At 57.3% G+C, this 57,671-nt stretch carries 50 protein-coding genes and 1 riboswitch (2 of these 51 running past the window's edge); of the genes, 32 read left to right on the top strand and 18 right to left on the bottom strand.

Features of this window, described 5'->3' with window-relative positions; translation table 11 throughout:
* A protein-coding gene (locus RLW41_RS17590) for an HlyD family secretion protein (protein ID WP_414462294.1) crosses the window boundary here: on the top strand, positions 1 to 1,393 show its 3' portion. It extends 65 nt beyond the left edge of the window; only the last 1,393 of its 1,458 coding nucleotides appear in the window; its start codon lies beyond the left edge, outside the window; the stop codon is at positions 1,391 to 1,393.
* 11 nt (positions 1,394 to 1,404) lie between these two features.
* On the top strand, positions 1,405 to 3,375 hold the full coding sequence (locus tag RLW41_RS17585) for a glycosyltransferase (protein ID WP_414462293.1): 1,971 nt from the start codon (positions 1,405 to 1,407) through the stop codon (positions 3,373 to 3,375).
* A 25-nt stretch (positions 3,376 to 3,400) separates the two neighbouring features.
* Here RLW41_RS17585 and RLW41_RS17580 read toward each other — a convergent pair whose 3' ends face one another.
* Positions 3,401 to 3,817, bottom strand: coding sequence for a hypothetical protein (locus RLW41_RS17580; RefSeq protein ID WP_013947166.1), 417 nt, complete (start codon positions 3,815 to 3,817; stop codon positions 3,401 to 3,403).
* A 436-nt stretch (positions 3,818 to 4,253) separates the two neighbouring features.
* Here RLW41_RS17580 and RLW41_RS17575 point away from each other — a divergent pair, with 436 nt between their 5' ends.
* Positions 4,254 to 6,281: a molybdopterin-containing oxidoreductase family protein gene (locus RLW41_RS17575; RefSeq protein WP_414462292.1), complete on the top strand. Its 2,028-nt coding sequence runs from the start codon at positions 4,254 to 4,256 to the stop codon at positions 6,279 to 6,281.
* Between the two features lie 27 nt (positions 6,282 to 6,308).
* On the opposite strand, the gene crcB is transcribed toward RLW41_RS17575, so the two are convergent.
* Positions 6,309 to 6,740, bottom strand: a complete 432-nt coding sequence (gene crcB / locus RLW41_RS17570) for a fluoride efflux transporter CrcB (protein ID WP_414462291.1) — start codon at positions 6,738 to 6,740, stop codon at positions 6,309 to 6,311.
* A 51-nt stretch (positions 6,741 to 6,791) separates the two neighbouring features.
* Positions 6,792 to 6,854: riboswitch (Fluoride riboswitch) on the bottom strand.
* Positions 6,855 to 7,101: 247 nt separating this feature from the next.
* On the opposite strand from crcB, the gene RLW41_RS17565 reads away from it, so the two are divergent.
* The 6 genes from RLW41_RS17565 to fcl all read left to right on the top strand — a co-directional run bounded on the left by RLW41_RS17565 (position 7,102) and on the right by fcl (position 15,274).
* Entirely contained in the window at positions 7,102 to 8,907 is a 1,806-nt protein-coding gene (locus tag RLW41_RS17565; protein ID WP_414462290.1) for an ABC transporter ATP-binding protein/permease, read from the top strand.
* An 899-nt stretch (positions 8,908 to 9,806) separates the two neighbouring features.
* The gene (locus RLW41_RS17560; RefSeq protein WP_256380112.1) at positions 9,807 to 9,929 is read left to right on the top strand and encodes a hypothetical protein; all 123 of its coding nucleotides are present in this window, start codon (positions 9,807 to 9,809) and stop codon (positions 9,927 to 9,929) included.
* 227 nt (positions 9,930 to 10,156) lie between these two features.
* A complete protein-coding gene (locus tag RLW41_RS17555) occupies positions 10,157 to 11,413 on the top strand; it encodes an HlyD family secretion protein (RefSeq protein WP_414462289.1) in 1,257 nt (418 codons plus the stop codon).
* Positions 11,410 to 12,996 (top strand): DHA2 family efflux MFS transporter permease subunit, encoded by a 1,587-nt coding sequence (locus tag RLW41_RS17550; RefSeq protein ID WP_414462288.1) that lies wholly within the window; start codon positions 11,410 to 11,412, stop codon positions 12,994 to 12,996. Before RLW41_RS17555 ends, RLW41_RS17550 begins: the two co-directional genes overlap by 4 nt.
* Positions 12,997 to 13,219: 223 nt before the next feature.
* Positions 13,220 to 14,293 (top strand): GDP-mannose 4,6-dehydratase, encoded by a 1,074-nt coding sequence (gene gmd / locus RLW41_RS17545; RefSeq protein WP_414462287.1) that lies wholly within the window; start codon positions 13,220 to 13,222, stop codon positions 14,291 to 14,293.
* A 27-nt stretch (positions 14,294 to 14,320) separates the two neighbouring features.
* On the top strand, positions 14,321 to 15,274 hold the full coding sequence (fcl, locus tag RLW41_RS17540; protein WP_414462286.1) for a GDP-L-fucose synthase: 954 nt from the start codon (positions 14,321 to 14,323) through the stop codon (positions 15,272 to 15,274).
* Positions 15,275 to 15,287: 13 nt separating this feature from the next.
* Here fcl and RLW41_RS17535 read toward each other — a convergent pair whose 3' ends face one another.
* From RLW41_RS17535 to RLW41_RS17515, 5 genes are all read right to left on the bottom strand, one after another.
* Positions 15,288 to 18,509, bottom strand: a complete 3,222-nt coding sequence (locus RLW41_RS17535) for an efflux RND transporter permease subunit (RefSeq protein ID WP_414462285.1) — start codon at positions 18,507 to 18,509, stop codon at positions 15,288 to 15,290.
* A 10-nt stretch (positions 18,510 to 18,519) separates the two neighbouring features.
* Positions 18,520 to 19,860 (bottom strand): efflux RND transporter periplasmic adaptor subunit, encoded by a 1,341-nt coding sequence (locus RLW41_RS17530; RefSeq protein ID WP_414462284.1) that lies wholly within the window; start codon positions 19,858 to 19,860, stop codon positions 18,520 to 18,522.
* A 125-nt stretch (positions 19,861 to 19,985) separates the two neighbouring features.
* A complete protein-coding gene (locus RLW41_RS17525) occupies positions 19,986 to 20,366 on the bottom strand; it encodes a hypothetical protein (RefSeq protein WP_414462283.1) in 381 nt (126 codons plus the stop codon).
* Positions 20,367 to 20,640: 274 nt separating this feature from the next.
* Positions 20,641 to 20,766 (bottom strand): hypothetical protein, encoded by a 126-nt coding sequence (locus RLW41_RS17520; RefSeq protein WP_414462282.1) that lies wholly within the window; start codon positions 20,764 to 20,766, stop codon positions 20,641 to 20,643.
* A gap of 126 nt (positions 20,767 to 20,892) precedes the next feature.
* Positions 20,893 to 21,207, bottom strand: a complete 315-nt coding sequence (locus tag RLW41_RS17515; RefSeq protein WP_414462281.1) for a hypothetical protein — start codon at positions 21,205 to 21,207, stop codon at positions 20,893 to 20,895.
* A gap of 73 nt (positions 21,208 to 21,280) precedes the next feature.
* Here RLW41_RS17515 and RLW41_RS17510 point away from each other — a divergent pair, with 73 nt between their 5' ends.
* Together RLW41_RS17510 and RLW41_RS17505 are read left to right on the top strand one after the other, a co-directional pair.
* On the top strand, positions 21,281 to 22,399 hold the full coding sequence (locus RLW41_RS17510; RefSeq protein ID WP_414462280.1) for a tetratricopeptide repeat protein: 1,119 nt from the start codon (positions 21,281 to 21,283) through the stop codon (positions 22,397 to 22,399).
* A gap of 31 nt (positions 22,400 to 22,430) precedes the next feature.
* Entirely contained in the window at positions 22,431 to 22,754 is a 324-nt protein-coding gene (locus RLW41_RS17505) for a hypothetical protein (protein WP_409562959.1), read from the top strand.
* A gap of 206 nt (positions 22,755 to 22,960) precedes the next feature.
* Here RLW41_RS17505 and RLW41_RS17500 read toward each other — a convergent pair whose 3' ends face one another.
* Positions 22,961 to 23,926, bottom strand: coding sequence for a transporter (locus tag RLW41_RS17500; protein ID WP_414462279.1), 966 nt, complete (start codon positions 23,924 to 23,926; stop codon positions 22,961 to 22,963).
* 238 nt (positions 23,927 to 24,164) lie between these two features.
* Here RLW41_RS17500 and RLW41_RS17495 point away from each other — a divergent pair, with 238 nt between their 5' ends.
* Positions 24,165 to 24,953 (top strand): tetratricopeptide repeat protein, encoded by a 789-nt coding sequence (locus RLW41_RS17495; RefSeq protein ID WP_409562957.1) that lies wholly within the window; start codon positions 24,165 to 24,167, stop codon positions 24,951 to 24,953.
* Positions 24,954 to 25,038: 85 nt separating this feature from the next.
* On the opposite strand, the gene RLW41_RS17490 is transcribed toward RLW41_RS17495, so the two are convergent.
* The 3 genes from RLW41_RS17490 to RLW41_RS17480 are packed head-to-tail and all read right to left on the bottom strand — an operon-like array spanning position 25,039 to position 31,071.
* Positions 25,039 to 26,574 carry an efflux transporter outer membrane subunit gene (locus tag RLW41_RS17490; RefSeq protein ID WP_409562956.1) on the bottom strand — a complete coding sequence of 512 codons (1,536 nt, stop codon included), beginning with the start codon at positions 26,572 to 26,574 and terminating at the stop codon, positions 25,039 to 25,041.
* Complete coding sequence (locus RLW41_RS17485) at positions 26,574 to 27,884, bottom strand: efflux RND transporter periplasmic adaptor subunit (RefSeq protein WP_414462278.1); 1,311 nt, start codon at positions 27,882 to 27,884, stop codon at positions 26,574 to 26,576. Before RLW41_RS17485 ends, RLW41_RS17490 begins: the two co-directional genes overlap by 1 nt.
* Positions 27,877 to 31,071: an efflux RND transporter permease subunit gene (locus RLW41_RS17480; protein WP_414462277.1), complete on the bottom strand. Its 3,195-nt coding sequence runs from the start codon at positions 31,069 to 31,071 to the stop codon at positions 27,877 to 27,879. The genes RLW41_RS17485 and RLW41_RS17480 overlap by 8 nt, the downstream gene beginning before the upstream one ends.
* Before the next feature lie 424 nt (positions 31,072 to 31,495).
* On the opposite strand from RLW41_RS17480, the gene RLW41_RS17475 reads away from it, so the two are divergent.
* Positions 31,496 to 33,094 carry an MASE1 domain-containing protein gene (locus RLW41_RS17475; protein ID WP_409562953.1) on the top strand — a complete coding sequence of 533 codons (1,599 nt, stop codon included), beginning with the start codon at positions 31,496 to 31,498 and terminating at the stop codon, positions 33,092 to 33,094.
* Positions 33,091 to 33,759: a response regulator transcription factor gene (locus tag RLW41_RS17470; protein ID WP_409562952.1), complete on the top strand. Its 669-nt coding sequence runs from the start codon at positions 33,091 to 33,093 to the stop codon at positions 33,757 to 33,759. Before RLW41_RS17475 ends, RLW41_RS17470 begins: the two co-directional genes overlap by 4 nt.
* 83 nt (positions 33,760 to 33,842) lie before the next feature.
* Here RLW41_RS17470 and RLW41_RS17465 read toward each other — a convergent pair whose 3' ends face one another.
* Both RLW41_RS17465 and RLW41_RS17460 read right to left on the bottom strand, forming a co-directional pair.
* Positions 33,843 to 34,127: a hypothetical protein gene (locus RLW41_RS17465; protein WP_414462276.1), complete on the bottom strand. Its 285-nt coding sequence runs from the start codon at positions 34,125 to 34,127 to the stop codon at positions 33,843 to 33,845.
* Between the two features lie 316 nt (positions 34,128 to 34,443).
* Positions 34,444 to 35,850, bottom strand: coding sequence for a hypothetical protein (locus tag RLW41_RS17460; RefSeq protein ID WP_414462275.1), 1,407 nt, complete (start codon positions 35,848 to 35,850; stop codon positions 34,444 to 34,446).
* A gap of 930 nt (positions 35,851 to 36,780) precedes the next feature.
* On the opposite strand from RLW41_RS17460, the gene RLW41_RS17455 reads away from it, so the two are divergent.
* The 6 genes from RLW41_RS17455 to RLW41_RS17430 are packed head-to-tail and all read left to right on the top strand — an operon-like array spanning position 36,781 to position 40,082.
* Complete coding sequence (locus RLW41_RS17455) at positions 36,781 to 37,065, top strand: hypothetical protein (RefSeq protein WP_013947140.1); 285 nt, start codon at positions 36,781 to 36,783, stop codon at positions 37,063 to 37,065.
* Positions 37,066 to 37,090: 25 nt separating this feature from the next.
* Positions 37,091 to 37,477 carry a hypothetical protein gene (locus tag RLW41_RS17450; RefSeq protein ID WP_409562948.1) on the top strand — a complete coding sequence of 129 codons (387 nt, stop codon included), beginning with the start codon at positions 37,091 to 37,093 and terminating at the stop codon, positions 37,475 to 37,477.
* A gap of 8 nt (positions 37,478 to 37,485) precedes the next feature.
* Positions 37,486 to 37,671 carry a hypothetical protein gene (locus RLW41_RS17445; protein WP_409562947.1) on the top strand — a complete coding sequence of 62 codons (186 nt, stop codon included), beginning with the start codon at positions 37,486 to 37,488 and terminating at the stop codon, positions 37,669 to 37,671.
* Positions 37,668 to 39,053, top strand: a complete 1,386-nt coding sequence (locus tag RLW41_RS17440) for an APC family permease (protein ID WP_409562946.1) — start codon at positions 37,668 to 37,670, stop codon at positions 39,051 to 39,053. Before RLW41_RS17445 ends, RLW41_RS17440 begins: the two co-directional genes overlap by 4 nt.
* Positions 39,054 to 39,111: 58 nt before the next feature.
* Complete coding sequence (locus tag RLW41_RS17435) at positions 39,112 to 39,786, top strand: hypothetical protein (protein WP_414462274.1); 675 nt, start codon at positions 39,112 to 39,114, stop codon at positions 39,784 to 39,786.
* Positions 39,783 to 40,082: a hypothetical protein gene (locus tag RLW41_RS17430; protein ID WP_414462273.1), complete on the top strand. Its 300-nt coding sequence runs from the start codon at positions 39,783 to 39,785 to the stop codon at positions 40,080 to 40,082. Before RLW41_RS17435 ends, RLW41_RS17430 begins: the two co-directional genes overlap by 4 nt.
* A 124-nt stretch (positions 40,083 to 40,206) precedes the next feature.
* On the opposite strand, the gene RLW41_RS17425 is transcribed toward RLW41_RS17430, so the two are convergent.
* Positions 40,207 to 41,832, bottom strand: coding sequence for a pyrroloquinoline quinone-dependent dehydrogenase (locus RLW41_RS17425; RefSeq protein WP_414462272.1), 1,626 nt, complete (start codon positions 41,830 to 41,832; stop codon positions 40,207 to 40,209).
* 377 nt (positions 41,833 to 42,209) lie between these two features.
* On the opposite strand from RLW41_RS17425, the gene RLW41_RS17420 reads away from it, so the two are divergent.
* The 5 genes from RLW41_RS17420 to RLW41_RS17400 all read left to right on the top strand — a co-directional run bounded on the left by RLW41_RS17420 (position 42,210) and on the right by RLW41_RS17400 (position 46,351).
* A complete protein-coding gene (locus tag RLW41_RS17420; protein ID WP_409562942.1) occupies positions 42,210 to 42,587 on the top strand; it encodes a winged helix-turn-helix transcriptional regulator in 378 nt (125 codons plus the stop codon).
* A gap of 264 nt (positions 42,588 to 42,851) precedes the next feature.
* Positions 42,852 to 44,057, top strand: coding sequence for a succinylglutamate desuccinylase/aspartoacylase family protein (locus RLW41_RS17415; protein WP_414462271.1), 1,206 nt, complete (start codon positions 42,852 to 42,854; stop codon positions 44,055 to 44,057).
* A 418-nt stretch (positions 44,058 to 44,475) separates the two neighbouring features.
* Entirely contained in the window at positions 44,476 to 44,703 is a 228-nt protein-coding gene (locus RLW41_RS17410) for a DUF2188 domain-containing protein (protein WP_414462270.1), read from the top strand.
* Positions 44,704 to 44,738: 35 nt separating this feature from the next.
* A complete protein-coding gene (locus RLW41_RS17405) occupies positions 44,739 to 45,173 on the top strand; it encodes an FYDLN acid domain-containing protein (protein ID WP_414464605.1) in 435 nt (144 codons plus the stop codon).
* A gap of 956 nt (positions 45,174 to 46,129) precedes the next feature.
* Positions 46,130 to 46,351, top strand: coding sequence for a hypothetical protein (locus RLW41_RS17400; RefSeq protein WP_414462269.1), 222 nt, complete (start codon positions 46,130 to 46,132; stop codon positions 46,349 to 46,351).
* Between the two features lie 333 nt (positions 46,352 to 46,684).
* Here RLW41_RS17400 and RLW41_RS17395 read toward each other — a convergent pair whose 3' ends face one another.
* Together RLW41_RS17395 and RLW41_RS17390 are read right to left on the bottom strand one after the other, a co-directional pair.
* Complete coding sequence (locus tag RLW41_RS17395; RefSeq protein ID WP_414462268.1) at positions 46,685 to 46,894, bottom strand: cold-shock protein; 210 nt, start codon at positions 46,892 to 46,894, stop codon at positions 46,685 to 46,687.
* 455 nt (positions 46,895 to 47,349) lie between these two features.
* Positions 47,350 to 47,637 carry a hypothetical protein gene (locus RLW41_RS17390; protein ID WP_414462267.1) on the bottom strand — a complete coding sequence of 96 codons (288 nt, stop codon included), beginning with the start codon at positions 47,635 to 47,637 and terminating at the stop codon, positions 47,350 to 47,352.
* 80 nt (positions 47,638 to 47,717) lie between these two features.
* Between RLW41_RS17390 and RLW41_RS17385 the strand changes: the two genes are divergently transcribed.
* The 7 genes from RLW41_RS17385 (at position 47,718) to RLW41_RS17355 (ending at position 56,469) form a co-directional block, all read left to right on the top strand.
* Entirely contained in the window at positions 47,718 to 47,936 is a 219-nt protein-coding gene (locus tag RLW41_RS17385; RefSeq protein WP_414462266.1) for a hypothetical protein, read from the top strand.
* A 480-nt stretch (positions 47,937 to 48,416) separates the two neighbouring features.
* Positions 48,417 to 48,812: a FixH family protein gene (locus RLW41_RS17380; RefSeq protein ID WP_414462265.1), complete on the top strand. Its 396-nt coding sequence runs from the start codon at positions 48,417 to 48,419 to the stop codon at positions 48,810 to 48,812.
* Complete coding sequence (locus tag RLW41_RS17375) at positions 48,809 to 50,260, top strand: efflux RND transporter periplasmic adaptor subunit (protein ID WP_414462264.1); 1,452 nt, start codon at positions 48,809 to 48,811, stop codon at positions 50,258 to 50,260. Before RLW41_RS17380 ends, RLW41_RS17375 begins: the two co-directional genes overlap by 4 nt.
* Complete coding sequence (locus RLW41_RS17370; RefSeq protein ID WP_414462263.1) at positions 50,257 to 53,430, top strand: efflux RND transporter permease subunit; 3,174 nt, start codon at positions 50,257 to 50,259, stop codon at positions 53,428 to 53,430. The genes RLW41_RS17375 and RLW41_RS17370 overlap by 4 nt, the downstream gene beginning before the upstream one ends.
* Before the next feature lie 974 nt (positions 53,431 to 54,404).
* The gene (locus RLW41_RS17365; RefSeq protein ID WP_155831199.1) at positions 54,405 to 54,602 is read left to right on the top strand and encodes a hypothetical protein; all 198 of its coding nucleotides are present in this window, start codon (positions 54,405 to 54,407) and stop codon (positions 54,600 to 54,602) included.
* A gap of 54 nt (positions 54,603 to 54,656) precedes the next feature.
* Complete coding sequence (locus RLW41_RS17360; protein ID WP_414462262.1) at positions 54,657 to 56,111, top strand: glycosyltransferase; 1,455 nt, start codon at positions 54,657 to 54,659, stop codon at positions 56,109 to 56,111.
* A gap of 226 nt (positions 56,112 to 56,337) precedes the next feature.
* The gene (locus RLW41_RS17355; RefSeq protein ID WP_414462261.1) at positions 56,338 to 56,469 is read left to right on the top strand and encodes a hypothetical protein; all 132 of its coding nucleotides are present in this window, start codon (positions 56,338 to 56,340) and stop codon (positions 56,467 to 56,469) included.
* Positions 56,470 to 56,495: 26 nt separating this feature from the next.
* On the opposite strand, the gene RLW41_RS17350 is transcribed toward RLW41_RS17355, so the two are convergent.
* Entirely contained in the window at positions 56,496 to 56,789 is a 294-nt protein-coding gene (locus RLW41_RS17350; RefSeq protein WP_013947115.1) for a PqqD family protein, read from the bottom strand.
* Between the two features lie 9 nt (positions 56,790 to 56,798).
* Positions 56,799 to 57,671, bottom strand: partial view of a glycosyltransferase gene (locus RLW41_RS17345; protein WP_414462260.1) — the final stretch only. 1,224 nt of this gene lie beyond the right edge of the window; the window shows 873 of its 2,097 coding nt (coding positions 1,225–2,097); its start codon lies off the right edge, out of view — the gene reads right to left on this strand; the stop codon is at positions 56,799 to 56,801.

The raw sequence follows: 57,671 nt of genomic DNA, 5'->3' as shown, positions 1-57,671 counted from the left end.
GCCGCCGCCGTCGGAGCTTCCGAGCGCCGAGCAAACAGACGCCGAGACCTTAGCCGACGATAAATTTACGGCAACCGCTCAACTCGCGTATCTCGAGTCAGTCGTAAACGAATGGCATGCGCCGAACGCCGCGCCGTCTCCTGCAGCGGACGCGGAGCCACCCGCTGACACGCCTCCGAAGCTGTCATCGCGACCCGCCGTCAGGTCGATGACGCTACTGAAATCTTTCGTTGCCGTCGCCGCCGCGATCGCGCTCGGATGGTTTCCTGTTCAGCGCCTTCTTGCCACGACCAGCGCCGAAGCCGTCGTGAACGCCCGCATCATCACGATAAGGGCGCCGATCGAAGGTGAAGTAACGATGGCGCAAAACGGCACGGATATCGGCAGTCCTTTTCGCGCCGATCAGAATATTCTGACGATCCGCAACACCCGCGCCGATTCAGTGCATCTGACGAACCTGCAGCGGGATCGAGACCAACTGCGCACGAACATTGGCGCACTCGAAGCTAAGAAAAATCTGCTTCGCAGCAGCCTGGAAGAGCTCAATGCCCAGCAAGAGCGATTTCGCGTCGGGCGCATCGCTCAGCTTGAGCAGCGCGTGCGGGAAGCAGATGCCAATATCGCTTCGGCACAGGCCCAATACGCGGTTGCTTCCGAAGCGCTCAAACGAGCAGCTGCATTGCGAAAGACCGACGCTGCCAGCCAAGCGTTCCTCGATAAGGCCCAAGGCGAAGCTCATGTAACAGAGCAAGCCATCCAGGCGCAAATCGAGCACAAGAAGGGCATTCTCGTCGAACTTAATGCCGCAAAAAATGGAACCTACGTCGGCGACAGCTATAACGACACACCGCAATCGGCGCAGCGTAAAATGGAAGTTTCCCTTGAACTTTCCGACGTTCAGGCTCGCCTCGATGGCAGTCAAATTCAGCTCGCCGCAATAGACGCTTCGATTGCCGCCGAACAAGCCCGTCAGGCGGAATTGGCGAAAGCCGATATTCACGCCAGCGTCAATGGACGAGTCTGGGAAATGCTCACCGCCCCGGGCGAGCACGTCAACGCTGGACAGGATTTGATGAAGCTCCTCGATTGCGGAAGCGCCATCGTCACGGCCAGCGTCAGCGAGACGGCCTACGAGCGCCTTTCGATCGGCCAACCGGCGACGTTTACGCCCCGCGATGGCGGCCCTGAGTTGCACGGCATCGTGGTCGGCTTGAATGGTCTCGCTGCAGTCGAGTCCAATACTGCAATCCAGCAGAGCGCCCTCTCGCGCGAGCCCTATCACGTCAGCCTCAAGTTTCCCGAACTGTCGAAGAGCTTCGATTGCAGGGTTGGCCGCTCCGGCCTCGTGAAATTCGCCGACGGCGGCAGCGTCTTCGCTGGCAGCCTCTACTGACGGACCGCACAATGAGCGCCGCTGCAGGAATGGGATATGCCGACGCGCTGTTACCGGCGCTGATTGTTGCCCTACTGGCGACAGCCATCCTGCCGTGGGTCAATCGCAACAACACGATCATCCGAACCTGCGCCATTCTTTTCGGCATCGCACTTGGCTGGCGATATATGTCATGGCGCATTTTCGATACCCTTCCCTCGGCAGACGATCCCCTCAATTTCACCACCGGCATTATTTTCACAGCCGTCGAAACGCTGACAATGATTGGCGCGACCATCTCCCAATTGTTCCTGACGCGCACGCGCAATCGCTCGCGCGACGCCGATCGCAACATCCCGCGGTTGCTGGCTCAGCGCGATCTGCCTAAAGTCGATGTCCTCATATGCACTTATAATGAAGACGAAAGCATTCTCGAGCGCACCATCATCGGCTCGCTCGCATCGACGTATCCGAATTTCCGCGTCTGGGTCTGCGACGACGGACGCCGCGCCTGGCTGAAAGCGCTCTGCGAGCACCATGGCGTCGGTTACATCACTCGCGAAGAAAATTCCCACGCCAAAGCCGGCAACATCAACTCCGCACTGAAAAAGCTCGCCAACCTCGACGAAAAGCCCGACTTCGTATCGATTCTGGATGCGGATTTCGTACCACTGCCCTCATTTCTGACACGCGCTGTATCGCTGGCGCTCGATGCCGACGTCGGCGTCGTCCAGACGCCTCAGCATTTCTTCAATCCCGACCCGGTGCAAAGCAATCTCGCGTTGACGCGCGTCTGGCCGGATGAGCAGCGCTTTTTCTTCGATATCGTCATGGCCTCGAAGGACGCCTGGAACGCCGCCTTCTGCTGCGGAACGTCCTCAGTCATTCGCTTCGACGCACTACAACGCATCGGTGGCTTTCCAACTGATTCCGTCACCGAAGATTATCTCCTCTCCCTCCGCCTGCGCGAAAAGGGCTTCCGGACCGTCTACTTAAACGAAGCCCTGTCACTGGGCTTAGCACCCGAGGGTCTCGCCGAATATAGCGGCCAGCGCAGCCGCTGGGCCTTGGGTTTCGTTCAAATCTGCCGCGGCCCGAGCGGACCGCTACGCCTCGGGAACAAATTGCCGATCGTCGATCGCATCATGCTCTGCGAGACGTTCCTGCATTGGTCGGCGACCCACCTCTTTCGACTTCTCGGTGTGGTTGTGCCGGCTCTCTATCTGCTGTTTGGGATCGAGGCCGTCCACGCAAACGTCATTGATGCGATCTGGTATCTGGCGCCGTTCCTCGTCGCACAGTGGGCGATCTTCACGTGGTTGACGGAAGGCCGCGTGCTGCCGCTGATGACGGACCTCTATCAGATGCTCTGCTCCATGGACGTCTTGAAAGCGGTCGTCTCCGGCCTCTTGAAGCCGAAAGGCCAGAAATTCAAAGTGACGGCAAAAGGCGGCGATCGCAGCCGGCATTTTGTCCAGTGGCCGCTGCTGCGCATCTTCGGAACCCTCCTCGCCATCACGATGCTCGGCATTGCCAACGCGTTTCTTATGGATCAATCGCGCCCGCTTGCAGAGTCGAGCGCCATCGCTCTTTTCTGGAGCTGGTATAACATCGTCGTGCTCACGCTCTGCTGCTACGTCTGTAGCGAGCAGCAACAGCGGCGCGCCGGTCAGCGCTTCGAGATGGACCTTCCTGTCAGGTTGTCGGCGAAAACTTCGAGCGCCGTCTATCGCGCATCCGATATATCTGTGAGCGGCATGCATCTTCTCGGCAATGCGCCGCTTCCGATTGGTAGTACTGTCAACGCCCACTTCGCCGGCATCGACGTCGACGCCCACATCCGCCGATCGACGACAAACGGCTTCGGACTGGAATTCGAGCTGACGGAGCAAACCAAAGCTCAGGTCCTTCAGCTCATCTTTTCAGGCAAGGCGTCGACGGCCGTTACCCAGATCAAGCCGCACCTCGTCGCCAAGGCGCTCGCCGCGCGCGTGTTCAGGTAGCGGTCTGGTCTTGAAACGGCGCTACCTACCGCCCCCGATAATCGAGACAGTTGCGGATAATCGGCGCGCAAACGGCGTCTTTGCGGCCCCAGGAACTCGTCGCGCCCGCATAGGAGACCTCGGCGACCTTGCCGCCTGAGAAGCGGAACTGGACGCGGCAATAGCCGCTGTTGGGGTCCGAGAGTTGCGCTCCTGCCAGCGGTATGACCGGCTGAACCGTGAAGCCGCCGGTCGCCTGTCCGTGTTCGTACATCCAGATCTTGCCGCCGGGTATGCTGTCCTCGCTCGTCGGATGCCCGGCGCACATCAAAACGTCCCGCTCACGAAGACCGACCAGTTCCGACTTCCCACGCAAAGCAATGTCGGCGTTTTCGATCGCGCATCCCCACAGCAGCTGACAGAACGCGAGACAAGCTGCGGGAAAAACCAAGCGTCCCCGCATCACGGCTCCCGGCAAAAAAGAATCGACTCAATTCGCCAAGAATAGCAGCACATGGCATCACGCAATTGCGACAAGCCGCACCAGAAAACCTCCCGCAGAGCAGAGGCGAGCAAGATGCAGAACACAGAAGCTCGCCACGGACACAGCAATTGTCCCGGAGGCCTGAAATCATCGCACCTTCGATTGCGAGCGACGCGGGGTCATACCGTCAGTCCATCTGGCGCTCCCGGGTGATACGCAACACGATGCGAGCCTGCCTGCTCTGGATGCCTCAACTGCCGGATAAAGCGTCATCGTGCGGTGCATTCATGCATAACCTAAGCTCCGATCATCCCTCGCCGATCCCGCACTTGCGCCCAACGCGAAAGCCTTTACCAGCGCTGAAATTCCGGACTAGATTTGAAGCGGCTCTACGCTTCCAGGAAGGTTCGGCGCAATGGCAACGCAGGCAATCGTCAAGACAACGTGTCCCCGGGACTGTTACGACGCGTGCGGCATAATCGTAAAAATGGCGAGCGACGGCGCGGTGTCGGTTGTCGGCGATCCCAATCACGACATGAGCCGCGGCAAGCTTTGCGGCAAGTGCTCGATTGCCTACAACGGCGTGTGGCGCAGCAAGACGGATCGGCTAACGACTCCGTTGAAGCGCGTCGGCCCGAAAGGATCGGGACAGTTTGACGAGGTCTCCTGGTATGATGCCATATCGGAGATCGCGCAACGGCTGCACAGCATTATCGCGACCGACGGCGGCCAAGCCATCCTGCAAACCCATTACACTGGAACGTGCTCGCTGATCGCCGGGCTGTTTCCGCTGCGTTTCTTCAATCGCATTGGAGCGACTGAAGTCGACCCAGACACGGTCTGTAACAAGGCGGGCCACGTCGCGCTTCAACTCGCGTTCGGGGAATCGACCCGCGGCTTCGACCCACGCACGGTCAGTTCCAGCAAATGCGTCTTGATCTGGGGGGCGAACCCGTCAGCCTCAGCGCCTCACGTCCATGAGCACTGGGTGGCGCGCAGCGGCGTCCCAACGATCGTCGTCGATCCGATCCGCCACGCGACGGCTGAAGCGGCCGACATTCATCTGCAGCTCTTTCCCGGCACCGACGCGGCGCTTGCCTTCGCGATGCTCGCCGTCATCAAATCGGCCCGAAAGCTCGACCGCGATTTTCTTGCACGCCATTGTATCGGCTGGGACGACATCGAACCGCAACTCGACGCTTGCACATTGAGTTGGGCGGAGGCAACGACCGGCGTTCCTGCGGCCCTCATCGAAAAAGCGGCGCTGCTCTACGCGGACGGCCCATCGCTACTATGGATGGGACAAGGCTTCCAGCGCCAGACATTCGGCGGCAACGCCATGCGTTCGGTCGGCCTGCTGCCACCTGCGACGGGCAACATCGGAAAGCTCGGCGCCGGTTTCCTCTATCTCAACGGCTGGGACGCCCGAGGCGTCGACGGCGGTTATCTTTCCGCTTCGCATCTCAACGCCGATCCCCAATCCGTCAGCCATATGGATCTCGCGGCGCGGCTCGAAAGCGGCGAGACGAAAGCGCTCTTCACCTGGAATAACAACATCGCGGCCTCGAGCCCGGAGCAGGCGCGATTGCGCCAGGCGCTGAGGCGCGAGGATCTTCTCCAAGTCACGGTCGATCTATTCCAGACCGATACGGCCGACTACGCGGATTTCGTTCTGCCCGCGGCGAGTTTTCTGGAATTCGACGATGTCGTCATGTCGTATTTTACCCATTCCGTCTCGGCACAGGTTGCAGCCCTTCCGCCGCTAGGAGACGCGCTCCCCAATCAGGAGATCTTTCGGCGCCTTGCAGCCGCAATGGGTCTCACCGATCCTGAGCTGCATGAAACCGACGATGTCATTATCGAAACGATTCTGAGCCAAGCTCGCCCAGGACTCGATTTCAAAACACTCGCAGCCGCAGGCACGATGTACGTGCCCGAAGACCCGAATGTTCAGTTTGCATCACACGACTATCGCACACCGTCAGGAAAGATCGAAATGACCGGCACGCAATTTGTCGAGGCCGGATTGCCGTCGGCCCCTGCGCCATTATCGGAGCGCCGTCCGGCTCTGGGCGAATACCGTATGCTGTCGCCTGCCTCCGAATGGCTCATGAACAGCAGCTACGCCAATGACGGCAAGATCGCCCGCCGTCTGCAAATGTGCGAAGCTTGGCTCAATCCCTCCGACGCCGAAACGATCGGCGTCAAATCCGGGAACCGGTTGCAGGTGAGCAGCAAGACCGGCTCCATCGAGTTGAGTGTTGGCATTTCATCGGCGGTTCCAGCGGGCGTGCTGCTGGCGCCCAAAGGCCAATGGCCGAAAGCATCAGCCTCCGGAGCCAATATCAACGTCCTCAACCCCGGAGAAAAAGCCGACCTCGCTCAAAGCTGCGCCGTGCACAGCATCAACGTCACGCTGGCGAAGTCCCAGATCGCGACTTGACCCCTGCGCCGAAGGAAAGGAGACGCCCTAGGCGTCTTCTTCCAATGTCGTCTGCGCAATTTCCGTTGCGCCGGCGTTGAAGTAGGCGGCGACGAAGTGCCCTGCCGCCACGGCCAGGATGCAAAGCACGACGGACAACCCAATGTTGACCGCAGCGCGCCCGATAGCGCCCGAGCGGAGAAGATCGAGTGTCTGCAGACTGAATGACGAAAAAGTTGTAAAGCCCCCGCAAATCCCCACCATCACGAACAGGCGGAATTCTTCGCTGACCGGATAACGCCCATGCGCCAGGGTCAGCGTGCCGAAAAAGCCTATGATAAATGACCCGGCAATATTGATAAGGATCGTGCCCCACGGCAGCGTGCCGCTGATCGGAAGGGCAAGATACGACCCGGCATACCGACACAAGGTCCCGATAGCTCCGCCGAACATAACGACCAGACATGTCGTGAAATTCATTTGAGGCTCCTCTTCAGCATTTCAGCCAACGGCCGTCTCCCGTCGGAAACGGCTATCGTAGGAGTCATCAGCCACAATGGCGGTTATCGGGGGAACCCCATCCCCATCGCTTACTCAAGTACACGATTTTCCGGGCGGCCCAAACTAGCTTGTGTGCGTCACGAGTGCATCGGCGTTTGACAACCTCAGCCAAGTCGCGTCGCATCCCGCCAACGCTTGCAAATAATTAAGGTTCTGGCCACCCTCCGGAAATGTGCCTCGCGCCACCCTCGACGAAATGAGGAGCCACACGGCCTTGCGGATGGTTCAAAACCGCAGCTGGCCCGCTGAGGATGCAAAGCAACCGTGATGTGGAATTGTGATGCGGAATGATACGCGCTCGCGCCTGAGCGCGATTTGGCAACTGACGACGCCCTACTTCTTCTCGAAAGATTCGGGTGTCGTTCGCATCAGCTCCCGATTGAAATTCACCGTTGCGGAACGCTGGATCGGCGGCAGCCTTCTCTTGGTCGTCCTCGCCATCGAATTCGGCCAGGTTGGGCTGTCCGTTTTGCTCAACAGCTGGAACGCCGAGTTCTACAACGCGCTTCAGACGAAAAACGTCGGCGCCTTCTGGCACCAGCTCGCCATATTCTCGGTGATCGCCGCGGCCTTCATTATCTCGTCGGTTTATCAGCTCTATCTCAATCAATGGCTGCAGATCCGGTGGCGGCGCTGGATGACCGAGCGCTATGTTCACCGCTGGCTCCAGAACAGCACCCACTACCGCATGCGTCTCCGCAGCGAGGCAGCCGACAACCCCGACCAGCGTATCGCTGAGGACATCGCACTTTATATCGGACGAACGCTCTCTCTCGGCATTGGCTTCCTGTCGTCGATCACGAGCCTCGTTTCATTCAGCATCATACTGTGGGGAATTTCAGCCGAGGTTCCGCTGCAGATCGCAGGATATCACATCGGCGCCCATGGTTATCTCGTCTGGCTCGCAGCCATATTCGCGCTCGTGGCCAGCGTCGGAGCGCATCTCATCGGCCGCACATTGGCGAGCCTCAACTTTAGTCGCCAGCGGCGCGAAGCCGATTTTCGCTTCGGCTTGGTGCACCTTCGCGAAAACTCCGAACAGATCGCATTGCTGCGCGGCGAGAACGCCGAGCGCAATATCCTGCGCGATCGTTTCTCCGATATCGTAACCAACTGGCACGACATCATGCGGCGCCAGAAATTTCTGACATTCTTCACGACTGGATACAATCAGATCGCCGTCGTGCTGCCGTTCCTCATCATGGCCCCGCATTATTTCGCAGGCGCAATTATGCTCGGCGTCATGACGCAAACGGCTGGCGCGTTCGGCCAGGTGCAATCGTCGATGTCGTTCTTCGTCAATTCCTATACCGATCTGGCGGAATGGATCGCCGTCGTCGACCGGCTTTCCGGCTTCTCCGATCAGATGCAGCTCGCCTCGACGGCGAGCGAGACATCCGCCGTCTCGATGGGCACGACGAATGCCAACGGCGTGCTGAGCCTTGCCGGCATTTCGCTTGCAACGCCCGGCGGCAAGAAGCTGTTGAACTCGGTGAATCTCGATATCGAACCGGGCGAGTCGGTGCTCCTGATGGCTCCATCAGGCGCCGGCAAGACAACGTTGCTGCGCACCATTCTGGGCTACTGGCCTCACGCGACGGGTGTGATCCTCACCAGATCCGGCGCCCGCCTCCTCGCGCTCCCGCAAAAGCCCTATTTCCCGCTGGGCTCGCTCCATAGCGTGCTCACCTACCCGGCGACGGAAGCCCAGCCGTCGGACGAAGAAATCTCCGACATCCTAAAACTTACGGGCCTCGAACACCTGAAACCATCTCTTAACGTCGTCGAGCGCTGGAACAATATCCTCTCGGTCGGCGAGCAGCAGCGCGTCGCGCTTGCACGCGCCATTCTGCTCCGTCCGGATATCCTTTTCCTCGATGAGGCAACGTCTGCACTCGACGAAGCCGCCGAAGCGCGCGTCCTGACCGCGATACGAAACAAACTGCCCGATACCGCGATTGTTTCCATCGGCCATCGCTCGTCGCTGCTGCCGCTTCACGACCGCGTCGTTCACGTCTCCGCAAGCGCGAGCGACGAGGAACAGGCGCTCCCGGCACCGCCAAAGAGCGTTGCCGCCGCGGAGTAATCTTATCGCCGAGCCCCAATCCCGAAACTCGGCAGCCCTATCCGAAAGCTGTCCAATCCGTAAGGGCAAAACGCGCACAAGTGCGTGAGGACGCCGTTGCTCGCCAACTGAAAGCCCCCATCTCATGACAAGGTGGCTAAGCGACGCGTAGGACTTCCATTAGCCACAATGCCCGAATGGGAGAATGACAATGAAACCGACCGGACAAAGCTTTTTCGGCATGTTTGCTGGCGTGTTGCTGTTTTCGCTTCTCTTCACGGAAATCGCGATCGCGGCGGTGCACTGAGACGGCAACACTTCGCCGCTTCGCGTCTGATCGCCCTTTCCTCTCTCCTTCCGCGAACGGCGCAGGCACAAGCGAGCCTGTGCCGTTTTGTTTTGCCGAATGAGCTTTTGGCTCCGCGACACGACAGCAACTCCGGCATTTATGTTTTCTACATTCGGAGCAATTGCGCGAGTGTTCGTAAATCTTCCTTAGGTTTAAAACTTGGAAACCATCTCCCGCGCATCCTCTCGCCGAGGCTGATCCGGGCGGGGTAACGGCTCATCCATGCACCAATGAAGGAACCCGAGACCGACAACACACATGTGTAGCCGGTCCCGGTACGGTGCTGGTTGACTGCTCCCCGCTGCATAACCAGCGCCGGGCGGCGAGGCGGTGGTCGCCTCGCCCGCTGTGCAGCGGCAAGAGCTTAAACCAAACCATCTTGAGATTTGGTGAGCCTGCCGAGGGAACGTTCCGGTATGCCGCCGACGAACAATCCCATGGGCCATCTGCCCCATATACCTAGAGATTATGGAATGGGCGCCGATCGCACTTACCTCCAATGCATCGCTTTTAACAGCGCCGCCATCCAGTCAGGAATGAAACGGCGCTCGGGTAAATTGAAGATATGAAAATGAAAGTCGCAATCCTCGCAGTGGCGCTTCTGGTCTCTGGTGTTTCGGGCGCATTCGCATCGCCCCATTGCAACGGTGATTTCAAGACCTCCGGCACGGCACAGTGTTTCGTGATCCGGTAAAACCGCAAGACATAAGCCTACAAAAGAAGATGCATCTCGGAGGGGGAGCGCCGAAAGGCGCGCCCCTTTTCTTCATTCTCGCCGACGTAGGCGCAAAACGGGCACGTCATTAAACACACGTATAGCTGGTCTTTCCAAACGTATGGCCAACAGCGCCAAAGGTTAAATAGCTGAGCTGGTGAGTGCTCTTTTATATCTTGGCAAGAGCCGAGATGGAGATGTGGACTATGTTGACCGCAGCCACCGACGTCGTCGCAACCGAGGCGGCGCCCGAAACGATGCACGTAATGGCGCACGAGACAGCGAAGTCTGAAAGCATGGTCCCGACGGCAAGGGAAACGATTGCGCCCGCGCCGAGCGCTTTGCCCGATCAAGATCCTGCAAACACGGCTGGAAAATCGCATCATTGGCTACCCTTCGGTCCGCGGCACATTCTTATCGCTGTTGTTGCTGCGGCAGTTATCGGCAGTGGCATTTATGCCGGCTGGAAATATTGGACCGAGTGGCGCTTTGAAGTCTCGACTGACGACGCATACGTGCAAGCTGACGTCGTCGCCATCGCTCCACAAGTATCCGGCGATATCGCCGCTCTGTACGTCGACGATAATCAGCGCGTCAAAGCCGGCCAAGTCCTCGCAATCATTGATCAGCGCGACTACAAAGCGGCCGTCGATCAGGCGAAAGCCGGCGTCAAACAGGCGGAAGCGGCCATTGCCACCGACCAGGCTCAGATCGGAGAGCAGCAAGCCATCGTGAGCGAAGCCGAGGCGACCATCAAGGCTGACGAAGCGACCGAAAAATACGCCCAACAGAATAATCAGCGGTTCGGCACACTCGCAAACGAAGGATACGGTTCCGTTCAAGACGAGCAACAGGCGGCCTCGCAAATCGGCACGGCACAGGCGACGCTTGCGAAAGATAAGGCGGCACTGGAAGCAGCCAAAAAACAGATTGCGACGTTGACCGCCGAACTAAAGCAAGCACGGGCCATGCTTTCGCAGAACAATGCGACGCTTGAACAGGCGGAGATCAACCTAGGCTATACGACGATTACCTCACCGGTAGATGGCATCATCGGCGATCGCACAGTGCGGGTCGGTCAGTATGCCCAACCCGGAACCGAGCTGCTCGCGGTCGTACCGCTCAACAAGGCTTACGTCATTGCCAACTTCAAGGAAACGGAACTCGCTGATGTCCGCCCAGGGCAGCCGGTCACGATTGCCGTGGACACGTTCGACGACAACGCCGTGCAGGGTTATGTCGGCAGCATCGCTCCGGCGAGTGGCCAGGAGTTCGCACTTCTCCCACCGGACAACGCAACGGGAAACTTCACGAAAATTGTCCAGCGCATCCCGGTGAAGATCTACATTGACCCGAACGATCCGTTTGCCGGCAAGCTGCGTCCCGGCATGTCGGTCATCACAACGATCGACACACGCCACAAAACGCCGGCGTCAAAAACCGCAGCAAAGCAAGCGTCATGAGCGAAGCTCCGACCAGCCCCGACAGCGAGCGGGCCTCCCTACGGACGTGGATCGCGGTCTCTGGATGCATGTTGGGCGCACTTATCGCCGTCCTCGATATCCAGATCGTCAATTCGTCCCTGCCTGAAATCGAAGGCGGCATCGGCACCGGCGTCGACAATGGAACCTGGATCTCGACCTCATATCTGATCGGCGAAATCATCATGATCCCGCTGACGGATTACCTCAGCCGCGTGTTTGGCTTCCGCCGCTTCCTGTTGTCGAACGTCGTGCTGTTCCTCATCTTCTCAGTCGCCTGCGCCTTTGCGGGCAATCTCGGCACCATGATCGTGATGCGCGGCTTCCAGGGCTTCACCGGCGGTGTCATGATCCCGATGGCCTTCACGGCCGTGTTGACAAAGCTACCTGAAAGCCAGCGCCCCATCGGCTTGGCTGCATTCGCGCTCACCGCCACGTTCGGCCCCGCGATCGGCCCGACCATCGGCGGCATTCTCACCGAACAATACGGCTGGCCCTATATCTTCTTCGTCAATCTTGTTCCCGGCGCGGTAATGCTATCACTGCTTTATCCGACGCTCGATCGTCAACCGATGCAGCTTCGCCTTTTGCGAGAAGGCGATTGGTTCGGCATCGCGACAATGGCAATCGGTCTCGCCTGCCTGCAAACCGTCTTGGATGAAGGCAACAAGGACGATTGGTTCGGCTCGCCATTCATCGTGCATCTTGCCATCATCTCGGCGGTCATGCTGACGATCTTCGTCGTCATCGAACTCACCGTCGAGAAGCCCGCCGTGCAACTTCGCCTGCTCACTCGACGGAGTTTCGGCCTCGGAACGTTGGCGAATACGCTCGTCGGCTTCGCGCTGTTCGGATCGATCTACGTGCTTCCCGCGTATCTCGACGAAGTCCAGGGCTACAACGCTCAGCAGATTGGCCTCGTGCTCGCATCGGCCGGACTTCCGCAGCTGCTCATCATTCCATTCGTCCCCTTCCTCTTGAAGCGTTTCGATGCCCGCTTGATCGTTTGCACAGGCCTCAGCATCTTCGCAGTCAGCTGTTTCATGAATACGCATTTGAGTTTCAACGACGCGGGACAGCAGTTTTTCTATACCAACATCGTACGCGCCCTCGGCCAGGCGATCCTACTTTCGCCACTCTCAGTTCTGGCGACGAACAGCGTGGCTCCAAAAGAGTCCGCAGCTGCGTCAGGATTATTCAACATGCTGCGCAGCCTCGGAGGCGCAATCGGCACGGCCGCGCTGGCGACCATCATCACCAAGCGCGAGCAATTTCATTCCAATATCATCGGTCAGTCGGTCACGCCTTACAATCTGACGGATCAATCCTTCCTCACCCGCATGCAGCACTATTTCGAAGCGCACAGCTTGCCGGACCCCGGACGCGCCTACCATCAGGCAGAAATTCTGCTTGGAAATCTCGTCGCCCAACAGTCGCTGATCATGGCCTTCTCCGACGCGTTCTATGTCATGGCCGTCGTCCTTGTGGTAGCGGCGATTGCCGTCGTCTTCATGAAGGCGCCGGAAGTTCACCAACCGGCTCTCACAGCGACCGCCAGCCGATAGCTTTCGGAATATCGAGAGTGACATAAGTTTTTGCCGCAAATTTCGTCAGCGTCAGTTGCGAAAATAACTGCAAGCTTCGCAACAGCCTCGGACGGACCGTGCTGCCGTTTCATGCAACCCCAAAAAGTCTACGGACCGATCAAATGAAAAAGAATCTCGCGCATTCGTATTGCGCTCAAAGCGACAACCCCACATAAATCTCGGCGGGACTTGGGGGAATGGCATGAGCAAAAGCAAGACTGCATTGATTTCCGGTGTCACCGGCCAGGACGGCGCCTACCTTGTGCGTCTTCTTCTAGATAAGGGTTACGTCGTCCACGGCATTAAGCGACGATCGTCATCATTCAATACCCAACGCGTCGATGAAATCTATCAGGATCCGCATGAGGCGACCACGTCGTTCTTCATGCACTATGGCGACCTGACGGATTCAACCAACGTCATCCGCCTCGTCCAGGAAACCCGGCCCGATGAAATCTATAATCTCGCCGCACAAAGCCACGTCCAGGTAAGTTTCGAGACGCCGGAATACACAGCAAACGCCGACGCCGTCGGCGTGCTGCGTTTCCTCGAAGCGCTCCGCATCCTCAAGCTCGAGAATTCAGTGCGTTTCTATCAGGCCTCCACATCTGAGCTTTACGGTAAAGCCCAGGAAACGCCGCAGAGAGAAACGACGCCATTTTATCCGCGTTCGCCTTATGGCGTGGCCAAACTTTATGCCTACTGGATCACCGTCAACTACCGTGAAGCCTACGGTATGCATGCTTCGAATGGCGTCTTGTTCAACCATGAAAGTCCGCTCCGCGGCGAAACTTTCGTAACCCGAAAGATCACACGCGCCGTTGCCCGCATCGCCGCTGGTTTGCAGTCCGCACTTTATCTCGGCAATCTGGACGCCAAACGCGATTGGGGCCACGCGAAAGACTACGTCGAAGGCATGTGGATGATGGTCCAAAACGAAAAGCCCAGCGACTACGTGCTAGCAACGGGAGAATCCCATTCCGTTCGCGAATTCGTTGAGCTAGCATTTGCCGAAGTCGGCAAGACCATCGCCTGGAAGGGCCGCGGTGTCGATGAGATCGGCTACGATGTCAAAACCGGTGGCGAGTTGGTTCGCATTGATCCGCGCTATTTTCGTCCGACAGAAGTCGATCTCTTGCTCGGAGATCCGAGCAAGGCCCGCAACGAACTAGGCTGGCACCACAAGGTCGGCTTCCAGGAGCTCGTTAAAGAAATGGTCGCCGCCGACCTCGCGCTCCTCGAACGCGAAAGCTGGCGCAATAGCCTCAACGAATAGTAAGTGCGAAGACCATGCGAGGAAGCGATGTCTTTTGATCTGACCAACAAGCGCGTATTCGTCGCCGGCCACCGCGGCATGGTCGGATCAGCGATTCTTCGTCTGCTACAGAACGAAAACTGCATCATCCTGACGGTTGGTCGCGACCAGATCGATCTCCGCGATCAAGCGCGCGTCAGAGAGTGGTTCAATCGCGAAAAGCCGGATGCCGTATTTCTTGCGGCAGCAAAAGTCGGCGGCATTCTCGCAAACGACACCTACCCGGCGGAATTTCTCTACGACAATCTCGCCATCGAAATGAACGTTATCGACGCAGCCTTCCGCAGCGGCGTCGAGAAGCTTTTGTATCTCGGTTCCTCATGCATCTATCCGAAGTTCGCGCCGCAGCCGATCCCCGAAAGCGCCCTTCTGACCGGAAGTCTGGAGCCGACGAACGAATGGTACGCCATCGCCAAGATCGCCGGGCTGAAGCTCTGCGAAGCCTATCGCCGTCAGTATGGCGCCGATTTCGTCTCGGCTATGCCGACCAATCTCTATGGCCCGGGCGATAACTATGATCCGCTCAAAAGCCACGTTATCCCGGCACTTTTGCGCAAAGTACATGAAGCGAAGAAGTCCGGCGCCGAAGACATTACAATCTGGGGCTCCGGCACACCGCGCCGCGAATTTCTTCACGTCGATGATGCTGCCGGCGCCGTTGTGCATCTGATGAAAGTCTATTCAGGTGCTGAGCATGTCAATGTCGGCACGGGCGAAGACATCACCATTCTCGACCTGGCGCGCTTGGTATGCGACGTCGTCGGCTTCAACGGCAAGATCGTCACCGATCCGACGAAGCCCGACGGCACGCCGCGCAAACTGCTCGACGTCTCCAAGCTGAAGGCCACGGGCTGGACGCCGCGCTACGGCCTGCGCGACGGTCTCACCGAAGCCTACAACTGGTTCAAGGATAACGAGGCGACGGCGCGGTTGACCGCCTGATCGCAGCCCTCACCTATTCCGCAGCCGCAGGAACAGCCGTCGTCGCTCGTTTCGCCACGGCAGCACGCGAACCAAACCAAATCGACAGCGCCGGCAGAACGAGCAGTGTCAGCAGCGTTGCGCTCAACAACCCGCCAATAACGACCGTCGCCAGCGGCCGCTGCACTTCCGCACCCGTTCCCGTTGCAAGCGCCATCGGCAAAAACCCGAGCGACGCGACGAGCGCCGTCATCACGACAGGCCGCAAACGGGCCAGCGCGCCCTGGCGTATTGCTTCCGCAGCCGGCAATCCCGCTGCCATCAATTGCTTGATGTATGTCAGCATGACGAGCCCGTTGAGAACCGCGACACCCGATAACGCGATAAAGCCGACCGCCGCCGAAACCGAGAACGGCATGTCGCGAAACCAAAGAGCAATGACGCCGCCGGTCAAAGCGAGCGGGACAGCGCTGAATACCAGGATGGCATCTCGCGGCGAGCCGAGGGCGGAATAGAGCAGCAGAAAAATCAGCAGAAAACACGCGGGCACAACGACGGCGAGACGCTGCTGCGCTGCAGCCATATTTTCAAACTGGCCGCCCCAGGCAATGTAATAGCCCGTCGGCAGCTTCACCTCTTCTGTGACCTTCGTTTGTGCCTCCGCGACGACGGACGCGATATCGCGCCCGCGCACGTTTGCCGTCACGACGATGCGCCGCTTGCCATTCTCGCGTGAGACCTGGTTCGGTCCCTCCGTCACGGCAAAGCTCGCAACTTGTTCCAGCGGAATGGTGGCAATGCGCCCTGCGCCGTTCGGCGGTAACGCAACAGGGATGTGCTTCAGCTTTTCGAGATCCGCGCGCATCGCATCCGGCAACCGGACGACAACCGGAAACTGCCGATCGCCTTCGAAAATCACCCCAGCAGAACGCCCGGCCATCGCCGCGCCGATCACCTCTTGCACGGCGAACGCGCTCAACCCGAACCGCGCAATTTCGTTCTTCTTCAGCTTGATCTCAAGGAATGGCAGACCTTGGGCCTGCTCAATGCTTACGTCCGTCGCGCCGTCCGTACCGCGCAGGATTTTGGCAATCGCGTTGGCGCCATCCAGCATCGGGCCGAATTCGTCGCCGAAAACTTTAACGGCGAGATCGCCACGCGCGCCCGCAAGAAGTTCATTGAAGCGCATCTGAATTGGTTGCGAGAACGCAAAGTTATTTCCTAGAAGCTTTTCGAGCTTCTCCTGAATTTGCCCAACGAGCGCTTGCTTGCTAAGCGAAGGATCAGGCCATTCCGATTCCGGCTTCAGAATAATAAACGTATCCGAAACGTTCGGCGGCATCGGATCGGACGCAACCTCGGCAGTGCCCGTCTTGGAATACACAAGCGAAACCTGCGGAAACGAGCTGACGATTTTTTCGACTCTAAGCTGCATATCCTGCGATTGCGTCAGCGACGTACTCGGTATCCGCATCGCATGCATCGAGAGGTTCTTCTCATCAAGCGTTGGGATGAACTCTTGCCCGAGCCGTCCGAACAGCATCAGCGCTCCGGCGAAGAGCGCCACGCCCACCATGATCGGTAGCACAGGCCTGTTGAGCGTCGCGCGAAGCAGCGGCTCATACACACTCTTTATCGCCCGCACAGGCAAGCTCTCGGCCTCGACAACACGCCCGCTGATTGCAACGGCAATGGCCGCTGGAACGAATGTCAGCGACAGAATGAAAGCCGCGATGAGTGCCATGATAACGGTGACCGCCATCGGCTCGAACATTTTACCTTCGACGCCGGAAAACGTCAGCAGCGGCACATAAACTAGAATAATGATGGCCTGACCGTAGACAGACGGCTTGATCATCTCCTCCGCCGACTTGGTCACCGTTTCCAAGCGTTCATCGAGACTGAGCACGCGCTTCAAAACGTGCTGTCGCTCAGAAATCTGTCTCAGCGCATTCTCGACGATGATGACGGCACCGTCGACGATCAGACCGAAATCGAGCGCACCGAGGCTCATCAAGTTGGCGCTGATCTTCGCCTGTACCATCCCGGTCAGCGTCAGCAGCATGGCAATGGGTATTACCAGCGCCGCTATAACCGCCGCACGAATATTCCCGAGCAGAACGAACAGAACAATAACGACGAGAAGCGCACCTTCAAGCAGGTTCTTTGCGACCGTCGAAATGGTGGCATCGACCAGCACGGTCCGGTCGAGCACCGGTCGCAACGCAATGCCCGGTGGCAGCGACTTCGAAAGCTCGCCGATCCTTTTACTAACGGCCGACGACACTGTCCGGCTGTTCTCGCCGATCAGCATTAGCGCCGTGCCGACAACGGCCTCTTCCCCGTTAATGCTTGCGCTGCCGGTGCGCAACTCGCGGCCGATCGTAACCTGCGCGACGTCTCTAATCCTCACCGGCGATCCGCCACGTGTCGTCACGACGACGCTGCCGATATCGGGCATGTTTTCGAGCCGTCCGGTGCTGAGGACCGCAAGCCCCTCGCCGCTTTGCTCGAAAATGCCGGCTCCGCGGCTGACGTTATTTTTCTCGAGCGCTTCGACGATGTCGCCAAACGAAAGATTGAGGGCTGTCAGGCGTGCGGGATCCGCTTGCACGAGATACTGCTTCTCGTATCCACCGATAACGTCGACGCCAGCGATCCCCGGCACGCTCGCGATCTGCGGTTTGATGATCCAATCCTGGACCGTACGCAGATACGCGCCACGCTCGATATCGTTGGTCAGGCGTTGACCCTCGGGCGTCACGTAAGAGCCGTCGCTTTGAGGCCCGACCTCGCCGATCTGTTCGCTTTTGGGCGCGAAAGCCACGGTCCACATATAGATCTCACCAAGACCGGTCGAAATCGGACCAAGGCTCGGCTTAGCATCAGCGGGCAGTCGCTCGTCCACTTCGCGCAAGCGCTCGCTGATTTGCTGGCGCGCGAAATAGATATCGGTGCTTTCGGTAAAGACCGCCGTGACCTGCGAAAAGCCATTGCGACTAAGCGAGCGTGTGTATTCAAGACCCGGTATCCCCGCAAGCGCCGTCTCGATCGGAAATGTCACCTGCTTTTCGATATCGAACGGCGGCAACGATGGCGCGACGGTATTGATCTGAACCTGATTGTTCGTGATGTCGGGAACGGCGTCGATCAGCAGCCGATTGAGCGACCACACGCCGTAGCTTGCGGCGAGCAGCGTCAGGAGAATGACGAGCCAACGACGGCGAACCGAAAATTCAAGCACCTGTGCAATCATCGGAACGTCCTCAATGCGAATGCGTAGCTTCGGATTTGCCGCTCTCGGCCTTAAGCAGGAACGTGTTCGTCGCCGCAACCGTCTCGCCCGGTTCAAGCCCGGCCACGATCTCAACAGACGAGCCATCGGTGCCGCCCACCGTCACTTTGCGCGCTTCGAAGCCGTGTTCGGTGCGGACATAAACAATCGTCTCACCCTTGACTGTCTGCAGCGCGGTTTTCGGAAGCTTCAGCCCAACCGGTTTCGTTCCAAAAAGAATGTCGGCGTTGACGAACGAACCCGGCCGCAGCGCCAGACCCTTATTCTCGACCGACGCGATGACGCGCGCCGTCCGCGTCTCCTCATTGATCATCGGGCTCGTAAAGATGATTTTTCCCGATGTCGTCTCGGCCGGATGGCTGCCACTGACCAGCACACTCTGTCCCTCCTTGATATCGGGAAGGTGACTGATCGAAACGGCAAGCTCGATCCACACCACCGAAAGATCGGCAATGGCATACAGCTCCTTGGCTTCGCCCTCGCGCCCGACGGGTGTTCCGAGATCGACAAGCTGCTCGACAATGCGCCCGCCGATCGGCGCGCGAATTTCGTAACGTTGCAGGTTCGTTGCAGATTGGCCGCGCTGCTTTAACGTTTGGATGTCCGCTTCGCTGACGCCCAGAGCAGCAAGCTTCTGATGCGCGACGCCTAATCGGACTTTCGCTTCGGTATCGGTAGCCTGCGCCCGCAAATAGCGCTGCTCCGCCGAAATCTGCTTCTCGTAGAGCGTTTTTTCACGATCAAAGAGCGTCTCTTGCAGGTTCGCGTTGACGAGCGCGTTGATGTATTCGCTCTTCGCATCGGCCACTTCCCGGCTGTCCAGGACGGCGACGACTTCATTCTTCGCGACGACATCGCCAAGCCGCTTCTTCAACTCCGCGACTGTACCGACAACCTGCGCTGCAACGCGCCCCACGCGATTGCGGTCTGCGATCACCGTTCCCGGCACTGTCAGGCTCCGATCGAGCGCACCCGCTCCGGCTTCCGTCAACGCAATGCCTTCGGCATCGATCCGATCCTGCGAGACTTCGAGGCCCTCATGATGCTCGTGACCGGCTTCTTCGCCGTGCGCAGCATCCGATCCGTTTTCCTCGTTTACGGCCTCTCCACCGGCGTCATGTGCATGCCCCTCGTCATGCTGATGTCCGGCTTCCGAATGACCCTTGGTCTCCGCCGACGCGTGCGCCTTGGCGTCGCTTGAGATGGTGAAAAACCTGGAAAGGCCAGGTGCGAAAGTAGCCGCGCAAAGCACGGCCAGTGCCAGGACAGCGGCGCACAAGCGCACGCCACCAGCTATCAGCATTCGCTGCATGTCGAAACAATCCACGTGTTGCGGAGACCGCTTAGGGCGCCGCGTTGCGATTTTGACGGAGGTTCACGCGATCGCGGCACGCGAAAAGAGAGTGCGCAGCCACGTCATCGCGATTGAAAAGCGCTTTAAAGGCGCGGCGGCTTGAACAGCGGCCCTGGACCATCCAACGGCCCATCAAGCGTTTCCCATGCTGTATAGGTGACCGGCGCCATAGCCTCGGTGCGGGTGGGAACACTCGGTTTCGAAATCAGATGCTGAACGGAAAAACAAAGCACACAATGCTGTCCTGAGAGCCCCTGAGGAACCTCCGAATCTTGCGATGCTTTTTTCGCGTCGATGCCATGGCCCGCACAATTCTCATACCCATGCTCGGCAATCGCATGCGACAGACTGAAGGGACCGCTGAGAGCCATCATGAGTAATGAAAGCAACGCACACACGACCGACCGTCCGCTGCGCGTGACAGCGAGAAACGATTTTGAGGTGTGGTTTGCCGATTGGTGCATTGCAATTAGGTTTATGTCCAAACTCTGCTTAGTCAAGTCCCCGAACCGCCGACAGCGATCCGTCACACGGACTCTGCCTCCCCAATGTTTCGGCCAAATCGAAAAATACTGCGCAGCATCGGGATTGATTTTGTTGCAAGCTCACAACATATCGAAGGATATGTCGCGGCGGGATTGCCAATGCGGCATCTTACAAGCACTTTCCAGCGGAAATATGAATTAGAAGATGTTTAGATAGCGCATGCTCACTCGCTTCGTCAGATATTTGATCACATCAGCGGTCCTGCTCGCGACATCCGTCGCAGGCTTGCCGCTGGTTCTGTGTGTGAGCAGCACCCATAGCGTTGCGGTCGAGATCGAGCGCCTTCACCACGACACGCAATCCGGATCGAACGATCACTTCATTCTCTTTTCGAATTCGCACGCGAAAGCCGAATCCGAGCCCTGCACAGATTACCGGCTTCAGCATGCATCGTTTTTCAAGCACCCGCATCAATCCAAGCCGTCTGACAGGAATGGCGAGAATTTAGGTGGTTACGCACCAGCTCTTCTGCCGACGTCCGGCGAGCTGCTTGCCGCGCACTTTCACTGTGCCATCTCGCACGCAACGTTTGATAATCCACCCCATCTGCGGTCCACGCTTAGCGACCGCAGCACGATCGTTCTCCAGATTTAGAGCGCGGCCCCCAGAGCATTGATTGCGCTCCGCGCCGTTGGCGCGGTCAAATCCATCTTGCTTTATTGGAGAAAAACTCATGCCAATTTTTGTTGGCAGGGAGAGGTCGTGTTCTGCTGTGTTGGCTCGCCAAGCGTCCCAAATCGTAACGACGATCCCAGCCATAACCCCGACAACACTCCTGACCGCGGCGCTAAGCACAGCAATTGCTCTCACCGCAACCGCTGTCGGCTCACCCATGGCACTCGGCGCAACGCCTGATGACGCACCGGCGTCGACAGCGGCTATCGAAACGCAACGCGCGCAACACCTCGCTGACAGGGCAAACCGTGCCTACGGCAGTGGCGAATACAAAACTGCAGTGCAGCTCTATTCCGTGCTTCTTCAGCTCCAACCGAACGACGCACGCGTCTTCTATAATCGGGCGAACAGCTATTCTAAGCTGGACGAATTCGATAGGGCGCTCGCTGACTACACCGCTGCCGTCGCACGCGCGCCGGAGTTCGCACCCGCTCTAGTTAATCGCGGAAGCCTTTATTTTCGAGCCAAGCGCTTCGACGAAGCACTTTCGGATTACGACGCCGCGGCCAAGATAAGACCCGACGATCGCTTCATCGCTTATAATCGCGGCTTGATCCTGGCGCAGCAAGGGCGGCTCAAAGAAGCGAACCAAGCCTTCGACCGCGTGCTTGAGGTATCATCGACCTATGCGCCCGCCTACGCCGAAAAAGGCTTTCTCTCTCTGCAACAAGGCGACAGTGACAAAGCCAGAACCCAATTCGAGACCGCGCTTAAATACCAGCCCGCAAACGCACGCGCCGAAGCTGGACTAAAGAGGCTCGATGATAAGACAGCCGCCGATCGTCTCTCGAGAGAGGTTGTACACACCAAACTGGTCGCGGACCTCATTCGGAACATCGACGAGACATGCTTCGCCAACGGCGAGGACGCCCGTGCCTTTGGCCGCGCCGTTGAAGCCGCGCCTTGGCGGGGCCAACCGACAATGACATCAGCTGGACTGAAAACCTGGACCGGCAAAACAAGTTTCGGCAAAGCACGTCTGGTCCTTGCACAATCTGTCGAGCAACTGGGACGGACTGTCTGTTCCATTACGATCGAAGGCATCACGCCTCATCTGTTCCAGGATTTTAGAGCGGCTTTTAACGAACACACCGAGACGGCTGCGACCAAAACCGTCGCTGTAGAGACCGCTGACAGAGCCGATTCAGGACATCTCGAATATTGGACGCCGCATCACGACGGTTGTGACGTCCATGCCGTCATCCTGAACTCTGCCAAAGACAATCGCCTCACGGTGCGCATGACGCATGGAAATAGGCGTCCCACCGAAATGTGAATCCATTTGGATTTCGAAAGGATCTTTGACAATGACACTGAACCACAAACAAAACCGCTCGCTCGCCGCTTGCGCGGCATTGGCATTCATCTTTGCAGGTACGGTATCGGCGGCGGCGAATTCTTACGCTCCGGCATTTTTTGCCGGCGACGAGGCAGCAACCATCAACCCTGTCGATGCGCGCGACTACCGCCATTGCCATCATATGGCGAGACGCGCCTACTGCCATGTCTCCGATAATCTGCCGCGCAATTGGCCGCCGCATTCGGATCGCTCTCCATCCCCGCAGGACAAGCACTCGCATTCCGAGGCCAGCAAAAACCACCTGCAAACGAAGATCCCATATCCGCGCTGATTGCTGCAGCACCGCCTTGACGACAGCTCGTCTTTTCTTGGCGCCCTTGCATCTCAATTTTTACATCGATTGAGACACCTCAAAGAGAAAAAGGCCCCGGGCTTCGGGTAAAGCCGGGGCCAAAGTTGAGGTCTGTAGCGCTCGGACTATTAAGCAAACCGGTATGGTATTAAACACCCGGCAAGCCCCTCCGTAGTTCTACGTCGTCAGAACGAGAGCCTTGTCGTGACGATCCAGTTGCTGTCGTAAGTCGGCGTGAGAACCGGCGATGTCGTCTTCGGCGAAACCGCAAACTGATAGCCTGCACCGACGATCAGATTGCTGTCGTCACACAGCTTGAAACGACCAAGAATGAGACCGGGCGTCAAAAAGACTTGGTCTTTGCCGCTTCGCTCGCCGTCGGCCCAATGCGTATAGTTGACTTCGAATTCGGGCCAGAAATATTTCGCAAGATGATATTGAAACGCGACGTTGGTAACGACGGATGTCCCGATTTCACTTTCACGTTCCAACGGAATAGGAACGCTGACCGTCGCCTGAACATCGAAATCACCCCAGCCTTTGCCCGCCGCCAACGTCGGCGTCACGACCCACGCATCGTTTGTAAAAGGATCGTCGCCGGTCGGCGCCTGCACGCCGAAAAACGCCGACACGATGTAATCGCCATTTTCCTTGTTGGCGCTGATAAGCCGCTGCTTGATGGTGACAGCGGGCCAGTCCGCCCAACCGGACGCCTGTTTGGCATGCGTGCGCTCTTCATAGGGTGGCAGGTTGATCAGTACTTCATTGGTCATCGTCGGAATGAATTCGAAACCCTTGCCGCCGTCGTAGACATTCTGATGGGCGCCATTTCCCATCTGCTCAAAAAACTGGTCGGACCGAAACTCTTGCTCCAACCGCGGCGTCACGGTCGCGAGCGGTGTCATCCAATCCGGCTGCGAAGCCTTTGCGGCGTGCGCAATTTCCTGCCAACGTTGAAAGAAGTCCTGAATGGCGTCCCCTGCGTCCTCATCAGACGACGTCGCGCCGACATAGCTGGGCGCCGGAATATTCAAATCGTGAAGAGATGAACTGGCGTTCGCCGATGTTTGCAGCAAATCGCCTGCAGTGGCCGGAACGACGCCGACTCCAATGAACACGAGCGTCGTTCCGAGCGCTTTAGCTATCCCCATTGCAGTCCCCCAGAGGCATATATCCTTGCAGCTATATCGCGAGAGTCTCGCAACCGTCGCGTCGGGAGCATCACATCAGTAATAGCTGGTCCGTATTCATACGGACCTAGGAAAGCCAGATGCAGGTGGGCAGGAGAGCATTCGTGGGGACTATTCCGGGGCTGTACGGGAATCAATAGCGGCATCCCCTATCGCCACTGCGCTGTCCCGATTGCCAACACGTCGGAGACCGAACGCCATGCTCTTCTCGCGCACATCGATCAGCATATTCGCACTCGTGATAGCGGTATCATCGCTATCGGTAGCGCCATCTGCATGGGCGGCGGACGGCGACCAATGTGCCGATGCGGCGACACCTGCACTGCACATCTTTGCATGCACCGCGACCATCGAGGATAACGCATCGGATTCTGAGAAAGTCGAGATTGCCTATGTCAATCGCGGCCTCGCCTACTTTGCCACGGAGAACTTTTCGAAGGCCATTGCCGATTTCGATCATGCTGTCGCGTTAGCTCCACGGGATCTCAGCGCCTATGAAGCGCGTGCCATCGCCTTCGCCTCGGAGCGCGACTACACCCATGCAATTGCCGATGACCGCAAAGCTATCGATATCGATCCGCTAAGCACACGCGCGTACAATAACCTAGCGAACGCATACAAGGCTGAGGGGCATCTGCAGGACGCGCTGGCAAGCTATGATCGCGCCATTGAGCTGTCCCCAAATGAATCGACCCTTTATTTCAATCGGGGAAATACACTACGCGCGCTCGGTCGCGCGAAGGATGCAATCCACGATTACGATTATGCCATCGCACTTAACGGCAAGTTTTTGAACGCCTACATCGCCCGCGGAAATACGCGCGCCGCCGGCCTCGACTTCAAAAATGCCGAAGCTGACTTCGATCGCGTCCTCGCCATCGATCCGATGAACAATGCAGCGATTGCCAATAAGCTCGCGATCGAAAAATTGCGCGAAAGGCAGTTCCGCGCGCCGCTTGGTCAATCAATCGCGACAATGACGAAATAAATTCAGGTGCGCAAACGTCCTGCAGGCGCATCCACGGCGCCTGCAGGCGCATCCACGGCGCCTGCAGGATTTATCGCTCCATTTTTCAGTGATCGTGCAAGTGATCGAACGCGGCAAGAACAGCGGGCCTTGCACGCGGCGCAGGAAGATCCTGCTCGAACATCTCCCAGCCACCGCCCAGAGCTTTATAGAGCGCAATGAACGCCGTGGCCGCATCGGCCTTCGCCTGGACATACTGCAGCTGAAGTTCGTCATCCTGCCGCTCGGCATCCAGCACATTGAGCGAGTCCGTTACGCCGCGATCATAACGCTCTGTTGCGAGATCGACCGCGCCTTTGCTCTCTTTGGCAGCGATGGCCAAAGATTTGAGCGTGGCCATCGCCGCGCGATAACGCGACAGCGCAACGTTCGCTTCTTCGACGCTCGAAATAACGACGCGCTTATACGTGAGGAACTGCGAATCCGCCTGCAGCTGCTGAATGTGCACGAGCGAATCGAGCGTCCCGAAGTCGAGCAGCGGCCAATAGACCGAAGGTCCCACCGAATAGATGCTCTTGGTGACCACAGGCACAACACCGATGCCCTGTCCCTGTAAGCCGCCACCTGCCGTAATCTCGACGCGCGGAAAGAGATCCGCGACAGCAACGCCAATCCTCGCCGTCTCGACGGCAAGCTGGCGTTCCGCCGCGCGAACGTCCGGACGACGGCGGATCACGCTCGCCGGCAATCCCGTTTTCAAACGGCTCGGCGTTGTGGGAATCTGCCGATAAGCACTGAGCTCCTGGCAAACACCGCCGGAATAGGTTCCAAGCAGAACTGCAATACGTGCGCACCCAGCATATTCTTCACTCGCAAGCGGCGCGAGTTCCGCCTTGAGCGTCGCAAGCTGGCGCGATGCGAGCTTGACATCGAGCTCGTTCGTCAGACCCCGATCGAAACGCGTCTTCATCAGATCGAAGATCTTCTGCGCCCGCGCGACATTCTCTTTCGATACTTTTATCTTGGCTTGGATGCCACGCGTCTCGACGTAAGCTCTCGCGACTTCCGCAACGACCGAGACCAGAACCGCACGCCTCTGTTCGATAGCAACATCCGTCGAATATTGGGCTGCTTCGTATGCGCGCCTGTTCTTACCGAAGAGATCCAGCTCCCATGCGGCGTCAAAGCCAGCGACGTGCGTAATCTCTTCGAGCCCGTTGGTGTTCGTCCCGGCGTTCAACGGACCAGCAACGCGTCCCTTCGTCGAATTTGTACCGGTACCTCGGCCTGCCGCGGCATTCGCTTCTACGATCGGCAGCGCCAATCCACGAACCGCGACCTCATTGGCGCGGGCTGCGCGGATGTGATTGGCGGCGATTTCGATATCCGGATTTGCGACAACCGCCTGCTGGATCAGCGTTTCAAGTTGAGGATCCCGAAGCAAAGACCACCACCTGGCAATCGCAGGCGACTGCGATTGCGCCACCGATACAGAACTGCCCGAACTGCCGCCAAGGCTACCGGTCGTAAACATTGCCGGCGCACCGATATGCGGCATCAGATAGTCCGGCCCGACTGCACAACCCGTAAGCCCCCCGGCTAGGATTGGCAGGAGAAATTTCAGCCCCCCCCGTTTGACCATCAGCTTTGGGCCTTCCCGGAACTATTGACCTCGACTTTGTCGCCGTCGGAAATCTGGTTGTTGATGTTGAGTGCCACGTGATCACCGACCTTGATGCCCGATGCCAGTTCAACGCTGTCGCCATCGTCAGTCGCGATGGAGACGTTCTTAAACGCAACCCGCCCGTCTTCGATTACAGCAACCTGCGCGCCCTTGCCCCGGAACGAAATCGCGGCGGCGGGCACAACAACGCTCTTCGACTGCGCAACCTCAAATTCGGCGCGAACATACATCCCGGGTGAAAGCGCATAATCTTTGTTTGGGAGGACGACCTCCACCAGCATTGTGCGCGCATGCGGATCGACCGAACCGGTCGTGCGCACGATCTTGCCCTCATAGGCTCGGCCAGAGCCGTCTGCAGTCATAACTTTCACGGGAGAGCCAATCGTAAGCCGCTCTGCGACGCCCTGCGGAACACGCGAGAAAATACGGATTCGATCGGTTTGTTGAATGACGAAAAGCGGCGATGTATTAGCGGAGCTGCCCGCAGTCACCAGATCGCCGGGATCGACGCGGCGATCCGTGATGATGCCGTCGAACGGCGCTGTCACATTCTTGAATTGCGTGAGCGTCATCAACCCATCAACCTTGGCCTGATCGACCGCCACCTGCGCAATCGCGGCATTGAGCTTCGCGAGACTGCTGTCGTTGGCGGCTTTCTTTTCCTCTCGCTCTTGATCGGAAACGACGCCCTTTGGCGAATCACGCCAGCGATCGTAACTGCTTTTCGCAAAATCAGCATCCGCTTGCCGTACTTTGGCCTCAGCTTTTGCCGCCTCCAGTTCCGCACGCGCCGCAACCAACTGCGAATCGAGATCGGGAGTGTCGATCGTGGCGAGCAACTGCCCCTTCTTCACCTTGTCCCCGATATCGACCTTCCATTCCGCCAGGTAGCCGTTCACGCGCGAATACAGTGTCGTCCGATACCAGGACGCGGTATCGCCTGGGAGAATAAGGGATTTGAATGCTGGTCCCGCCTGGGCGACAGCGACGTCGACCAGAGGAAGCATCGCGACGTTCTTTTGTGTTTCCTGCGCTAGGTTCTCAGCTTCCTGAGCCTTAATTCGGTTAACCTCGACAAAGCCCGCAGTCAGTCCGAGCCCGACGACGATGGCGATCGTCGTCATCCAGCGCCCTGTTGATTTCGGATAGTCTTCTTTCGCGACGTCGCCGAGCCCTTCCTTCGCTGGAAAGTCCGAAGGTGCGAGCGGATCAGCCTCGCAAGGCTCCGTCTGCAGGGCGTTCGCGTCAGTCTCACTCTTCTTAAGCATGCGCAAGGGGCATCCTCCCGTCTACGGTTTTCCGAGAAGTGTCACGGCGCAAAAGCCGATACATCGTCGGGACAAAAATAAGCGTAGCGACTGTTGCCAGCAAAAGGCCGCCGATGACCGCCCGAGCCAAAGGCGCATTCTGCTCGCCGCCTTCGCCGACACCCAAAGCCATCGGAATCATGCCTAGGATCATCGCGCCCGCAGTCATCAAAACTGGCCGAAGTCGCGTGTAGCCCGCTTCGATCGCCGCATGCATCGGATCAATCCCAAGCGCAACCTGCTGATTAGCAAATGTCAGAACAAGAATGCCGTTCGCGGTCGTCAAACCGATACACATCAGGCTGCCCATCAGCGCTGGAACACTGATGTGCGTTCCGGTGATAAAGAGCATCCAGACGATGCCAGCGAGAGCGAAAGGTACCGCCAACAAGATGATGATCGGATCGAGCCAGCTTTGGAAATTGATGACCAGCAGCAGAAATACCAGGACGACTGCGAGGCCCATGCCGCCGAACAATCCTGCGAAGCTCTGACGCATCGTTTCGATCTGTCCGCTGAGCTTCACCTTGATCCCGCTGGTGACAGGCGGACTATCTTTCGCAAGCACCTTGTCGATTGCGTCAGCGGCCGATGCGAGATCCCGTCCTTGAACGTCGGCGTCGACGTCGAACACCGGCGCGATATTCAACTGCGACACCACCATCGGCACTTTCGTTCGGCCGAACTTGGCGACATTCATCAAAAGCTGGGAATGCTTGCCGTTCGGCGCCGTGACGGGAAGCGTCCACAAATCCTTCGTTGATTTGACGCGATATGTCGGCGTTTGCACGACCAACGGATAGCTGACGTTATTATGCGGATTGAGCCAGAAATTCGGAGAGACCTGCGCGCTGGAATTGAGCGTGACAAGCACGTCGTTTGCCAGACCATGCTGATCGAGATCGAGATCCCTCGCCTTCGTGCGATCGACGTCCACCTTGATGGCAGGCGCATCGGGCACCTGGAAAACATGCGAATCGACGATGCCCGGCACTGACTTCAAATCGTGCGCGATCTTGGATGCGAGCGCATATGCCTTATCCGCGTTCCGGCTGGAAATACGAACGTCGATCGGCGCAGGCTGCCCGAAATTCAAGACCTGATTGACGATATCAGCCGGCTGGAAAAAGAACTGAAGCTCAGGGAACATCCGCGGTAACTTACGGCGAAGTTCTGCAATATGAGCAGGTGTCGAAGTATGCTTCTCCTTCAACGACACGAGAATTTCGCCATCCATCGGACCGACGGTAGCCGTATCGCTGAGGGCGATATTGATGCCGCTGTACGGCAGGCCGATGTTGTCGAGAATGACATCGATCTGATCGTTGCCGACGATCTTGCGGATCGCCTGCTCGACTTCGCTGAAGTCCTTCTGCGTGTCCTCGATGCGCGTACCAGGCGGTGCGCGAACATGCAGTCGCATTTGTCCGGCATCGATCTGCGGGAAGAAATCCATCCCGAGGTTCATTAATGGCAGAACGGTCGCGCCGAGCAGAACCACGAAAAAAACGATCGTCGGAATGGGATGGCTCACCGACCACGACACCGCATTGCGATACCGTTCGCGGAAGGCACTGAAACCGTTTTCGAAGCCGCGATGAATCAGGCTGAACGGATTGAAGCGCGACGGCTTGTGCTCTTCGCCGTGTCCTGCGCCATGCTTTCCGACCTGCGACCGCATCAAATACATGAAGAGCACGGGCACGAGCGTAAACGACAGCAGCAAGCTCGCAAACAACGAAAGGATCACCGACAGCGAGAGTGGTGAAAACAGATACTTGGCGGTACCGGTCAAAAGGAAAACCGGAACGAAGACGACGCTGATCGACAGCGTAGATAGCATTGTCGGAATGCCGACTTCTGAAGTGCCGTTGAGAATTGCCTCTTCAATCTCCTCACCCAAGCCCACGTGGCGCTCAATGTTCTCAATCACGACGGTTGCGTTGTCGACGAGAATACCGACTGCCAATGCGAAACCGCCGAGCGTCATGGTGTTGAGCGTCTGCCCGGCGATGTAAAGCATCAGCAGAGCGGTGATGATGGATAATGGAATCGACGCCAGAATGATGATGGTCAGCCGCCAGTTGCCGAGGAACAGCAGAATCATCAGCGCCGTCAGTCCGGCCGCCATCAAGCCGCCCATCACCACGCTATTCAGCGCCGCCTTGACGAAAATGGATTGATCAAAGATCGCCTTGATAGTCACGCCCTTCGGCATCATCCGCTGCAGCCCCGGCAAAGCCGCTTTGACGCCGTTGATAACGTCCAGCGTCGATGTTCCACCCGTTTTTCGCACGAGCATCAGCGCACCCGGCGCGCCATTTTGGCTGACCGAATTTGTCTGCACCTGACTTCCATCGTGGACGTGCGCGACGTCGCGTACGAAGATCGTTTTGCCGTCGATTTGCTTCAACGGAAAATTCTCGATCGTCGCGATGGCGTTCGGCGTGTTGTTCATCGCGACCGGATAGTCGTTCTGGCCGACTTTTACGTCGCCTGATGGAACGATGATGTTCTGCTTCGCCAGCGCATCGGAAACTTCCGCCGGCGTCAGTCCACGCGCCTGCAGCGCATGGGGATCGAGATCGACCATGATGACGCGGATTTTGCCACCATACGGATAGGGAACCTGTGCGCCATGCACGACCGCAAGATTGGGCCTGAGCACCTGCTGACCGAGATCGGTAAGGCGCGAGTCGGGCAGATATTTACTCGCGAGGCTGAGCTGAATCACCGAAACGTCCGTCGCACTATAACGGACAATGAGCGGCGGCGTGATGTTGCGCGGCATGCTCTTGAGCACGGTCTGCGCGCAACTCGACAGCTGCGTGATGGCGCGGCTGACGTCGGCTCCCTCGTGCAGATAGACCTTAATGACGCCGACGCCGGTATAGCTGTTGGCTTCGATCCGGTCGATATCATCAACGAGCGATGCCATCTGCCGCTCATGCTTGATGAGAATGCGGTCCTGCATTTCTTCCGCACTCATTCCGCTGTACGTCCACACGACGCTGACAACAGGAATGTTAATCTCCGGAAATATGTCCGTCGGCATGCGCGACACCGCGCCGAACCCGAGCAGACAAATAAGAATGATGATCGCCGCCACCGAATGCGGATGAGTTAAGGAAAATTTTGGCAGCGACATGCGTTCTATGTTCCTAGGCGGCTCGTTCCGCGGTTACCTGATCAGTGCGATCTGCCGCGTCGAACGCAACGGCCAATGCTGCACTCTCCGAGTTTCGCGGACCGGCTTTGCTCAACTTCGGCGCCCCTCTCCCGCACTCTACAAAAGCTTCAGCGTCGATAAGACGGACGTGATTTTTTCCTCTCGATCGTCAGCACTCGTTTTGATTACAGCAATGTCATGTTGCGATGCGCCGCATGAAATGCGCCGCGACAACAGCCTATATTCGAGCCATTATCACAGAGGCAAATTCCGGCCGTGCGCTTGCGTGGCGCACCGTCCGTGACTAAGCCTCCGTTCCCGTACGGAGTGGCGGGACGCTAGGCAGCGTAGGAAAAGAACGATGTCGCAAGTAGTGGTGACAGAAAGAACGCATGCGAATCGTATGGCTCGAATGCAAGCTGCCCCGATTTGGCTGATTGGCCCCGCCTACATCATTGCCTACGTCGTACTGGAATGGCTGAGCATCATCTCATCCACGCCATCGTTCGATATCGTCCCGTGGAGCCCCGCGATAGGCCTAGCGTTCGCGACATTTCTCATGTTCGGGCGACGATTCTGGCCTTACCTCTTACTCGCCGTTGCTGCCTCCAACGTGATTCTGCGCCGCGACCTCCCGCTTCTTGCGCAACTTCTCTCGCCGATCATCGTGGGAGGAGGTTATGCGGTCGCACTGAACTGGGTCCAGCATTCGCGCTGGCAATTCGACATTAAGCTCGGAACGCTGCGCGACGTTTTGCTTCTCGAAGGCACCGCGATCATCAGTTCAGTTCTTGTGGCGACAGCCTCCGTAATACTCCTTTATGCGTCGGGAGTACTGACGGTTAATGCCGTTCCTTACAATATTTTTAGGTACGCCGTCGGCGACCTTATCGGTGTCTCGATCATCACGCCGTTTATTCTGATGGTGGCAGGCAGCGGCGGAATTCCCAAGCCCAATTTGGAGACTTGCATCCAAGGACTGGCAATCGTCGCCGCGCTCGTCTTTGCATTCGGCTTCAGCAGCCTTCCCCATTTTCGGCTCTTCAACGTGATGTTCTTCCCCATCATCTGGATTGCGCTCCGCCACGGCCTGAAAGGCGCAACCTACGCCCTTGTGGTGACAGAGGTCGGCCTGATCATTGCGCTTCTGATTTCAGGACCGCAGGTTGCGGGCGTGACAACGTATCAGTCGCTGATGCTTGTCCTGGCCTTTACTGGACTGGCCATCGGCGGTCTCGTGACCGACCGTCGCCGCTTCGAACAGGACTTGCGCCTCAACCAGGATTCGGTTTCGCAGATCTTCCGTCTTGGCAGCGCCGGAGAAGTCACGACTGCCATCGCCCATGAAATCAACCAGCCTTTGACCGCCATTTCGAACTATACTCAGCTGGTGCAGGAATACCTCGTAAAGGGCGAAGGCGATCGGAAGATCGCTATCGAAGCCGCTTCGAAAGTCGCAAGCCAGGTGGACCGCACCGCAGCCGTCGTCCGCAACCTCCGCGATTTCATCCGGCTGGGACGCAGGCAGATCGGAGAGCAATCTCCGCATCTTTTAATACGAGAAGCACTCGATCTTTTGGAACCCAATCTTCAACGGACCGGCGCCTCGGTAAAGGTCACCGTTGCACGCAATATCCGCAACGCCGCCGTTGATCGTCTGCAGATTGAGCAGGTCCTTATGAATATCATTTCTAACGCTATCGACGCGATGAGCGAAAACGATCCGTCGAAAGATCGACTGATCAGTATCAGCGCCAACAACATCGACGGAAACCGCATTGAAATCCAGGTTCGCGATAGCGGACCCGGCTTCCCCCCAGGCTTCAATCTGAAAAAATCCGGAATTCGTTCGTCCAGCAAGAAAGATGGCCTCGGAGTTGGCCTTTCGCTCAGTCAAACCATCGTCGAAGGACACGGAGGCGAGCTCATCCTCGAAAACGTAGGCAAAGGTGCCCTCGTTCGTATTCGATTAAATTCATTCCCAAGGGGTACTGTATCATGACACTCGCATCAGCAGTCGCGATTATCGATGACGACGAACCCGTCCGAGATTCTTTGTCTCTGATGCTCAGCAATCACGGCTTTGGCGTATGCTCGTTCGCATCGGCCGAACAGTTTCTCTCTGCCTTGCAAGCGAATGAGATTCCTTCGTGCATCGTCTGCGACATCCGCATGCCGGGAATGTCCGGTCTGGAACTTCAGAAAGAACTCGCAAAAAAATGGCCCATGATTCCGCTGGTGCTCATTACCGGGCACGGCGACGTGGCGATGGCGGTCGCAGCGCTTAAAGCGGGTGCCCGCGATTTCATTGAAAAGCCGTTCTCACCCGACCGCCTGATCGCAAGCATTTCGTCGGCAATTAATGAAACCGAAAATCAGCGCAACCACGACCAGGAGGCCGTCAAGCTCGCGACGCGCGTCAACGAACTGTCGGACCGTCAACGGCAAGTGATGGATCTTGCGGTCAAGGGCCTTTCGAACAAGGAAATCGCTCTCACACTAAAAATTAGCCCACGTACTGTCGAAACATATCGCGCCTGGGTGATGGAAAAGACGGGCGCTCGCAACATCGCCGATCTCGTGCGGATTGCCGTGCGCCTCGAAGAGATGTTGCTTCCGATCCGAGCCGAAAAAAATCGGCATCAGGGCGACACCGAAAGCGCCTGATCCTTACGACGCGACTGAATGCTTCAGCATGACCGGCGCCGTTAGCGACTGCAAACAGCGCCGGCGATGCGCTCCAGACGGGGTTAGTCGTTGTAGCTGGAGCAATAGGTATCGGTCTCGATTTGACCGTTGTGCCACCGGCAGAACTCCTCCGGCGTCTCGTCGCGCGAACTCACCGTATGATGGGTGATATGCGTGTGCTCAGCTCTCGCGACATGCTCAGCTTCCGCTCGTTGGCAATATCGCGTTGCGATCCAATTGCCATTGATAAATTGAAAATCGCCGTCGCACCGGGCATGAGCGTTCGCTGCCGTGGCGAAACCAAGCGCAAGCAAAGAAACAGAGACTGCGAGTGAGAATTTATGCATTGCGAACTCTCCATTCGGGAGTTTGAAGTTCGGTGCTCGCAAGCCGCAAATGCATGAGCGCGAACGTAGCCACCGCCGCAATTCGATTGCGTGCAAACAAATTTAGTTTGATCGCCGATGGAGCGTTATTCCGCTCGTTGCCGTCCGACAGATGACGAACGCAGACGTACGTCCGCGAAAATACTGACGGCGTGTGTTCTCCCAAACATCCACGAGCAGCAGGGTGTTTTCGCGCTTGGGAAGATGACGTGCCCCAGCACCTCAAAAAAAAGGCGCTGCCGAAGCAGCGCCTGGAGTGTGGAGACGGTGAGTGTCTTTACTGGAAGGGATAGTAGCGGAACGATCCGAGCACGATCATGTCATCGGTCGTCGGCGCGCCGCCATCTGTGCTATCGAAAGCTTCACGCTTGATGTACTCGGCCTGCGCACCAACAGCCGCACGCCCGAACGAGCCCTTATAGATATCCTGCCAGACGCCGCCCGTGACTTCCCAGAGGCGTTTCGTTTGCGCTTGGCACGTTCCCCCTTCGATATCGCAACCTGAGTTGTTGACCGTATCGAGACCATAGCCGACGTTGCCATCGACCTTCTTGAAGTTCTGCTCGAGGCCGCCATAGGCATACATGGTGTCACCCTTGAACGGATGCGCAACCAGACCCGTCAGCAATTGCACCGCAGGAATTGCGACGAAGTCTCCATCGCTATTGAAGGTGACGTCCGGCTGCTGTCCCGAACCGTAGCGCCCGATGCCGTTTCCGGCCATGAAGCTCGCCTGCAGTTCCAGCGCCTTCGGAATGATGGGCAGCGATGCTGAAGCGCCGCCACCGCCAGCAAGGATCGTGTTGTTGCTATGGTTCACGCGATCAGTAAAACCACGCACAATACCCTTGATTTCGTAGTGGCCCCAGCCGGGATCAAACGCCAACTTACCGACAACGTCAGGCATGACGTCGTTGCTGTAGTTCGCCGTGCTGTTGAGCAGCGATCCGCCCGGATGGTTTGCATCGACGCCCGATGGAGGGGAACCGGCGATTTGCGTCGACGGGCTTTCGATAGAAACGCCGGCCGCAAGCCACGGAGCAAGATCCTTCACCACGCGGAACTGCGGATTTCGTGTCCAATTGAACCCGACGACGTACTGCGCATCGATCGTCAGCGGGATGTCTTCGTTGCGCGCTTGAATTCCCTTCGTATTCGTCGTCAGCAGGCTCCACGTCTGACCAGCGAGAACGTGCCAGCCCGTCAGGTCGTTGTCGTAGGCACCGTAGAAATGGCGAATGCGGGGCGTATAGCTGTTGCTCTCGTTGGAGTTTGACGTCGTCCCGGCGGCGAGGAAGTCCGACTCCACATACATCGACAGATGCGTGTACTGGTCGAGATCACCTGTGGCTAACGCAGACACCCGGCTTTGGCGGGCGCTGAAGCGTGTTTCATGCTCGTGCGCCAACGGACTATTACCGAATGGAATTCCGCCGAACGAGCTACCGACGTCTGCCGTTTCGTTGCGAGAGCGCCAGAACGTTGCGAATTCGCTGAAGCCCCCGAACTTCAGTTTGATCGCACCAAGACGAATGGTGCCGTTCGGCATGACCGTCACGACCTGCTCGTCATCGGGAACGTTCGGAATTGAAAGATCCGCGGCGAAGGCACCAGTCGATGCACAAGCCGCAGTACCAAACATAGTGCAAAGAGCCAATTGCGCTCTGCCGATGCGGTAGCTCATAAGTTGAATTCTCCCCTGAAGAAACCCCCTCACCGCGCTCAGCAGCGCGGCCCCGGTTGTCGAAGCGAGCAAGACAGCAGTGTGCTGACGTGCATCCTTGTTCGATTGCCCGGTACGAGCAGGTCATCAGTGGGCGTTAACAGGCGTGTAACGATAAGACCCCAGTTGGACACCTCCGTAGAAACACTGAGGACGCCAGCGCTCGTTCAACGGCGCTTATCGACTCTTCGGAAAATCCATTGTGGATCGGCACGCCGCGCGCTCTCCGCCTCATGCTGCGATACGCGTGAGGCACTCAGCACCTGATGCATAGAAGGCAACGATGCATGAAGATAACAATGGACGGATGCTTCCCGCGGCCGGTGCGTTGGGCCCAGCGCACCTAATGCCCGAACAAAGAATTTGTTGCAGGCTTGGAAATGAGCCGCACGAAAACTTGACGCTCTTTATTCATCAGGTCGGAGTCTGTCCCAACGCCAACAGAAAAGGCTATCCCGTCGGACTGATCGCACGAGCGATCATCATCTCATTTTCCTTGCCGACGGACTCCTATCAAGCGGCCGACGAAGAGGCCGCAAGGCCTAAGTCCGTTGCCGTCCTGCACTTGCGAAATTCGCATCCCGTTGACTTCGCAGATGCAGCAAACCCTCGCTGACGCCCGCTCAATAAAACATCTTGCTCAAATACCGAGCACGTCATTGCAGCGCACGCGACGTAACATTTTGATTTTGGCTAAAGTTGCTTGGTGCTCTGCGGCACGAACATGCGCATCGCAGCATCGAATATTTGTTTCTTATCACGAAAAAATATTGACGAAACGCCGCCCCCCTGCGCCACTTATGTCGCAGGGAGCAACGCTCAAATCGCAACGTCTGGGAGAGCGCGCCAAGCCTTGCACCCGAGCAGCACTCTGAGGCGAAGGGAGAAAAAATGCAAAAAACGAATTCAGACCCTCGTATTACCGGGAAATTCTCCGGCGATCGCATGTGGTCTCTGTCCGCGATTATCGTGCTCTGGCTTCTCTACGCATTCGTCTTTTACGAGATCAAAGACTACGCGGGCTCATCGGAAGTGGTCGGCGCGCTCCTTGTCGCGGGGGCGTTGGTCATCCTTTTCAATACCGCGGCCATCCTCGCGATGCTCTTCCACCTGAGCGAAGAGCGCGACGAGATCTACGGTCTCGACCTGCACTACCTCGACCTCAAGAAAAAATAACAAATTCGAATTGATAGGTGGAAATGTGGCCAACTCACACTACGAGCCTCCGAAGCAATCTGCCTTCGGCCAGCTCGTCGACAGTCTGTTTCTTCTCGTGCTCGTTCTCGCGGCATTGTTCGCGCCGCTCTATCTGAAACTTGCCGGCGGCGGAAAGATTGATCTCCCCGTTGCCGACAAATCGACATGGGCCGGACTCGGCCAGAATGCCGTGCAGCAGGCTCAATGGGAAAAGTTGGGCTTCACGCCTGACACAGCGGCCTCGCTCATCACATCGCGCTTCGACTACAGCTTCAACACCGCCGAGCTTGCCATCACCGCCGTCGTAATCATCGGATATTTCGTCCTGCTCTTCATTTTCTCACGGACCGAATACCGCGACGTCATCGAAGAACGCTTCGGCAAAAAGTGAGGCACCTCATGAATAGTTTCGTACTTTTGGAATACGCGGCCTGGGCTCTGTCTGCGATCCTCGGGCTATGGATGCTCTTCGACATGATCCGCACCGACAGGTCCTACGACGAAGAGCTTCTGACCTCATCCAGAGAAGGTGAAATCGACGACACGCTTGTCATTGATCCGCCGCACCAAGGGGGCCATCGATGACACAGTCTACTGCGGTTCACGGCGAGAAAATCTCTCTGCTGCGTGTGCTCGGCCCAGGCCATGTCTGGGCACTTGGCGTCGGCATCGTGTTGGTCGGCGAATACATGGGTTGGAACTTCGCCGTCGGCAAGGGCGGCATGATCGCGGCGCTTATCGCATGCTGGGTTGCCGGCTTGCTTTACACCTGCGTCGCGATGATCGATTCCGAAGTGACATCGACTGTCGCGGCAGCCGGCGGCCAGTACGCCCAGGCAAAACATATCGTTGGACCGCTTATGGCGTTCAACGTCGGCCTTTATCTGGTGTTTGCCTACACGATGCTCGAAGCGGCGAACGCTATTACCCTCGGGTATCTCGTGCAGACCGTCGGGACGATGGCCGGCTTTACCGACGTGCACGATAAACCCTTCATCGTGCTGACGATCATGTTCCTCGCATGGCTCAACTATCGCGGCGTTTACGCGACGCTGACCGTGAACTTGGTGCTGACCGCCGTGGCCTTCATCGCGATCCTGATCTTGTTTACAGCGGTGAAGCCTTGGACAAACGACCTGCTGCATCATCAGGACCTGTTGAACGGTTTGCCTTACGGCTGGCTTGGCGTCATCGCATCGCTGCACTTTGGCCTGTGGTATTACCTCGGCATCGAAGGAACCTGTCAGGCCGCAGAGGAGGTTCGCTCACCGGCGCGCTCATTGCCTCTCGGCACCATGACCGGAATCATCACGCTCCTGATCGCGGCAACGATGACGTGGTACATCTGCTCCGGCTTGATGCCGTGGGAATATCTCGGCCAAGCCGTCACGCCGTTGTTCGATGCTGCACGGCTTACAAGCTCGATGCCGCTGATGGTGCTGCTGTTCGTCGGAACCGTATTTTCGACGCTCGCTTCGGCGAACGGCTGCATCAACGACGCATCCCGCGCGTGGTTCTCGATGGGGCGCGATCGCTATCTTCCGACCTGGTTTGGTGCCGTACATCCGAAGAACCGGACACCCTATCGATCGATCGTGTTCCTCGTTCCGGTAGCATTGGTGTTTGCCTACTTCGCACCGCTCGACCAAGTCATCACGTTCTCGATCCTGTCGGGCCTACTTGGCTACACATACATGTCGCTCAACGTGATCCTATTCCGCAGGAAATGGCCGCTCGGAACGATCAAGCGGGGCTACATCCATCCATTCCACCCATTGCCCGCATTGGTGTTGCTGATCCTATGCTCGGCAACATATTTCGCGGTGTTCCTCGGATATGGAACCCAGCTCGTCGCGATGCTCGTCTTCTTCATGGTCGCGTCGCTCTGGTTCCACTTCCACCGCTATCAATATGTGCGGCGTGGAGATCAGTTCACGATGCAATGGCCCCGACCACAAGGCTATTGAAGGTGAAAAAGGGAATGGCGGTCGGCGCCGCCATTCTCTTTCAGGCTGGAGACATTCCTTGACCTTATCTCTGACATTCGCCCTCATCGGCCTCGTGGTCATCGTCAACGTCGCGATGCGGGAGCACCGAAGGATTATCGCGGCCCGACTTCCGCTGCTGGACGGTTGTGCTTCGGCGCTATCCGATCCGAAGATCACACACGGCGGCGACGGCTTCCCGACGCTTGAAGGACTTCACCGCGGACACTATCTCCGCGCCGAGTTGGTCCCCGATACGATGACCATTCGTCGATTGCCTCAGTTGTGGCTGAAATTGACGCGGATCGAACCCCGCCCGCATTTTCCGGAATTTTCATTGCTCATTCGACCTTGCGGCACCGAATTCTATTCGCTGACGGCTGCGCATGCCGTCGTCCTCGATCCGCCGACCGGCATCGCCGCTGAAATTCTCGCAAAGGGCAGCGCTCACGCGTCGCAAAATTCGCTCGACGGTTCGGCGCCTGCGCTTCGGCGCATTTTCGCCGATCCTCGGATGAAAGAAGCAGCAGTGACAGCCCGGGGACTTCGCCTCATCTGGCAGGCCGCCGAAGGCGCGCGCGGCGAACATCTGCTCTTTCGCCAATGCCGCTTTGAGAGCTCCGGCGTCGATCCCAAGATCTTCGAGAGCCTACTCTCGGCTCTGGGCGATCTCAGTTCTTCGTTAGACACACCAGATGAGGCGCAGGCCGCATGATTGCTGCGATCGAGCGTCGACCGCTTAACCCCTATCTTGTGTTGGCTCTTGCGAGCCTAGCACCGGGCGCTGGTCACGTTGCAATCGGCGAACCGCAACGAGGATTGCGCTTTGCCTTCTTCACACTGCTGCTCGCGGCTCTGACGTGGCATTTCTCGACGCCGGCTCAATCATTCGTTGGTCGCGCGGCGGCAGGGCTTTTCGTCTGGGCTTTGTCGATCCCCGACGCCTACAAGCTTGCACGAATAAAAAGTGAAATCTGGAAGACGAAGACGGCGAGCAAGCTAGAGCTTTAATCAAAGGCAACGAGGCAAGTTTCCTCCGCCCCAGTCACCGCTACCTAAAAACGGCGCGGCCGGAAAGTCTCCGGCCGCGCTCCAAGTACGCTTGGCATCCGAGGGAAGCGCCGAGCGATTTTCGTTATGGTTTCAGCGTAAAAACCGTAATCGTCGGGTTTCCGCCCTCGATGGCGGGCGCCAACTGATGATAATAGCCGCCCACAAAACCTGAGACGACGCCGACGTATTGTTTGCCGCTAACCGCATAACTTACGACGCCGCCTGCAGCAGGGCCGCCGAGATCGTGCTTGAACAGGACTTTGCCGTCCCTGGCGTCGAAGGCCAGGAAATCACCTGTCAGCTCGCCAACAAAAACCAAATCGCCACCTGTCGCGGCAACGCTGGCAATCACCGGCTTCGCAGATTGGTACTGCCAGAGCTTTTTACCCGTCGAATCGTCAAAAGCACCGACCCAGCCTCGCGCTTTTTCCCAAGGCTCAAACTCGAACTTTCCGCCGAAGAACTGACCTTGCTTGTTTTGGCCTTTGGGACTCGGCGCCTCCTTATCCGGAACGATGTGGTTGCACCAGTCGGTGGCCGGCATGAACAAGGCATGCAGACGTGGACTATAGGCGCCGCCATTCCATTCATGGCCACCAAGAAGGCCCGGACATACGCGTCCAAGTTCGGGCTTCAAGTCACCCTCGGCATTCTCGCGCGTGGTAAACGGCACACTGTAGATAATCTTGCGCGTGTCGCGATCCAACCCGCGCAGCAGACCATCCTTGCCGTTGAGAGCCAGGAGCGTGTGCGCCTTGCCATCAATCGTCGTCGTGAAAACCGGCGACGCGTGACTTAGATCGTAGTCACGCACATCATGCGGGACCGCCTGATAATACCAGGCAAGTTTCCCGGTGTGGACATCCAACGCAACGACCGAGCCGGTATAGAGATTGTCGCCCGGACGATGCCGATCGAAGAAATCCGGCGCCGGGTTGCCGACGGGGACATAAAGCCAGCCCTTCTCGACATCCAGCGACATCGGAGTCCAGAGATTGCCGCCGCCGTGCTTCAATATGCTTGGATCCGGCCCCCACGTTTCGGCACCGGGTTCGCCCGGATCCGGCACATTGTTGAATTTCCAGACTTGCTCGCCATCGCTCAGCTTGAACGCACCGACCCAGCCCTTGCTGGCAAATTCCGAACCTGCAGGACCGATGAGTACGAGGTCGTCATAAATCAGCGGCGGCATGCTGAAGAAATAGCCGTCGGTCGGTTTGACGACCTGTCGGACCCAGACTTCCTTGCCGGTTCCTGCGTCTAACGCGATGAGATAGCCATCCGCCGTGCCGCGCACGATCTTGCCGTCTTTGATCGCAGCACCGCGCTGCGTGACGAATGTTTCGTGATCCCGCGGCTTCCACTGATACTGCCAGACGGGCTTGCAAGTCGCGCCATCGAGCGCCACCGTGTAGTGTGCCGTCGTTGCGAAGATGACGCCGTTATACACGATGGGCGCGGTCTGCGCGGGCATCTTCTCAGGGAAGCTGTAGCTGCAGACCTGAGCCAAGTCCGGGGCATTTTTCGTATTGATCTGACCGAGCGGCGAATACCGATGGCCGCGATAGTCATGGTCAGCATAGAGCCAATTGGCTCCGTCATTCTCCGCGTTATTCAGCTGTTCTTGCGTTGGACCCGCAGCGTAGGCGGAACCCACCATCAGATACAGACCGCAAACGCTACTTAAGAAAACTGCTTTGGCGCTCATTAAACCTCCATGAGGGTTGCCAATCGCCCGCGATCGCGCGCCGCGACGGCGAACGTTATTTGAATGTTGGTACTGCTGACTTGATCCGGCCGGTGATTCCCGTTTCCAGGCCACGGCTCATTGTTCGATAGCCGCGCGCTTCACCGCGTCTTCAGGTCCATCTGCGTCTTGTTTGGCAGATACTGCCCGCGATGTGCAGCCGATCGCCCTCATCTTGGAATGAGTGATTGACGTCGCATTGTTGGTTCGTCGATTTTTGAGATATTGTCTCCAATCTGAAGCTTCCTCCAATTGCGCGCATCAAATAAGCCGGATTTCGACCCTATCGACAGCGCGCAACGTTCAACGATGGACCTCTTAGCGATGATCGTTTCTCCATGACAAGTACGCACAAAAAAGTAAGGTCCCTTGCCCGCCGCAATACCGTTGCCCCAACGGATAATGCTTCGCGCACTGCCGAAGATGCGTTGCGAGCGATTGATGGCCGGTGGAAGCTGCGTATCCTTTTCAACCTCAACGCCACTCCGGTGATGCGCTTCTCGGAACTCGAACGCGCAATTCCCGAGGTCACCCAGAAGATGCTCGCCCAACAGTTGCGGGAACTCGAGCGCGACGGTCTGGTTGCGCGAACGATTCACCAGGAAGTCCCGCCTAAGGTCGAATACGCACTGACGCAGTGGGGACAAGATCTTTGCCCGGCGCTGGACGCCTTGAGAGCGTGGGCTTCACTCGGAAGTCGGCCCGCAACAAAGTGAAACGGACAATCGCCTCGGCGAGACCTATTGCAAAGGATGTCTTTAGGTTGCCTCCGACATGTCCAACCTGCGGAGGTCTAGACTCTGGGCCGATAGCCATTGTCTCAATGATCTCATGAAGGGTCCAAGCTTCACAGCCGGTTAATCTTTGCAACGGTCCCGTCGCGAATTCGTTTGACGCCCGTCGTTCCCAGCGCTCTCCTGCCGCTACACGAAAATGGTCTGCCATTAGCTATCGGATCCATCTGACGAAAGGCCTCTGTCATGTCGCCTAACAAGATTGATCGTCGCGATTTCATGACCCATTCGATTGCCCTCGCCGGCACCTCTGCAATCGTCGCCAGCGACGCTGTCGCGGCGGCTTCTGAAGAAACTGCGAAGACTGTTGGCTCAAACTCGGAAACCGTTTTCACGGGCGAGTCTATCCAAGGCAAGAAAGTTGTCAGTCGGCTGAACGTCGACGACCTCGAACCGGGCCGAAAGCATTTTCTCTATTTCCAAGGCGTTGAGACGCCTGGCGGCCAGCACTGGTACGTCTCCGTCGTCGTTGCCAAGGGCGTTCGGCCCGGCAAGCGCTTCACCCTGACCAGCGGCGTGCACGGCGACGAGATGAGCTCGATCCAAACGGTCCAGACGGTGATCGACCGGCTGGATCCGGCGCAGATGTCAGGCACTGTCATGGCCGTTCTCGATATTGCACGCCCGGCCGTCGAAAGCATGCAGCGCCGCTGGCCCAATTCGGGGCGCGGGACCGATCTCATCGACATGAACCGGGAATGGCCGGGAGACGAGAACGGTGCAAGCGCCACAAGCCGTCACGCGGGCCTTTTGTTCAATCGCCTCTTGAAACCGAACTCCGACTTGGCGATTGATTTCCACACCGGCACGACCGGCCTGGAAGTCGCTGCTTTCCTCATCGGGGATCGCCACCTCCCCGACGTAAAGACCATGGCGGACCTCTATCCCGTCGGCTTGATGTGGGATGACGCGGCTTATCCGGGCGTCTTGCACAACGCGTTCGTCGACGTCGGCATCCCGTGCTTCACACCGGAAGTCGGAGCGGCGCGGATCCTCGACCGGGATATGATAGCCCTGTTCGTCGAAGGGACGTTGAACGTCCTCAAACATTATGGCGTCGTCAGCGGCTCCATCGGCCGAACCGCGGCAGACGCAAAAATGCTCATTGGCAACGCCGCGTTTCCAATCATCGCCACACATGGCGGCTTGGTCGAATTTCACGCAAAGCTCGATGAGGACGTCAAAGCCGGTCAGACCATCGCCATGCAGCGGAATATGTTTGGCGAAGTAGTCGCCGAATATACCACCGCGGTGAATGGCAAATTGGCCGCCTGTCGCACCGACGCCTCGTCAGATCCCGGCAACGTGCTGGCGTTCATCCTTTTTAGTCAGCCGGGCGCACCACAGCACGAAGGCGTTCATGCCGACACTGAAAAATCCTATCCCGAGTAACGGTGCCACCAGCCAGCGCACACCTGTACTCAAGATTTTTGTAGTCGCCCGCCAACGCGAAGCCGACGCTTCAAGATTGGGATTTGGCCTCGAACCTTCCGGCCCTCTGAACATCGGGCCATCACCTGATATTCTGCCTGACAAGCGAGCTACTGACGTTACGCATCGAACTGCTAGAAGTAATCTCGTTTGGCGAAGGGATTAAAGGTTGGACATCCCAATGCCAAAGGTCTACTATAATTTTGATATATGGCGCACGAGCTTCAACAGCGCCTTAAGCATTGGCATTATTCTGCTCCGTCCCGAATTCGGGCCTCTGCCAATGCCGCCTCTCTCAGGCTGACAACTATTGGCTTGAATCGCTTTGATCATTAGCCCGTTCCGGATTGTTTGTTCCGGAGCGCGTAAGGAGCCTGCTATGAAAAATGATTTTATTCGCGTCACGCGACGCAGTGACGGCGCTTGGGCCGTATTTCGCGGCTCCCAGGGTCTCGCGCTGCTTGCATTCAGGCTGAAAGCCCACGCCGTGGCTTACGCACGTGCGATTTCATTTTCGCGTAAGATGGAGCTTTTTGTCGACGACAAATTTGGAATTGGAGTTCGGCAGTCGTCTTCAAGTCTCACCTACCCGAGGATTCTCAACTAGCAGAATGAATTCAAGACACCGTGCATTTCGCCGTCATGTGCACGTCACTCCAACGCCGGCGAGAGGTAACGAATATGCTCCCAAGTCACGTCGTCACAAGATCCGCCCTGCAGACCAAGCGCGGGACAAAGCAGACGTGCGGAAACGAAACCTGTGGCAGCCGATATTATGATCTGAGAAGCCTGCAGCCAGCTTGTCCGCACTGCGGCACGATTTCCAACACCTCGTCGATCGTTCGGGTCGATTTCGAGACGCTCGGGAAACAACGGCCAGGTAGGTTCAAACGTCCGCCAGAGCCAACAAAACCTCAAGCCAAAGTCCCAATAAACGACGTCGATGAGTCGGGGATGGCCGATGAGAGCGCCGAGAAGGAATCAGAAATTCCGTCGCCTTCTGAAGATCTTTTAATTGAGATCGAAGATGACGATGAGGTGGAAGCATCACAAGCCTCCACCGACGATATGGCTTAGCTCAAGGAATTTTGGAGCGCGCAAATGCCGGATATCAGCAGTTGTTTAGCATCCTTCGCACGGCTGTCCAGCGAAGAGCGGGAGCGCAGTGTTCGCCTCATCAGAGCATACAATGATGCAGTTGTAGAAACCCGATCTGCAAATGTCACGGAATCGAAACCCTCTCAACTCTTCAGCTGGGAGGAAGTCGAGCATCTGGTCAAAGACTATCGTGCTGATCGCTTGTCCGACATCAGACCGGCAATGGAACACTACTTGTCGCTTTTGGACCGTGGCTATCGGTGGCCCCGCCTCGGTTAAGTTTTAGCCCATGTGATTTTTCCTCAAAACCGGTGTGGAACCAAATGCCCAAAGGTCAGCGAAGAAGCAATCGCGAAATCAGGAAACCGAAGGCGGACAAACCGAAGCCAGGTCCGGGCGTGCCGAGGTTCCAGAGCGCCGTACTTGGCTCGACGATGAGCACCAGCGGCGGAAAGAAAAAACCCTGAATTCTCTTACGGCCGCAATTGGGTTCACAAGGACCGGTCGACGAGGACGCCTGTCTGCAACTTCTAAATCTGTCAACTAGAACGTCATTGCTCTTCTGAGGATTGTCGAAATATGGAGCTGGCACCGATGGTCTACGTATTCACGAGCGGGAATTCCGGCGTGCTTGGCTTTTCGCTCCAAAAGTGTGGATCAGATCTGCCGCCAGCGGCATCGTATCAAGAGAACTGGAGCCGCGCTTATGAAGTTCGAATGTCGGATGTCGCGCTAGATGTTTTCCGCATCGATTCAATGACAGCACTCTCGGACTTGAGGTCCTGCGGCTATCACGTTGCTCGTCCGGTCGAAGATACGCGAACTATGCCGAAGCATCACCGAGGATCCAGCTAACCACAACCAGTTGCGGCCGATCCTACGACGCCATCAAGTTTTGATTGGGTCACGAAGCATATCGAAAGGCAGATTGCTAAATGGCGCTTCCTTCCTACACGCTTACAATAGACGGTCGCGAAGTGTCGTTTGATATCGAGGCCGAGGCGTTCGCGATGGCGGCAAGCGAATTTGATGCGCGCGGCGAGAAGCTGGAAATTAGCATAGCGATGGGCGACTGTGTCTACATAGGCCCACTTCAGATGCGGCATTGGTGGAAAATGAAACGGGAAGGGGTGTATTACCGCGATATTCCTTATTGATGGCGCGGTTATCTTATTGACTTCTTCTTATTGGTCGGGGCGGTGGCCTCTCGCGCCAATCGCTCTGCACGGAGACGTTCCGTTTTCGCCCGTACAGCGAGCCGCTCCGCTTCATGGTCCTTCATCGCCTTCGACGCTTCTTGAGCCCGGCGCAACTTTGTAGCGGCAGTATTAATCGGAAATCTCGGCGTCGTTGCCATTCAGCTGGGCTCCTGCGCGCTCGGCAAAAACAAAAAACCCGCAACTGGCGGCTAAGCCAGGCGCGGGTCCATTCGATCGAGCTTATCGCCAGTACATCCGTGGTCGAGCCCGATCTATTTCTTCGGCATGCCGTTACACGGCGCGAAGGTTATCTGCGGAAGACTTGCCGCTACGGCGATCGGCAACAACGTCAAAAGAGACTTTTTGCCCTTCGCTTAGGTTTCCCAGACCTGCACGCTCTACCGCGCTGATATGGACGAATACGTCGCTGCCGCCGTCTTCAGGTTGGATGAAGCCAAAGCCTTTTTGGCTATTGAACCACTTCACGGCTCCAGTTTGCATAGATAAAATTTCTCATTAGATGAACGCGTTTGCCCCCGACGAAGTCAGGAAGAGTTGGTCGAACTCTTTTGGAAGGTCATCGGTCAAGCGCGCTCCGCGGGCGAGGCCAAGTCGGTTTCAGCGAAGCTCGATGAATGGGATATAAGTAGTAATCATCGCATTACAAGAGCGAAAAATAATACGTCGCCCCAAGTTGGCTGAGACTTGCGAGTTGCAGCTGACATTCCATCTGCACTCTGATAAACGAAACCATCGGCAGTTACAGCAAGGGCTCTGCTGACTGAGAGTGATTATCGATGCGCTCCCGCCTTCAACCGCACGGGAGTGTTATCGTGAAGCTCGTTTGCTCCCGACTGATAAGCGGCGATCTCGAAACGATCGAACTCAAGGCCGCGATACGACTCGCGTGTACCGAACTTATCGAAATACACCGTGTCGAAGATGAAGAGCTTGCATCACTTTTCGAAATTATCGCTCAAGCAATTATCGATGACTACAATGCGGGTCACCACGATACGTCGGTGTTGGGGCAACACGCCACCATGAAAGCGCTCATCTTCCTTGGCCGCCGTCTGCACTAATGCAAAAATGTAATCGAGATGCGCTCCCAAGGATATTTCCAGCGGTCGGTTCATTGCGGCAACAGGCTTTAAAAGTGCCGGATGCCGGAGGCGCCAAGGCCCGAGGGTAAATGGCGGCTTTATGATGAGCGTGGCGTAACTCGGCATGGCTTCATCCGCCATGCGCGCGAATTGGGGTTCGAAGTCGATGCGATCGCGAACTGCTGAATCTCTCTGGGCGGCCGCAGAAATCGTGCGCCAAGGTGGATGCGCAGGCAAGCGAGCACCTGAAAGCCGTGGCAAACCGCGTTGCGCGGCTGCAGGCCCTGAAGAAAGAGCTGGAGACGATGATGCGTAGCTGCGCGAAGCGTCGCATAATCGAGTGCTATCGAAACATAAGCATTGCGTCAGCAAAAGCCACCGAACGGCCGCACTCCCCTTATTGCGGCGCACGAAGAGGTATGGCACTCTGCACCCCATGAGGATGCGTCTGTTTCAGCGCTGGTTTGGGCTTCTCGGTATGCTTGCCATACTGAGCGCTCTCATTGCCATGCCGCTTACGGCGACCTATGCCTTCGCCATCTCAAGCGGTGCGACAGCCTCTGCCGACACGACGATGTCCGGTCAATCTGACGCGATGCCTTGCCACAAAACCGGCAAGTCCTGCCCTCATTGCCCGCAGAAGTTCTGCCCCGACATGGCGAACTGCCTCGTTAAATGTTTTCAGCCGTTGTCGGCACCGATTTCTGGTGCCCATTTTCATCGTAATGTTGTCAGCCGCGGAGTGGCGCCTGCGTCTACGCCGGTCACCGCTGGTTCTCTAATCCCACCCTTACTTCGACCTCCGAGCATCTGAGCCCACGCAGTCAGCGTGATTGTGCGGTCGCGGCTCGTCGCCGTGGCCCTCGTACGCATGGCCATGATGGCCTGTGCGGGCTCAATGACAATCGGAGACAACCAATATGCAACGCTATTCATTGCGTGCGGCTGCCCTCGGCGTCGCGCTTCTCATGGGCATGGCCGCCTCGGCCCTTGCCGACACTAAGGACTACGAATTCCAGCTCCTGGACGAGGAAGTGAAGCAGGGCGCTGCCGTCATTTCGGTGAAGCTCGTGCACAAGCCGTCAGGCCGCGCCGTCGCTGATGCTGTGATCTTTGCCAAGCGCATCGATATGGGTCCCGACGGTATGGAAGCGATGACCGCGCCGATCGAGGTGGTTTCGTCGACGGAACCCGGCGTCTACAAGTTCAAGACCGACCTCGGCATGGCCGGCCAATGGGCGCTCTCGCTTGGCGCGAAGGTGCAAGGCGAGACTGGCACGGTCGAAAACAAACTCATCGTCAAGGCCGTCCAATGAGCGCCTTGATAAGGGGAACGGCGACCGTCGCAGCGCTAGCGGCTGCGACGGGAGCTGGTATTTGGGCGGGTCAAACAGACCTGCTCAAACTTCCGCTGACTCCCGCAGCGGTCATTACCGAAGCGCGCGCCGAGGAACCGCGGCCTGTCATTTATTACCGCGATCCCGACGGCAAGCCACTCTATTCCCCGACACCCAAAACGACCGATGACGGCAGGCCTTACATTGCTGTTCATGTCGGTGAAGACGAGACATCGTCTTCACCGACAGCAAAGCCGGAAACGAAACCTGTCGACAGCGGCGGCACCAGGAAAATCAAATTCTACCGCAACCCCATGGGCCTGCCGGACACGTCGCCCACGCCGAAAAAGGATTCGATGGGGATGGACTACATTCCTGTCTACGAAGGCGAGGATAGCGACGACGACTCTATCAAGGTTTCACCCGGCAAAATTCAACGCACCGGCGTTGAAACCATCGCGGTAACGAGACGACCGCTGGTCAGGACCATCCAGGCACCTGGCGTGGTGCGGCTTGATGAGCAACGCATTGCCGTGTTGGCGCCGCGGTTCGACGGGTACGTCGTGTCGGTTGGACCGGTAACGACAGGCACACATGTCATGAAAGGTGATGTGTTGGCTAAGGTGTTTGGCCAAGAAGTCTTGAACCAAGCCGCACGCCTGTTGATCGAGCAGACTTGGACGAAAATTGACGAAGCATCCGAGCTCCCAGGACTCAAAGGACCTGCTGGCGTCGTCGGAGCCACACGTCGACTGCAGAATCTCGGCGTGCCGGAAGAATTCATGGATGAGGTGAAGCGTGAGCGGAGTGTGCCAGACACATTCACGTATCGCTCCCCCATTGACGGATATGTCCTCGAACGGAACTGGAGCGATGGACAAGGCTTCAAAGCCGGCGATGTTGGCTTCCGGATCGCCGATGTTTCGGTCGTGTGGATGATGGCTGATGTTGCCGAAGGCGACATAAACGGCGTGAAGCCAGGAGAACCCGTGACGGTCACGACGCGCGCGCGTCCAGGCCGCATATTCAAAGGCAAAGTCACAGTCATCTATCCGCAATTGAACAAGGAGACGCGTACAATTCCGGTGCGGATCGAACTGCCAAACTCGGACCTGGCACTGCTTCCGGATATGTACGGAGATGTCGATATCTCCACCGGTAATGCTACCATGCTAACCGTGCCGTCGAGTGCCGTGATCGACAGCGGAAATCGACAGGTCGTCCTCGTTGATCTCGGCAACGGTCGCTATGAGCCCCGAGAAGTGAAGCTCGGCCGGCGAGGCGACGGCTACATCGAGATCATGAGCGGCGTTGCAGAAGGTGATCGTGTCGTCTCCAACGGCAATTTCCTCATCGACGCCGAAAGTAATCTGCAATCGGCATTGAAGGGCTTCGAGACGCGCCAAACGACGGAGGCTAGCCAATGATCGCGCGCCTCATCGCCTGGTCGGCGAAGAACCTTATGTTGGTGTTCATCGCAGCCGCATTTGCCGTGGTGGCAGGGATCTGGGCGGTAAAGACACTTCCGCTTGACGCCATCCCCGACCTCTCGGATGCGCAGGTCATCGTCTATACCGAGTTCCCGGGCCAAGCGCCGCAAGTGGTCGAGGATCAGGTCACCTACCCTCTGACAACTGCAATGCTGACTGTTCCGCGTTCCAAAGTGGTGCGAGGTTTTTCCTTCTTCGGCGTCTCATTCGTCTACGTCATTTTCGAAGACGGTACCGACATCTATTGGGCGCGTTCGCGTGTCCTTGAATACCTGAATACCGCCGCAAAGAGTCTGCCGAGCGGCGTCACTCCGACGCTCGGGCCGGATGCAACCGGGGTTGGCTGGGTCTATCAGTATGCCTTGCAATCCAAGAACAAGTCGCTCGCAGATTTGCGCTCGATGCAGGATTGGGAAGTTCGCTACGGATTGTCGAAGGCTGAAGGAGTCGCCGAGGTCGCAAGTGTCGGTGGCTTCGTCAAGCAATATAGCGTTGTCGTCGATCCAAACCGGCTCAGAAGCTTCAACATCCCTTTGGACAAGGTTCGCGATGCCATTCGAGACAACAACATGGATGTCGGCGGACGCACGTTGGAGTTGGCCGAGCACGAGTTCATGGTGCGCGGGCGCGGCTATCTTAAAGGCGTCAAAGACCTTCAGAACATCGTCGTCAAATCCGACGGCGGAACGCCTGTTCTCTTGAAGGAAGTCGCGCACATTGAAACCACCGGCGACGAACGCCGCGGCATTGCCGAACTTAACGGCAACGGCGAGGTGGCAAGCGGAATCGCCTTGCAACGCTATGGTGCCAATGCGCTCACCGTTATCGACAATATCAAAGAGCGACTGAAGGAGATCGCGCCTTCGCTACCGGCAGGAACGAAAGTTGTGCCGGTCTACGACCGTTCCGAGCTGATCCACCGGGCCATCGAAACGCTCAAACATACGCTTTTCGAAGAAAGTCTCGTCGTCGCGGCCGTATGCATCGTGTTCCTGCTTCATTTTCGAAGTGCACTAGTCGCCATTCTGATGTTGCCGGTCGGCATCCTCATGGCGTTTGTCGCGATGCGCGTGCTCGGCATCGGCTCCAACATCATGAGTCTTGGCGGTATCGCCATTGCCATCGGGGCGATGATCGATGCAGCGATCGTCATGATCGAGAATGCCCACAAGCATTTGGAACGAGCGCCAAAGGACAAGCCGCGAATTCAGATCCTTACCGAGGCAGCTGCCGAGGTGGGACCGGCCTTGTTTTTCTCGCTGCTGATCATCACAGTCTCATTCCTTCCGATCTTCACGCTTGAAGCACAGGAAGGGCGGATGTTCGGGCCGCTAGCCTTCACCAAAACTTTTGCGATGGCATCTGCTGCGCTGCTGTCGGTGACGTTGGTGCCGGCGTTGATGGTCATCTTCGTACGCGGCCGGATCATTCCCGAAGAAAAGAACCCCATCAACCGCGCACTGATCGCAGTCTATCGTCCCGTCATCAAGGGTGTGCTGAAGGCGAAGACGCTGACCATTGCGCTGGCGGCAATCCTTCTCGCGGTCTCGATATGGCCGCTGACCAGGCTCGGCACCGAATTCATGCCGAATCTCAATGAAGGAACGCTGCTCTACATGCCGACGACATTACCGGGTCTCTCGATCACGAAGTCGGCTGATTTGTTGCAGACGCAGGATCGTATCATCAAGTCCTTTCCAGAAGTGGCGTCTGTTTATGGCAAGGCGGGTCGCGCGCAAACGGCCACCGATCCCGCACCGACGGAGATGTTCGAGACCATCATCAACCTCAAGCCAAAGGAAGAATGGCGACCGGGTGTCACGACGGACAGCCTCGTATCTGAAATGGACAAAGCACTGCAGTTTCCCGGCGTGTCCAATGCCTGGACGATGCCGATCAAGGCGCGGATCGATATGCTCTCGACCGGCATTCGCACGCCGGTCGGGATTAAGGTGATCGGCAATAATCTCGATGAAATCGACAACGTTGCAAGACAGGTCGAAGCGGCCGTCAAGTCGGTGCCAGGCACTTCAAGTGCCTATGCCGAGCGCACGTTGGGCGGCTATTACCTGGAGATCATTCCGAACCGAGAGCGGCTCGCCCGTTATGGTTTGATGGTCGCCGATGTGCAGAATGTCGTAGCGATGGCGCTTGGCGCCGAGCCAATAACGACAACGGTCGAGGGCCGCGAGCGCTATACGGTTGCGATACGCTACCCGCGCGATCTGCGCTCCGATCCGCAGGCGATCGCGAAGGATGTCGTGGTCTCGTTGCCTGGCGGCAATGGTACGGTTCCGTTAGGGGAAGTCGCCGATATTAAACTTACCCGCGGCCCCACCACGATCCGCACCGAGAACGCCAAGCTCGCAACCTACGTTTACGTCGACATCCGCGACCGAGACCTCGGCGGCTACATCGCCGATGCTAAGAAGGCGGTGGACGCACAGGTGAAGATGCCGCCCGGCACCTATCTCGTGTGGTCGGGACAGTTTGAATACCTGGAGCGCGCCGAAGCACGCTTGCAGATGGTCGTGCCGGTAACACTGATGATCATCTTCTTACTTCTTTATCTGAACTTTCAGCGACTGACCGAAACGCTCATCGTCATGCTGTCTCTGCCGTTCGCACTCGCCGGCGGCTTCTGGCTGATATGGTGGCTGGGCTTCAATCTTTCGGTAGCAGTGGCCGTTGGCTTCATCGCGCTTGCCGGCGTCGCGGCCGAGACCGGCGTCGTGATGCTGATTTATCTCGATAACGCCAAGCGCGAGATCCAGGCGGAATGTCTGCTTCAGGGACAGCAATTCACGCGTGAAGACCTCTACCATGCCATCATGGTCGGCGCAGTTGAACGCGTCCGACCGAAGATGATGACGGTTGTTGCTATCATGGCTGGATTGCTGCCCATCATGTGGAGCACCGGTACAGGTTCTGAGGTCATGCAGCGTATCGCCGTGCCAATGATCGGCGGCATGGTCTCGTCCACGCTGCTGACGCTGATTGTTATCCCGGCAATCTATGGATTGGCGAAAGGTTGGCGACTGCCCACAAAAGCGCAGAACCATGCGCAGATTGGAGTTGGAGTTACAGACACTGCATATCTCAGGTGAGCGATAGGCGACGTCCGCTTAGGGTCAAAATCGTCGCCCGGTAACCGCGCCAAGGAGGAATTGGGCCCCTGCCACTCGTGATCTAAAAGCAGGGTGCCCAATTCATCGCCAATCCCTCGGCAAGAGCTATGCTCAAGCTACGCGACCGGCGTCACGCGAAGAAGCCGATGCACTCCACAAAGCGCTCGTCATAGCAGGCGAACTACATCTCGCCGCGGTCCCATTGATTTGCTTGCGGTCTCACGGAACTCGCGGATGCCGAACTCACCGAACAAGGTGTGATGGCGCTTTCCGGGCGCAAAACTCCGGAAGCAGTCAGGCTCTACGTGAAGCGGACCGAGACCCAGCGCATCACCTCTGCAAGAGGCCGCCGTGCGTGGATCGGAAGCAACCGAAATCGAGAACAATCGGCGGACAAGAGCCGGAATGGAACGTTGACTACAGAGTCGGAATGAAAGGCAGCATTTGAGCTAAGCGCTTGAATCAAATGGTGGGCGATGAAGCACTCGAACCTTCGACCTGCTGATTAAGAGACAACGTAATTTTGAACGAATTCAATTGGGTTTTGCACTTCGATATCGTCAAGAGAAGTCAGCGGGCGTCAAGAGTGATCACGGGTGCCGCACGTCTACAAAAGCCCAGGGCACCAAAGTCGCTGCCGAAGCAAAATCCGAACCCGGACGACTTATTTCCGCTGTGCCGCTATGCTGGAAGTCGACGTCTGCGGGCGGTCGCCAACGCAGCATTTACGTTGGCCTGCCGATATAAGCCCTCGCTCATAGGCCATAGCACCTTTGTTTCTGACGGCAGATCCATCCAAAAAATGTGGAAAGTAGAGTTTACGCAACATTTATACCTTCGGAATCGGCTATAATTTATCAACTCGTAATACATTTTTATTGTCGAAATTTTTTGAGCAAAAACGCGGGGCCATTATGGACAGCGAAGACAAGAAATTTGATCGACGACAGGTTATGCGAACAGTGCTCATTGGTGGCGTTCTAGCGACCATCATGATGCCCTCGAAATGGACCAAACCGCTGGTCAACAGCGTGATCGTCCCGGCCCACGCAGCGGCGTCTGCACCTGCGACGACGACAGCCGCTCCAACAACCACACCCACTCCAACAACGACGGTGACGACGACGACAACAGCGGCGCCGATACCGTAACGCGGCTGGGCCCTTTGAACGAAATGCCATGAGTTTTAGTTCTGCGGTGCGGTTATGGATGCCGTCGCTTCAAAGACCTTATGGGTCAAGCTGCATGACCAGATCGTCGGGGTCCGTTGTGTCCCTGCGATCTCTTCGACCGTCAAATGGATCTTCAAAGATAACCTCACGGGCGAGCCATCAGCTCGCGCGTGTACTATCGATATTTCTGTGCAAGACGACGGGCTCTTTTCCCTGAGCAGCAGGAATGCGGAGACCGTCTCGGACCTGACCGAAGGCGATCTCTTCACGTTCGTGATGGAAGCAGTTGTCCGTGATCTCGTGACGGACCTAGCAAGCGCGGTCGCGCTTCACGCCGGTGCCGTAGCCTGGCGCGATAAAGCGATTTTGTTGGCCGGTGAGAGCGGCGCAGGCAAATCGTCCCTGACTTCTTGGTTTTCGGCCCGTGGCTTCGACTACCTCACAGACGAAGTTGTCCTCTTAACCGACGACACCGCAAAGTTATTGGGATTTCCGCGAGCACTCGTTCTCAAGCCCGGCGCGGCCGAACGCGTCGCGGAGTTTCCGAACTTTCGGAACGAGATCACGTTGGCAGCCGGTGAACACACGCTGATGCGACCTCAGTCGGCGACCAGATCGCCGACGGAAAGAAGTCAATGCGGGCTTATCATCTTCCCCGAGTTCAAGCGGGAATCCGATCTTAAAATCCATAGCCTGAGTTCAGCAGAAACGCTGGCACGCTTGGTTGGATGCAATCTCAATGCCCGCAATCTCCCCGACGGAGGATTCCGAGCCATCGCGCAACTAGCACGGAAAGCTCCGGCTATAGGTCTGCGCTACGGCGAATTTGGCCAGCTCGACGGAACAGTCGACGAGCTGGCCAAGCTGCTTCTCGAGGGCAATCAAAATGCCGATCAAAAGCGACGCTTCCTGTCTATTTTTCCAAGACGCGAAGGCGCAGCCGCCGAACCGGCCCACAAGGAAAAGACTTTCCCCATTCCAGCGCCGACACCGCGCAAGGAGCCGCGTAAGCTGACGATCGGCATGGCGACCTATGACGACTATGACGGGGTCTATTTTTCTCTGCAGGCTCTACGGATGTATCATCCGGAAATCCTCGACCGGACGGACTTTCTGGTCGTTGACAATCACCCGGACGGCCCCTGCTCGGAATCTCTGAAGCTGCTCGAGACACATATTTCAAACTATCGCTACGTCCCTTTGAACACGCGCGCCGGAACCGCCATCAGGGATGCGGTATTCGAAGAAGCAACCGGCAAGTTTGTCATGTGCATGGACTGTCATGTATTCCTCGAGCCGGGCGCGATCGCCAAGCTCCTCGACTACTTCGACACCAATCCAGACACTCGCGACCTCGTCCAAGGCCCCCTCGTCTATGATGACTTAACAAAACTGGCGACACATTTCGAGCCTGCTTGGCGCGGAGGAATGTACGGTTATTGGGGGGACGGACGAGCGCGCCGCCCATGTGGACGCGCCACCTTTTGACATTCCCATGCAAGGGCTCGGCTTATTCGCGTGCCGACGCACTGTTTGGCCCGGCTTCAATCCGCTGTTCCGTGGGTTCGGAGGTGAGGAAGGCTATATCCACGAGAAATTCAGGCAACGCGGAGGGCGTACGCTCTGTCTGCCTTTTCTCAGATGGCTCCATCGCTTTCAGCGGCCCATGGGCACGCCCTACCGAAACATCTGGGAAGACCGGATAAGAAACTACATGCTTGGATTTCACGAGCTCGGCTTACCGACCGCCGAGATCAAAGAACATTTTCGCGAGCTTCTAGGCGCTGGACCGGCCGACCGCATTTTCGATGACATCGAACGCGAGTTCTCAATCTCCGTCCTGTAGCGGTCATCGCCGGCTTCTCTCGTTCTCTAAGGCGTTGCGCTTTTTGCTTCCGTTGAAAGAAGCGCGCCTACCCGCATCAGGTCGGCGACCGCGCGCTCGACATCGACCTCCACGTCGGACTGCGCATCCGGATATTCGGCTTTCAGAAAATCAATCAGATCCTGGACCGACCGTGTACCATCGCTCAATTTCCAGATCAAAGCGGCGGTCTCGTTCAGGTGAATGGCCTTAGGCCTGCCGAGACGAAACAGAACGCTTTCGCCGTCCATCTCTTCGGTAAAGAACCCGAAGGCTTGCCTGGGAACAGTTCGATGGAGCATGAGATACCCTCACTCTAAACGATTTTGCACCAACGTGTCTGCCGGGTCGAAGGCCTCTTCCGGGTGTGAAATGTTACGCCTCCCCTGGAAGGTCCGACTTTTCATGAGCATCATCCGGAATAACTGCCGTCGCCAGGAATGATACAAGCGAGCGCTGCTCATTGTCGAGACGACTGCTGATCGTCCAATGAGTGCCCGCGCTAAAAAAGTATATCTCGTCGGACCGATCTCACGCGCGATTTCCCGGCAACGCGGTTCACGGAAAATGCTGTAAGCTAGTTCCAGTCCAGCGACCGCCGCAAATCTTGTACCGCTCTTGTCCAGCATCCGCGCGAACAGAGCTTCGTCTTTAGGTGTCGAAAGATGCCTGGCGGCTTGGCAGATATCGACGACTTGCCGGAGGCGTTCGAACCGATGTAACGCTCCATGGAGGGCCGCAATTGTCATTAGAGCAGCGGCCGACTCCGGTCCATCGGCGATGTCCTCGTAAGCTAGCGAAAGAGCTGACCTCAACTTCGGATGATGGACCAGGTTCGTGTGCACTTCGACCATCAACGTCGCGTTGTCGCGATGGAGCCATTTCGTTTCCAGCCGTAAGGGATCATGACCGTCCTCGACCATTACGAATCCGTGGCCTGCGAGAATTTCGCTGATAGCCAGAACAGCATCGGGCGCAACAAGCAGATCGATATCGGTGAATGGCCGGAAAGAAGGCTTCGGGTAAAGCACTCGCGCGAAGGTTTGCCCCTTAACGACAGTCAGCGGAAGATCTTTGGCCGCACGGAGTATCGCATCGCAGTGGATGCGCAGCATTGCGGAGAATGTCGTACCGATGCGCCTTCTCGATAGCGCGTCGTTCCGGACAAGCTCATAATCGTCGTT

Origin of the sequence: Hyphomicrobium sp. DY-1, from assembly GCF_047497105.1 — a bacterium.
Classification (GTDB): domain Bacteria; phylum Pseudomonadota; class Alphaproteobacteria; order Rhizobiales; family Hyphomicrobiaceae; genus Hyphomicrobium_B.
This window is presented reverse-complemented; position numbering and strand designations above follow the sequence as displayed.

Bases quoted from the DNA above. Each gene is read 5' to 3' on its own strand.
- RLW41_RS17585 (WP_414462293.1), top strand. From the start codon at position 1,405: ATGAGCGCCGCTGCAGGAATGGGATATGCCGACGCGCTGTTACCGGCG.
- RLW41_RS17580 (WP_013947166.1), bottom strand. From the start codon at position 3,817: ATGCGGGGACGCTTGGTTTTTCCCGCAGCTTGTCTCGCGTTCTGTCAG.
- RLW41_RS17575 (WP_414462292.1), top strand. From the start codon at position 4,254: ATGGCAACGCAGGCAATCGTCAAGACAACGTGTCCCCGGGACTGTTAC.
- crcB (WP_414462291.1), bottom strand. From the start codon at position 6,740: ATGAATTTCACGACATGTCTGGTCGTTATGTTCGGCGGAGCTATCGGG.
- RLW41_RS17565 (WP_414462290.1), top strand. From the start codon at position 7,102: ATGCGGAATGATACGCGCTCGCGCCTGAGCGCGATTTGGCAACTGACG.
- RLW41_RS17560 (WP_256380112.1), top strand. From the start codon at position 9,807: ATGAAAGTCGCAATCCTCGCAGTGGCGCTTCTGGTCTCTGGTGTTTCG.
- RLW41_RS17555 (WP_414462289.1), top strand. From the start codon at position 10,157: ATGTTGACCGCAGCCACCGACGTCGTCGCAACCGAGGCGGCGCCCGAA.
- RLW41_RS17550 (WP_414462288.1), top strand. From the start codon at position 11,410: ATGAGCGAAGCTCCGACCAGCCCCGACAGCGAGCGGGCCTCCCTACGG.
- gmd (WP_414462287.1), top strand. From the start codon at position 13,220: ATGAGCAAAAGCAAGACTGCATTGATTTCCGGTGTCACCGGCCAGGAC.
- fcl (WP_414462286.1), top strand. From the start codon at position 14,321: ATGTCTTTTGATCTGACCAACAAGCGCGTATTCGTCGCCGGCCACCGC.
- RLW41_RS17535 (WP_414462285.1), bottom strand. From the start codon at position 18,509: ATGATTGCACAGGTGCTTGAATTTTCGGTTCGCCGTCGTTGGCTCGTC.
- RLW41_RS17530 (WP_414462284.1), bottom strand. From the start codon at position 19,860: ATGCAGCGAATGCTGATAGCTGGTGGCGTGCGCTTGTGCGCCGCTGTC.
- RLW41_RS17525 (WP_414462283.1), bottom strand. From the start codon at position 20,366: ATGCACCAATCGGCAAACCACACCTCAAAATCGTTTCTCGCTGTCACG.
- RLW41_RS17515 (WP_414462281.1), bottom strand. From the start codon at position 21,207: ATGGCTGGGATCGTCGTTACGATTTGGGACGCTTGGCGAGCCAACACA.
- RLW41_RS17510 (WP_414462280.1), top strand. From the start codon at position 21,281: ATGGCACTCGGCGCAACGCCTGATGACGCACCGGCGTCGACAGCGGCT.
- RLW41_RS17505 (WP_409562959.1), top strand. From the start codon at position 22,431: ATGACACTGAACCACAAACAAAACCGCTCGCTCGCCGCTTGCGCGGCA.
- RLW41_RS17500 (WP_414462279.1), bottom strand. From the start codon at position 23,926: ATGGGGATAGCTAAAGCGCTCGGAACGACGCTCGTGTTCATTGGAGTC.
- RLW41_RS17495 (WP_409562957.1), top strand. From the start codon at position 24,165: ATGCTCTTCTCGCGCACATCGATCAGCATATTCGCACTCGTGATAGCG.
- RLW41_RS17490 (WP_409562956.1), bottom strand. From the start codon at position 26,574: ATGGTCAAACGGGGGGGGCTGAAATTTCTCCTGCCAATCCTAGCCGGG.
- RLW41_RS17485 (WP_414462278.1), bottom strand. From the start codon at position 27,884: ATGCTTAAGAAGAGTGAGACTGACGCGAACGCCCTGCAGACGGAGCCT.
- RLW41_RS17480 (WP_414462277.1), bottom strand. From the start codon at position 31,071: ATGTCGCTGCCAAAATTTTCCTTAACTCATCCGCATTCGGTGGCGGCG.
- RLW41_RS17475 (WP_409562953.1), top strand. From the start codon at position 31,496: ATGGCTCGAATGCAAGCTGCCCCGATTTGGCTGATTGGCCCCGCCTAC.
- RLW41_RS17470 (WP_409562952.1), top strand. From the start codon at position 33,091: ATGACACTCGCATCAGCAGTCGCGATTATCGATGACGACGAACCCGTC.
- RLW41_RS17465 (WP_414462276.1), bottom strand. From the start codon at position 34,127: ATGCATAAATTCTCACTCGCAGTCTCTGTTTCTTTGCTTGCGCTTGGT.
- RLW41_RS17460 (WP_414462275.1), bottom strand. From the start codon at position 35,850: ATGAGCTACCGCATCGGCAGAGCGCAATTGGCTCTTTGCACTATGTTT.
- RLW41_RS17455 (WP_013947140.1), top strand. From the start codon at position 36,781: ATGCAAAAAACGAATTCAGACCCTCGTATTACCGGGAAATTCTCCGGC.
- RLW41_RS17445 (WP_409562947.1), top strand. From the start codon at position 37,486: ATGAATAGTTTCGTACTTTTGGAATACGCGGCCTGGGCTCTGTCTGCG.
- RLW41_RS17440 (WP_409562946.1), top strand. From the start codon at position 37,668: ATGACACAGTCTACTGCGGTTCACGGCGAGAAAATCTCTCTGCTGCGT.
- RLW41_RS17430 (WP_414462273.1), top strand. From the start codon at position 39,783: ATGATTGCTGCGATCGAGCGTCGACCGCTTAACCCCTATCTTGTGTTG.
- RLW41_RS17425 (WP_414462272.1), bottom strand. From the start codon at position 41,832: ATGAGCGCCAAAGCAGTTTTCTTAAGTAGCGTTTGCGGTCTGTATCTG.
- RLW41_RS17420 (WP_409562942.1), top strand. From the start codon at position 42,210: ATGACAAGTACGCACAAAAAAGTAAGGTCCCTTGCCCGCCGCAATACC.
- RLW41_RS17415 (WP_414462271.1), top strand. From the start codon at position 42,852: ATGTCGCCTAACAAGATTGATCGTCGCGATTTCATGACCCATTCGATT.
- RLW41_RS17410 (WP_414462270.1), top strand. From the start codon at position 44,476: ATGAAAAATGATTTTATTCGCGTCACGCGACGCAGTGACGGCGCTTGG.
- RLW41_RS17405 (WP_414464605.1), top strand. From the start codon at position 44,739: ATGTGCACGTCACTCCAACGCCGGCGAGAGGTAACGAATATGCTCCCA.
- RLW41_RS17400 (WP_414462269.1), top strand. From the start codon at position 46,130: ATGGCGCTTCCTTCCTACACGCTTACAATAGACGGTCGCGAAGTGTCG.
- RLW41_RS17395 (WP_414462268.1), bottom strand. From the start codon at position 46,894: ATGCAAACTGGAGCCGTGAAGTGGTTCAATAGCCAAAAAGGCTTTGGC.
- RLW41_RS17390 (WP_414462267.1), bottom strand. From the start codon at position 47,637: ATGGCGGATGAAGCCATGCCGAGTTACGCCACGCTCATCATAAAGCCG.
- RLW41_RS17380 (WP_414462265.1), top strand. From the start codon at position 48,417: ATGCAACGCTATTCATTGCGTGCGGCTGCCCTCGGCGTCGCGCTTCTC.
- RLW41_RS17375 (WP_414462264.1), top strand. From the start codon at position 48,809: ATGAGCGCCTTGATAAGGGGAACGGCGACCGTCGCAGCGCTAGCGGCT.
- RLW41_RS17370 (WP_414462263.1), top strand. From the start codon at position 50,257: ATGATCGCGCGCCTCATCGCCTGGTCGGCGAAGAACCTTATGTTGGTG.
- RLW41_RS17365 (WP_155831199.1), top strand. From the start codon at position 54,405: ATGCGAACAGTGCTCATTGGTGGCGTTCTAGCGACCATCATGATGCCC.
- RLW41_RS17360 (WP_414462262.1), top strand. From the start codon at position 54,657: ATGGATGCCGTCGCTTCAAAGACCTTATGGGTCAAGCTGCATGACCAG.
- RLW41_RS17355 (WP_414462261.1), top strand. From the start codon at position 56,338: ATGCTTGGATTTCACGAGCTCGGCTTACCGACCGCCGAGATCAAAGAA.
- RLW41_RS17350 (WP_013947115.1), bottom strand. From the start codon at position 56,789: ATGCTCCATCGAACTGTTCCCAGGCAAGCCTTCGGGTTCTTTACCGAA.